Below are 57,671 nucleotides of genomic sequence, written 5' to 3'. Positions count from 1 at the left end.
GCCGACAGCACCAGCGCGAATCGGCCGGAGTCCAGCTCGAGGTCGGCGTCGCGGACATAGTTCGACATCCGCCGCGGCGTCAGACCGGTGCCGGCCAGGATCTGAACTCCGAGATAGGCGGTCGTGCCGCGGGTGCCGGTGATCCGGTAGCGGCGGTCTCCGCGGATCATCGCCAGCAAGTAGTTGCCGTCGGGGTTGGGCCCCCCGATCATCCTGGTGTCCGAGCACATGTCGAAGAATGCGGGGCGGGCGGTGTCGGCCTCGACGGCCATCTGCGCGCACAGCGACGAGACCCGGGCGATCACCCGCAGGCCTTCAAGCAGCTCGCGCTCGGATTCGGCGTCTTCGGTCACGATCGTGGTGACGTCGCTGATCATCTGCTGGAAGAACTGCCACGCGGCGCGCGACTGCGGCGCGAGTTCACCCGCCGGCGCCGTCGCCAGATTGTGAGACATAGTCTCATGTTAGGGCGGCGGCGGCCGGTACACACCGTTTTGATCGGATCGGGTCGACGGAACCCGCGATCACTCGAAGTGTGACTTGGCGATCTGTCCATGCACGCCGACGGTGCGGTCGACGACCTGGGAAATGGTGAAGTCCGCGGCGGCGGACAGGTACGCGTATGCCGTCGCGCGATCCATGCCCTTGTCGGTCTCCAGGAAGTCCAGCGCATTGACGACCGCGCGGCGCATCGCCACGTCGAGGTCGGCGGGCTGTCCGTCGCGCCCGGCGTCGGGGCTGGAAAGCCCGATCGGCACCCAGAGATCGGCGGTCTCGCCGAAGGGGTAGCGGTAGGCCACCGACGGAGCGTCGCCGGATCCCGGTTTGCACACGGTGAGCCGGAACGTGCCGCGCAGCGATCCCTCCATCGCGGTCAAGGCGACCTCACCGTCGCCCATCGCGTGGTGCGGGTCGCCAACATAGAACAGCGCGCCCTCGGCGAACACGGGGAGGTAGAAGGTCGAGCCGATGTTCAGCAGTCGAATGTCGATATTGCCGCCACCCAGCGTGGGTGGCACCGAATTGGCGCTTGCCGCAGTGAGATCGGGATCTTGCGAGAACGCGACACCCATCATGCCCATGAATGGGTTGAGCGGAAATCGGACGGCCGCGCTCCGGTAGCGCATGACGCCCCGGCCGTCCTCGATAGCGGTGAAGGTGCAGACGTGGCCGTATTTCGTGGGGTCCGGGTTGGGTCGACGGTCCTGACTTACCGGGGGCATGACCTCGTCGAGGGTGATTCCGGCGGGGGCCTTCCCCTCGGCGGTCTTGGCCAACGCGCCCTTGCCGTGCCGGCTGGAGACGACGCCGTAGGGCACCCGCGGTGTCGCCTCCAGTGTCTCGATCTTGAGCACATCTCCGGGCTGCGCGCCTTCGACGAATACCGGACCGGTCACCACGTGCGGTCCGTCCTTATCGAAATCCCTTGGGGTGCGCCGATATTCTGCCGCGATGGCGATGGCGTCGACCAGCACATCGGCCTGCGAAACACCCTTTGATCCGAAGTACGCGACGGGGTCGCGCCCTTGGTCCTCGAGGATGCCTTCATGGGAGACAGCGTCGATGGTGATGGTTTCACCCGACTTCATCTGCAGCACCGGCGTGGCATGGACGTTGGGGACATAGCCCCACAGCACCCGGTCCGGGGTGGACTGCAGGTAGTGCTTGCCCGCGACGGGCCCCTCGCCCGGCTGCAGTACCCGGACCGCACCCGCAGCGGCCGGCGCTGGACCGGCCGCACCGACCACGCCGACACCGCCTCGCAGCGCCGCAACCGCCTTGTCGAAATCGGGCCGGCCGACCCCTTCGACGATGGTGTCATGTGCGCTCTGCGTGAAACTCTGGTCCATTGACGATCTCCGGCTTGTCCAATCGCTCGACGTCCAATCACTCGACGTGCTCCACGGAGCCTTGCAGTCGTGAATCGCCAGGGCCAATAGGAATTCGTGATGGCGGCCATTCGATTTCATGATGGTGGCGCACGTTACCTGTTGAGTTCGGCGGCCAGCGGGCCGATTTCGTGGACTCGGGCGCCGGTCCGGCCGGCACGGATATGGTGGGCAGATGTCTGTGTCATCCACGTCGATATCCGTCGCGGGGCAAAAACGGACCGCGACGCGTCAACGCATCGCCCAGGCCGCCGCCCAACTGGTGATCAGTCGCGGCTTGGCCGGTGCGACCGTGGATGACATAGCCGAAACGGCCGCGATCAGTCGGGCGACGTTCTTTCGCTACTTCAACTCCAAGGAAGACGCCGTCGCTGAGGGCATGAACAAGCACTGGCTGGACCGGATCACCGCCGCGCTGGCCGCCCAACCGCCGGGACGCAGCGCCGTGGATGCCGTCGCCGGCGCTTTCGCTGATCTCGGGCGGGGATTCGGCGAGATCGAGGAACAGGTGCGCGAATTGGCCACCCTGACTCGCTCCTCGGAGACCCTGGACGCCTGGACGTTACGGATCTACGTGCGCTACGAGGCGGCGATCGCTGAGCTCATCGCTCCGCGGATTGGCGGTGCCGCACAACATGATCCGAGACCGCGATTAATCGGGGCGCTGGCGATGGCGGCGGTCCGCCTCGCGCTGGACGACTGGCTGCGCGACGGGGGATCGCTGCCCGATCGGGTACGCCGCGGATTGGCGGCAATCACCATCGCCTAGGTCTTGCTCAGGTCTCGCTTATGTCGAGGCCCGCACGATGAGGCGACCGATACCGGACGGTTCGCCGAATGGCGCGCTGCGATACCCGATTCGTTCGAAGAGCGCCGCGAGGGCGATATCGGCGACGGCGCGCGGATCGAATTGCACGGTGGTCAACGGGGGACTGCTCACCAACCCCATCGGGCTGGCGTCGACGCCGATGACCGCAAGGTCGCGCGGGCAGCGTAGGCCCGCTTCGTGAATCCCATGCAGCACCAGGCAGGCGATGTCGTCGCTTTGGGCGCACACGGCCGTCACGCCGGCGCTCACCCACTTCCGCACCGTTTCTGCGGCGTTGTCCACCGTCACCTCGCCCACGGCCAACGGTGGTAGGTCGCGCGCCTTCGCCGCGCGGAGCAGGCCGTGGTACCAATAGTCGCCCAGCCGCCGCCATCGCTGGATTCCGGTGTAGGCGAACGCGATCCGTCGGTGGCCTCGGGAGACGAGGTGTGCGATCCGCAGCTCTCCGATGGACAGGCGCGGATCGCCGAGGGCGGGCAGGGTGCCGATCTCGATGGTCGGGATGCCGGCTGACTGCACCACGTCCGAAGCCGCGCTACTGAGCGGGAACAGGCTCATCACCGCAACCGGATCGAGGTTCTTGATCGCGTCGACGACATGCTGATCGTCGTCGGTCTCGAAAATCTGCACCTGTAACAACCCGCGCTGGGCCAGTTCGGTGGTCATCCGGCTGCCGGCCAGCATCGGCATCTCGCCCACCGCGACTTGCGGCACCACGTACAGGACCACACCGCTGCGTCCGCGCGCGAGGTTGCGCGCGGCGAGATTGGGTCGGTAGCCAAGCAGGTCCGCGGCACGGCGAACCGCCTCCCGGGTGCCAGCCGAGATGCGACGGCCCTCGGCGTTGTTCAACACATAGCTGACCGTCGCCGTCGACACGCTGGCCAACCGCGCAACATCGGCGTTGGTGGGCCGCGCCGGTTTATCCGCGGTCGTCGCGTCACCTTCTGGGCCGGCCATGCCTCATGGTGGCACGCGACGACGATCGAAAAGGAAGTTCGGGCAAATATTCGACCGGTATGCACTGGCGATTTATTCGGACTAATAGTCCACATAGTCTTGGGCTTCTTGACGACCGACTCCACCGAGCTCCGCCGATCATGGCGATATTCGGCCCGAGAATGGCATTGACGCGCAACCAAAGATCATTGTCTACTAGTCGCTATAGCGAGGAAAGTGCGGCATGGACAAAGACGATCTGATCCTGATCAGTGTGGACGACCACATCGCCGAGCCGGCGGACATGTTCGACGCGCACGTGCCCGTGAAGTACAAGCACCTTGCGCCCCGCGTGGTGCTCGAACCGGACGGCATTCAGCAGTGGTACTACGGACAGGTCCGCGGCCGAAACATGGGCCTCAACGCGGTCGCGGGCAAACCGCGCGAGATGTACAACATCGACGCGTCGCGCTACGACGAGATGCGACCGGGCTGCTTCAACGTCGATGAGCGCGTCCGTGACATGAACGCCGGCGGACAGTTGGCGGGCCTGAATTTCCCGAACTTCACCGGGTTCTCCGGTCAGGTCCTCAATCAGGGTCCCGACCGCGACGTCAACCTGGTGATGATCAAGGCCTACAACGATTGGCACGTCGACGAATGGTGTGGCGCTTATCCGGGCAGATTCATTCCGTGTGGCATCCTGCCGTTGTTCGACGTCGCCGAGGCGGCCAGGGAAGTCAAGCGTCTGGCCGACAAGGGTTGTCACGCCGTGACGTTTTCGGAGAATCCGGAAGCGTTGGAAATGCCCAGCATTCACACCAAGTATTGGTATCCGCTGTTCGAGGCGGTCTGTGAGCACAAGACGGTGCTGTGTACGCACGTCGGCTCGGCGTCGCGGTCCCCACAGGTCTCCACGGACGCGCCGGCCAGCGTGCAGATGACGGCATCATCGATGATGAGCATGTTCACCTTCACCGAGTTGATCTGGGCCGAGTTCTGGGCCGACTTCCCGGACCTGAAGTTCTCCCTGACCGAGGGTGACGTCGGGTGGATCCCTTACTTCCTGTGGCGAGCCGAGCACGTCTACCACCGGCATTCGGGGTGGACACTGGCGACCTTTCCGCCGGGCTACGACGGCCCCGCCGACGTGTTCAAGCGGCACTTCTTCACCTGCTTTATCAGCGACAAAGTCGGTGTGCGCAACATGGAGTGGTTCAACGAGGACATGCTGTGCTGGGAGTCCGACTTTCCGCATTCCGACAGCAACTGGCCGTTCGCGCCCGAGGACATCATCGCCAATATGGGCCACCTCGACGACGCGACGATCAACAAGATCACGCACGAAAATGCCATGGCGGCCTACTCATTCGATCCGTTCCGGCATATACCCAAAGAACACGCCCGGGTCGGCCAGCTGCGTGCGCAGGCCGCCGACGTCGACGTGGTCACCCACGTCGGGCGGCAAGCCAGCGAGCGCGACCGCGACGCGTGGACCCGCATGACGCAGTTCGCCCTGCAGGCGCAGGCCGCGGCACGGGCGCCGGTGACCGCCGAGGTGACCGGTATCGCCGGCCGTGCGACGACGCTGGGCAATTGAGCGTGGCGGCCCACGCACCGTTCGAGACCTGGCGGGTGGTGGAGCTATCCAACGGGATCGCCGCGTCCTACGCCGGGAAGATGTTCGCTGACGGCGGCGCCGAGGTGGTGAAAATCGAATCGGCACAGGGTGATTCACTGCGACAGTGGTCGGCCGGGGGGCGGCCCGGGGCGCTGTTCGGATACCTGGCGGCGGGCAAGAGTTCGGTCAACGATCCTGAGGCAGCGACCGCACTGCTGGCCGGGGCCGATATCGTGCTCACCGACCTGACCGACGGTTGGACACTCGGCAAGATCACGGCATACACCGGCCCGTCAGCGGTGGTCGTCAGCGTGACACCGTTCGGGACCACGGGTCCGTATGTCGACGACCACGTCATGGCTAATGAGTTCATCCTGCAAGCGATGTGCGGATCGACAGGCGGCCGCGGCTGGCCGGGCGACGAGCCGGTGCAGGCGGGCGGGCGGCTTGGGGAGTGGCTGGCGGGCTCGTTCGCCGCCGCCGTCGCCGCGGCCGCGGCTCGGCACACCGCGCGCGGCGGCCGCGGTGAGATCATCGACGTCTCCACTTATGAGGCGATGGCGATCGCGATGGGGGGACTTTCTGCCATGTCGGCCAGCGTCCTGGGCGCGGGTTCGCTGCTGCAGCGACGTAGTTTGGAGCTGCCGTCGATCGTCCCGACGGCGGACGGTCTGGTGGGATTCTGCACGATCACCGCCCAACAGTTCCAGGACTTCCTGGTCATGATTGACCGCGCCGACCTGGTCGACGACGCCGAACTCGCCTCGTTCACCGGCCGCGTCGAGCGCCGCGACGAGTTCCTCGGCATGGTCAGGCAGTGGACCGAAGCCAGGACCACACAGGAGATTGTCGATCTCGCGGTGGCCTTTCGAATCCCGGTGGCGCCCATCGGTATGCCCGCCACCCTGCCCACCGTCGACCACTTCGTCGAACGCGGCGTGTTCGTCGAGTCCGAGCTCGGCGTCCTACAGCCGCGAGTGCCGTATCGCGGCGACGCCATCGCCACCCGGCCGCCCGGCCGGCCACCGCTGCTGGGTGCCGACAACGGTCGCGTGCGGTGGCCGGCACGGCAGGGTCGGCCGAAACTTGCCAATCCCGAGGCGCTTCCGCTGTCCGACATCAGGATCACCGATTTCACCGCGTTTTGGGCGGGCCCGGTGGCCACCCAATTTCTCGGTGCACTCGGCGCCGACGTGATCAAGCTGGAGGGCGTTCGCCGCCCCGACGGCATGCGATTCTCCGCGGGCCGTCCCCCGGACTGGGACCAGTGGTGGGAGTGGGGCCCGGTCTTCCTGTGCAGCAACAACAACAAGCGCGGTATCAGCGTCGAGCTCAGCACCGACGCCGGGCGTGCGCTGGCACTGGATCTCATCGGGCGAAGCGATCTGGTCATCGAGAACTTCTCCCCCAGGGTGATGGCAAACTTCGGATTGCAGTGGGACGCCGTGCATGCCGTGAATCCACGCGCGGTCATGGTCCGCATGCCGGCCTTCGGCCTGGACGGTCCATGGCGCGACCGAGTCGGTTTCGCACAGACGATGGAACAGGCGACCGGCATGGCGTGGATGACCGGACATGCCGATGGCCCACCGGTGATTCCGCGCGGAGTGTGTGATCCCATCGCCGGGTTGCACTCGGCTTTCGCGGCGATCGCGGCGCTGGTGATCCGCGACCGCGAGGGCATCGGGCTGCAGGTCGAGTCCACGATGGTGGAGTCGGCGCTGAACGTTGCGGCCGAAATGCTGCTCGAGTACTCCCGTAACGGGATCCAGATGTGCCGACAGGGCAACCGAGGCCCGGGAGCGGTGCCGCAGGGGCTGTATCGCTGCCAGGGTGACGACGAATGGGTCGCTCTGGCCGCGTTGAGCGACGCCGCGCGCACCGGGCTCGCCGCGCTCATCGACCAGCCCGATCTCGGAGCCGACGCGGCCGACTGGGCCGAGCGGGCCGACGAAATCGACAAGCTGATCGCGGCCTGGACCGCCCGCCGCCCGGCGAGCGAGGCGGTTGGCACCCTGCGCGCCGCACAGTTGGCCGCCGCGGGGGTGACCGACGCAGCGTCGCTACTCAGCGACCCGCACCTGTTGGCCCGCGGATTCTGGGAAACCGTGGACCACCCGGTCGTCGGTGAGTTTCTATGCACCGGTATGCCTTTCACCTTCGTCGGGAAGCCACGACGTTGGGTCCGCCGGGTCGCACCGTTGTACGGGCAGCACACCAGCGAGGTGTTGGGCCAGGTGTTGGGGCGCCGTCCGGACGAGCTGACCGAATTGCGGGCGGCGCGCGCAACCAGTGTCCGGCCTGCGGGCTTGTGACATGGCGGTCACGCTGTGCGTACCGCCGCGCGCCGGCGAACTGTGCGCGCCGGTGCGGTTTTTGGTGCGTCGCGAGTCAGTCGTGATGGAACTGACCGCACGGCACCGCATCACCAGCGTCGAGTGGGACGAGGGTGAGCGCGCGGTGGCGATGGTCGTCGAGCTCACCGACCCGCAAACGTCCCGGCCGGTGGACGTGCGCATCGACGTGGTACGGGTGTCGGGGCCCGGCGCACCGGGCACCGACAGCCGGGCCAGGCTCATCGGCACGGTCGTACGCGACGGCTGTCGCTACGACGTCCGGGGAACCTATCTGGGCGTGGTGGCCGATGAAAACTGAACGGCTGCAACGAATGGAGCAGGAGTGAGTACGACCGCGCGCACCGCGGCGATCGTCGGCGTGCACAACACCCGCCAGGGCCGGCGCCTGGACGGCGAGACGTCGCGGAGCCTGGCCGTCAAGGCGATCCGGGGAGCGCTCGACGATGCCGGACTCACCCTCGACGACGTCGACGGCATCAGCGCGAGCCCACACTCGACCGCGTTGATCTATGACCTGCGCCTCGGCCCGGCGTGGCAGGGTCTGGCCTTCGGCGTCGGGATGATCACCGAGGCGGTCACGGCGATCGAACACGGCATGGCCGACGTCGTGGTGCTCGTGGCCGCCCAAGCCGGCGAGTACCGCGACCACGAGGCCACGGCGCCGTGGACCCGGCCGGAAAACGAATTCGTCGCGCCCTGGGGGATGTTCACCACCGCCGAATTCGCGCTGATCGCGCGACGGCACATGCACATCTACGGCACCACTCGCGAACAGCTGTCCATAGTGGCCGCGACCATCCGCAACAACGGGTCGCAGAACCCGGAAGCGGTGTACTACCAACGTGGTCCGTTCACCCCCAACGACATCACCGCCTCGCGCTCGATCGCCGATCCGTTCCACCTGCTCGACTGCGCCACCACGTCCGAAGGCGGCTGCGCCCTGGTGGTGGCGAATATCGAGAAGGTCTTGGACAAGGGGGAGGGGGCTCGGCAACCGATCTACGTGCTGGGCAGCGGCGCCGACTTCCACGGCCCGTCGTATCAGCACCCACCGGCCTGGGACCTCACCGGCCGCCGCGGCGATCACGTGAACGGCGTCGTCGGCAGACGGGCGGCAGACTGCGCATTCCGCCACGCCGGAATTCGGCCCGATGATGTCGACGTGCTGGAACTCTACGACCCCTTCTCGTTCGAGATCATCCGCCAGCTCGAAGCTTTCGGCTTCTGCGGAGACGGCGAAGGCGGTCCGTTCGTCGCCGACGGCCACATCGCGATCGGTGGCAGCCACCCGATCACCACCGATGGAGGAACCATGTCGTTCAGTCATGCCGGGGCCAATCCGCAGATGATGCAGCGGGCCGTGCGGGCCGTCCAGCAATTGCGCGGCGAGGCGGGCCCGCTTCAAGTCCCGGATGCACACATCGCGTTGTGCAGCAACGGGGGAGCCGGTGCGCTGTTCACCACCGTGCTGCTACTCGGAGACGAGCCGCGGTGACGTTCTTGCAACCACAGACCGGTCCGCTGCCGCACGCGAGCAGCCCACTGAGTGTGCCGTTCTGGCATGGGTGCCGGGCGCACGAACTGCGCTACCAGCAGTGCGACGCGTGCGGCCAAGCCAACTTCCCGCCGACCGAGCACTGCCGCGGTTGTCTGTCCACCGAACTGCACTGGACGCGCAGTGCCGGGACCGGCGAAATTTACAGCTGGACGGTGGTTTACCGTCCCGTCACCCCCGAATTCGAACCGCCCTACGCGCCGGCGATCGTCACGCTGGACGAGGGCTACCAGATGCTCACCAACATCGTCGGGGTGGCGCCCGACGATGTGGTGATCGGTATGCGCGTGCGCGTGCTGTTCCACGTCGTCGGCCCGGACCTGACACTGCCCTGCTTCACCAGCGACAGGTAGCCGATTCGTGAGTCCCCGACGTAGTACCGACGGCCTACCGGTGACGGCCTACCTGGTGCTGGGTGTGCTGGCGGCCAACGACGAACAGCTGACCGCCGGCGAGATCAAGATGCGGGCCGAGTTGTCGGTCGGCCACTTCTACTGGTCGCCGTCGGTCAGTCACGTGCGACGCGAACTGAACCGGCTGTTGGTACGGGGCCTGGTCGCCGAGATCGGTGCCCAATCCGGCAGGCGTGCCATCACGTTGTACGAGACCACCGACTCCGGATTGGCCGCGCTGCGCCGCTGGGTGCAGCACTTCCCGGGCGATGAGCAGGTCGTCATCAAGCACCCCGTCATTCTGCGCACCTGGCTCGCGCGGGGCGAGGATCCGGAACGCATTGTCGACACGCTGGACCGCCATCTCGAGGCGACGCGGGCGCGGCTCGACGAGGCGCTCTGGTCACGGCAGCGTTCCCGCGAACTCGGCATCACCGAAGAACCCGAACACCGCTTCTCGTTTGCCGTGTTGGACTACGCCATCCGCGGGTTGTACGCGGAGATCTCCAACATTGCGCAGTTGCGTGACGAGATCGCCGGCGGCACAAGCCGAGATCCGGTCAGGCGGGTGCCGCGGACGAAGGGACAGATTCGTCGTCGGGAACACCGGGGCTAGCCGCGTAAGCGGTGCCGCGCGGTTCTCGCACCCACAGGGTTTCGCCGGCACCGATCGCCGTGCCCTCGGCGATCAACTGCCGCTTGAGCACCTTGTGGGTGGCCGTGCTGGGCAGATCGGCGGCCAGCCGCACGTAGCGCGGCCACGCCTTGGGGGACAGGTCGGGCTGCGCGCCGAGGAAGGCCTCGAACTCGACGGGATCGAGGGTGCGGCCGTCGTTGAGGACGATGGCCGCCATCACCTGATCGCCGACATGACCGTCCGGGACGGCGTACACCGCGACACGGTTGACCGAATTGTGGCGCAGCAGGATTCGTTCGATCGGGGCCGCCGCCATGTTCTCGCCGTCCACCCGCATCCAGTCGGCGGTGCGCCCGGCCAGGTAGATCCAACCCTGCGCGTCACGGTAGGCGAGGTCACCGGACCAGTACATGCCGTGCCGCAGCCGCTCGGCGTTGGCGGCTGGGTCGTTGTAGTACCCGGTGAAGAATCCCGCTCCCGCCGTGTTGACCAGCTCGCCGACGGCCTCGTCGGCGTTGACCAGTACGCCGCTGGCGTCGAAGCGAGCCACCGCGCACTCGGTGACTGTGTCGCTGTGGTAGATCGCGACACCGTCGATGCCTTTGCCGATCGACCCCTTGGGTGTGCCTTCTTCGCGGATCACGATGACCGCGTTCTCCGTCGAGCCGAAGCCGTCTTCCACCCGAACGCCGAAACGACGACCGAACTCCTCGATGTCCTTGTCGTTGGCCTCGTTGCCGAAGGCGACGCGCAGCGGGTTGTCCGCGTCGTCGTCGCGTTCGGGCGTGGCCAGGATGTAGGCGAGCGGCTTGCCGACGTAGTTCATGTAGGTCGCGCCGTAGCGTCGGACGTCGTCGAGGAAGTTCGTCGCCGAGAACTTCGCCGGCACGATCGCAGCGCCGGAACACACCGCGGGCGCCCACCCCGCGACGACCGCGTTGGAGTGAAACAGCGGCATGGACACGTAGCAGGTGTCCTGCGCGGTCAGGCCGAAGCGCTGGACCAGGTTGGTACCGGCGAACATCGCCATCAGGTGCGACACCTGAACCGCCTTGGGGTTTCCACTGGTGCCCGAGGTGAAGATCATCATGAATGAGTCCATCGCGGCGACGTCGCGATAGGGCACGAATTCCCCTGCGGCAGTAAGGAATTCATCCCACTGCGGCGTCGACGTGTCCAGGATCCGCGCAGCGCCGAGATCCAGACCCTCGATTAGGCCGCGATGTTCGGCGTCGGTGACCACGAACTGACAGTCGGCCCGGCGGATGTCGGCGGCCAGTGCCGGCCCGCGCCGGGTGTTGTTCAGCCCGCACAACACGTAGCCGCCCAGCCCGGCCGCCGCCATCTGGTTGAGCATCTCGGGCGTGTTACCCAGCAGCGTACCGACGTGCATGGGGCGTCCCGGGTCCGCGGCACCGATCAGGGCCGCGGCCCGCGTCGCTGCCTGGTCCAGGTGTTGACGCCAAGTCCACTGCAGATCACGGTATTTCACCGCGACGGTCGGATCCGACCGGCGTCGGCGCAGGAACGCCTGCATGGTGTCATCAGCCATCGAGATCCACCTTCACCCTGCCCAATCTACGAGACGAGACGGTCCGTCTTATCTTAGCGGGTGGTGCGGCCGGAAAATCCGCATGCCGCTGCGCCGGAGCCGAGGGCGGTCCCGGCCCCTAACCGCCCACCATCATCAGACCGCCGTCGACGGCCAGCAGTTGTCCGGTGATGAAGCCCGATCCCGGTCCGGCCAGGAAGATCAGCATCGGCCCGACATCTCGGGCCGGTTCGCCCAGCGTCCCACCGAGCGGGATCATCATCTTCATCTGCTGGTCGATCAGCGCGGCGGCATCCGGGCCGAGGAATTCGCGCAGCCGGTCGGCGCCCGGCGTCTGCACGGCCGGCGCCAGCGCGTTGACGGTGATGTTGTCGGAAGCCCAGGCCTTGGCCGCCGAGCGCGTCCACGCCTGCACGGCGCCCTTGGTCGCGGCGTAAACGGCCGAAATAGGGCTGCCCATAACAGCTTCGGAGGAGCCGAAATTGATGATCCTGCCGCCCTTGGGATGCTGGTTCTTCATCACCGCGTAGGCGGCCTGATTGGTCAGGATGGTGGCCTTGACGTTGGTGTCCAGCAGGAATGAAATGTCATCAGCGCCGATGTAGCCCGGTATGCCGGCCTGCCACAGCCCGGCGGCGTTCACCAGCACGTCGAGCCCGCCGAGCTGCGCGGTGGCGTGTTGGACCATACCCGTGACGGCATCGGCGTCGCGGACGTCGCACTGGATCCAGGTGGCGGCAAGGCCATCCGGCGGCGGCGTTTGGTGATACGTCGCGGCGACCCGGGCTCCCGCCGCCGCGAGCACCTCGACGGCGGCCGCGCCGATTCCGGTTGCTCCGCCGGTCACCAGGATTCGCCGGCCGTCGAGCGCGTGTGTCTGCTCTGACATGGGCGAAACGGTATACGGCCGGCAAAACGACCACTACCCCCGGGACAAAGCGGGCTAGGTGCGCACCGCAATCGTCGAAAGCAGATCGGCGAGCACGTCCGGCCGGTCCACCATCGAAAAGGTCCGCGCTCCGTCGATGACTTCGAGCTTGGCGTGCGGGATGGTCGCGGCCAGCCGTTCGCCGTCGACGAGGTCGAAGAACACGTCGTCGCGCGACCAGGCGATGAGTGCCGGCTTGTCGAATTCGGGGAGCCGGGCGGCGACGTCCAGGGTCACCTCGGGGCGCAGCGAAAGGGTCAGTTGCCGTAGGTCTTCGGCGATGGCAGGGTCGGCCAGACCGGGGCGCACCCAGGCCTCGGTGAGATCGTCGATATTGCGATGCGCCAGGCCGTCGAACGCACGGTTGCGCGCCGCGGGCACCCGCATGGCCTGGGCGACGGCCCGGAACGTCGTCTTCGACTTGGCGGCCAGGATTACCGGCTTGAGGATCGGCGGCGGAAAGTGTTCGAACGCATCACAACTCGTCAGTACGAGCGCACCGAGCCGTTCGGGGTGATGTACCGCGACCAGTTGGGTGACCACACCACCGGTGTCGTTGCCGACCAGCACCACGTCGTCGAGGTTCAGGGCCGCCAGCGTGTCGGCGACGATGTGCGCGACACCGCCGATGGTGCGGTCGGCGCCGGGGCGCAGCGGTTGCGGGTGTGCACCGAGCGGCCAGGTGGGGGCGATGCACCGCAGACCGCGGTCGGCGAGGCGTTCGCTGACCTGGCGCCACAGTTGTCCCCCCATCATGTAGCCGTGGACGAACACGACGGGCCTGCCGTCTTCGGGTCCGGTTGCTTCGTAATGGATGGTTCCGGCACTAATGTCGATCGTCGACATGAAAGGCTCCTACATCGGGATATACACTTACAAACAGGCTGTCTGTTCGTAAGTTACCAACAGGTTGTATGGAAAGCAAGAGACGGACTCAGATCGAGCGCTCCGCAGCGACCCGCGACGCGCTGATTTCGGCCGCCCGTCGCTTATGGGGCGAGCGGGGCTACGCCGAGGTGGGCACGCCCGAGATCGCGACTACCGCCGGTGTGACCCGCGGGGCCATGTATCACCAATTCGCCGATAAGGCAGCGCTATTCAAAGAGGTCGTCGAAGTCGTCGAACAAGACGTGATGGCGCGCATGGCCCGCGTGGTGGCCGAATCGGACGCGGCGACGCCGGCCGACATGCTCCGCGCCGCGGTCGATGCGTGGCTCAACGTCTCCGGCGACCCCGAGGTGCGCCAGCTGATCCTGCTCGACGCGCCGAGCGTGCTGGGGTGGGCGGGATTCCGCGACGTCGCCCAGCGATACAGCCTGGGTATGACCGAGCAGCTGCTCACCGAGGCGATGAAGGCGGGCCAATTGGCGCGGCAACCGATGCGACCGCTCGCGCATGTGCTGATCGGCGCGCTCGATGAGGCGGCGATGTTCATCGCCACGTCCGACGATCCGAAGCGAGCCCGCCGCGAGACCCGTCAAGTGCTGCACCGGTTGATCGACGGGATGCTGCACCACCCGGCGGACTGAGAGCTCAGGACTCGAACGGGCCCAGCAGCCCGGCCAGCGGGAAGCCGCACTGACTTGCAGGCTCATCCGGCCGGTGGGGTACGACGCACCCACTCCAGGCCACCGAGTCGTTGCGGATCGGGCCGGTGCACGGTCAATTCCGTTGCCGTCAGGGCGTTCTGAGGAACACGTCGTTGAGTGTGACGGTCCGCAGGTTCCGATCGCGGATGGTGTCGACCAGTTGCGGATACACATGGGTGACCGGCAGGTGGTTGAGGTGACCGATCACGATCGACTGGGGGGTGAAGTACTCGTCGGCCATCTTGAGGATGTACTCCTCGGTGATCAGCGTGGAATCCGACAGCGAACCGGACCACAGGGTCGGGACCGTGTACCCCAGGTAGGACGCGACGGCGTCAACGGTGGCGTTGCGCTTGGCGTAGGGCGGCCGGTAATACGGCTTCGCGCCGACGCCGTAGGTCTTCTTCAGGAAGTCGTCATTGCGTTTGAGTTCTTCGGCGACCTTGGTTTCCGGCACGGAGGTCAGGTCCGGGTGCGACCAGGTGTGATTGCCGAGCTGGATCTGTCCCGATTCCACCAGCGGCCGTAGCAAATCCAGATTCTCGGTCCAGGAGCTGTAGATGCCGTTGACGAAGAACGTCATCCGCAGGCCGGTGTCCTTGGCGAGTTGGGTGTAGGCCCGCACGACATCGCTGTTGACCCCGTCGTCCAGGGTCAGTGCGAGGAGGTCGCCGTCGCCGGGGAGCTTCATCAGCGCACCACCGCCGGGTAGCGGGATGCGGGCACTGAGCGGGGGCGGCGGTAACAAGCCGGCCGGCGACGGCGCCGCCGGACCGGAGGTCGCGGTCGACCCGAGCGGGGCTTGCGCGAACGTGCGCGGCTGCGGATCGACGATGAGGCGGGCCAGGCCGACGCTGGCGACCGCGGCCGCGGCGAGTGAGCCGAGGAAACGACGGCGCTTCAGCTCTTCCATGGCACGGCCTCGTTTGCGCTGCGGTGGCGCTTGGGCGTGCCCGCGTGCGGGTCGCCTAGCTTGCCAAACTTCCCAGCCACAGCAGCGAACCGTACCACCGTCAACATGCACTCGTCGGTTTCGTTACGGGAGGGTCAGCTGTGAATTTTGAGCGGAAAGTGCCGCGGAGCTGCGATGGTCACGGTGCGGTCTCGACCAGGTCACGGATCAGTGCGGCTCGCCGGCAGCTCGTTGCGGCAACTGCGTCGGCTCGACACCGGGTGTGCCCAGCGCCGAGGCGAGCCAGGGCAACGACGCGTCGAATGCCTGGGCGGCGAACGGCCAGTCGTGTTTGCCCGGCTGGGTCACCACCGCGCAACTGATTCCGTTGGCCTTGGCGATGGTGCACAGTGCGTGCGCCGCCGCGTCTTGGCCTTCCGGGTTGGCCGCCGCGGTAGTCGCCAGGCTCGGGTCGGCCGCCTGCGCGACGTTGTGCGCTCCGGGCGGCGTGGGAATGTCGAACCATCCGGACAACCCGGTGTAGCGGCCGTGTCGGGTCATCACCGTGAGCGGGTCGAAGTCGACCCAGGCTGCGGTGTTACCGCCGAACAGCTGGGCGATGGTCTGGTCCTTGCCGCCGATGTTGGGCCGGAAATCGCCGGCGATGTCGACGAATGCGCTGAACAACTGCGGATGCATGACGGCCAGGGTGACGGCGCAGGTGCCGCCCATCGACCAGCCGGCGACACCCCAGTTCGTCCGGTCGGTGCTGACGCCGAAGTTGGACACCATGAACGGCACCACCTCTTTCGTCAGGTGGTCGGCAGCGTTGCCGCGGCGTCCGTTGACGCACTCGGTGTCGTTGTCGAACGCGCCGGTGGGATCGGGGAACACGAAGACCGGCGCGAAACCGTGATGGCGGGCGGCAAATCCGTCGATGGCGGTGAAGGCGCCGCCGGGCCCGAGCCAGTCGGACGGCAGGTTGAACGCCGAGCCGATCATCATGACCGTCGGCAGTCGGGGTGGGGGGTTGGTGTTGAACCACGCCGGGGGCAGATAGACGAGTTCCTGCCGGTGCGGAAAGTCGGATTTGTCAGAGCCGATGTTGACCGGAACGACGACACCCTTGTCCGGCTTGGTCCCCGCGACCTGCATGGCGGTGACCTGGAGCCGGTCGATCTGATCGGGCAGCGGCCCGGACGTCAGCTGGCTCCACGCCGCGAGCACGGTGGGGAAATAGCCGACCCAGACGTTCAGGGACATGCCCGCGCACAACACGCACAGCGGGACGGAGACCACCGCGACTGCCCGACGCCACCAGCGGGCGCCCTTCCAGCCCAGCAGCAGGACCGCGGCGGTCACTCCGCTCATCGCGATCCACACCCACAGCGTCTTGGGCGCCGGGTCGCCGGCGACCCCGAGCGAGACGATGTACCAATACGCCAGCGCCGTCACGGCCGCCCCGGCGATCAGCGCCACCGGCAGCGCGCCCCGCCACCAGCCGCGCCGGCGCCAGTCGATGACGACGACCAGGGCCACAAAGAGCGCCAGTGCTTGTGTTGCGAGTGGCAACCAGCCGTGCAGCAGGGACAGTTGTCCGACGAATTGGGGCAAGCGAGCAGACCTCAGAAGCTGTGAAACCCGGTAGGCCAGACCAACTATCCCATATCGCCGGAACGGATCGTGCTCGCGAAGGAGCGCAGCCGCAAGCTGTTTCCGACGACGAAGACGCTGGAAAAGGCCATCGCCGCGCCGGCGAGCATCGGGTTGAGTAGGCCGGCGGCGGCCAGCGGGATCGCGGCCACGTTGTAGCCGAACGCCCAAAACAGGTTCATCTTGATGATGGCCAACGTCCTGCGGGACAGCCGGATCGCATCGGCGGCGGCGCGCAGATCGCCCCGCACCAGGGTCAGATCGGCGGCCTCGATGGCCACATCCGTCCCGGTGCCCATCGCCAGGCCCAGATCGGCGGTCGCCAGGGCGGCGGCGTCGTTGACCCCGTCGCCGACCATTGCGACGACCTTGCCGTCGGACTGCAGGCGCGCGATCACGGCAACCTTGTCGGCGGGCAGCACCTCGGCGATGACGTGGGCGATCCGGAGCTCGCCGGCGATGCGGTCCGCCACGATCTCGTTGTCGCCCGTGAGCAGGATCGGAGTGAGGCCGAGCCGCTTGAACTGCCGGACGGCCTCGGCACTGGTGGGCTTCACGGTGTCGGCGATCACGAGGACCCCGCGGGCGCTGCCGTCCCAGCCGACGACGACCGCGGTCTTACCTTCGCTCTCGGCTCGAAGTTTGGCGGCGACCAGCTCCGGCGTGAGTGCCGGGTCCAGGTACTGGGACCAGTCGGCCAGCAGACTCGCCCGTCCGACGACCACGGTGTGGCCCTCGACGACGCCGTGCACGCCCTTGCCCTGCACATTGGTGAAGCCTTCGGCCGTGGGCAGCGTGCCGAGTTCGGCGACGGCGGCCTTCGCGATCGCCTGGCCGACGGGGTGCTCGGAGGCGTCCTCGAGCGCTCCGGCGTAGCGCAACAGCGTCGCACGGTCGACGCCGGGCGCGGGGACGACCGCGACGAGATTCATCCTGCCGGTAGTCACGGTGCCGGTCTTGTCCAGCACGATGGTGTCGACCGCGCGGGTGGATTCCAGCACCTCTGGTCCCTTGATCAGGACCCCGAGCTGAGCCGCGCGACCCGTACCAACCAACAGTGCGGTCGGGGTGGCCAGCCCCAACGCGCACGGACACGCGATGATCAGCACCGCCACCGCCGACGAGAACGCGGCGGCGACACCGAACCCTGCGACGAGCCACCCCACCAGGGTGGCCACCGCGATGCCAACGACGATTGGGACGAAGACGCCGGAGACGCGGTCCGCAAGCCGCTGCACGCTCGCCTTGCCCGATTGCGCCGCTTCGACCATCCTGGCCATCCGCGCCAGCTGGGTATCCGCACCGACGCGGGTGGCCCGCACGACCAGGCGTCCACCGGCGTTGACGGTGGCGCCGGTGACGGCGTCGCCCTCGCCGACCTCGGTTGGGACGGACTCGCCCGTCAGCAACGCGGCGTCCACGGCCGAGGAGCCCGACACGACGATCCCGTCGGTCGCGATCTTCTCGCCGGGACGCACCACGAACAGGTCGCCGACTCGGAGTTCCTCGATCGGGATGCGGCTTTCGTCGCCGTCCCGGTCGGGGCGCAGCACTGCGACGTCCTTGGCGCCGAGCTCCAGCAGGGCGTGCAGGGCGGCACCGGCCCGCCGCTTGGCACGCTTCTCGAAATACCGCCCGGCCAGGACGAACAGAGTCACTCCGGCGGCGACTTCGAGGTAGATGTTGCCCGCCGCGTCGCCGCGCTCGGCCGTCAGCGCGAAGCCGTGGCGCAGGTGCGAGTGGCCGGCTGTCCCGAACAACAGCGCGTACAACGACCACATGAACGCCGACAGCGTGCCGATCGAGATCAGCGTGTCCATGGTGGCCGCGCGGTGCTTGAGGTTCGTCCAGGCGGCGGCGTGAAACGGCGAGCCCGCCCACCCGACCACCGGGGCGGCCAGCGCCAGCGACACCCACTGCCAGTACCGGAACTGCAGCGCGGGGACCATTGCCATCGCGATCACCGGCGTCGCGAGTAGGACCGCGGCAAGCAGCCGATTGCGCAGCGACGACAGCTCGAGGTCGTCGGCGCGGTTGGCCGCCTGGTGTGGTCGCGGCAGCACGGCGGAATATCCGGCCTTCTTGACCTCGTCGACCAGCAATTGTGGGTCGTAGTCGGCCGGCACGGCGACGGTGGCCCGTTCCGTCGCGAAGTTCACGGCCGCCGCCACGCCGTCGAGGCTGTTGAGCGCTTTTTCCAGCCGGGCCGCGCAGGAGGCGCACGTCATGCCGGTGATGCTCAACTCCAGATTGCTGATCGCGCGCGTCGCCATGGCGTTCCTTTCTTATACCCCCCGGGGGTAAATCTTCTAGCTCACTTATACACCCCTGGGGCGGCAGCGTCGAAGAGTCGCTCCGCCAGATACCGCAACGATTCTGCCTGTCCGATGACGCGGATGGGCGGCCGGGCGCCCACCGATCACGGCTGCGACAGCAACAGCAATACCCGCCCGTCCGGAGGCGCCTGGGCGAACGCGCTCAGATCGAAGCCGTAGTACTCACGCTGCGTCGGGGTGATGGTGTCGATGACCTTGCCGGTTGCGGTCAGCCGGCCGTCGTGAACACCGGCCATCATGCCCTTGAAGTCGGCTACCGACAGCGCTTCGGCAAGGATGAGCGCCTCACCCCCCGAGGGCAGGGTGACCAGGACCCCAGCACCCGCGTAGTTGTTGCCGCCGCGTCCGGTACCGCGGGGCGCCCAATAAACGGGTTGGGAGGCGATCGTGCCTGTGATGCGCCGGTAGTCGCCCGGGTGGTCGGCGTCGGCCACGGTCACCACGGGCAGCGCGGCAATCGTGCGCTGTTCTCGAAACCACATGATGCCCAACGGAATACAAACGATCGCGTACATCATCAGCAGCAGCACGAGCACCGGCTTCCAGGCGATCTCCCAGCCAAGCCGGCGTTGTGACATCGGCAGGTCTTCCAGTCGCCCATCCAGCTGGCGGCGCCCGAGGCGAAAGACGTACCAGGCCAAGACGCGGGCCAGCGCCATGCAGCCGAGGATGATCAGACCGACGATGCCGGACACCCGAAAATAGAACGTGCTGTCACCCTGGTTGGTCGTCGCGGCCAGCATCACCGCCGGTATCGGCGCGGTGATCAGCAGCAGCAGTGCGTAGGAGGGGTGGCTGGTCAGATATGGGTAGGTCACGGTCCACGCGCGATTGCCGCCGTAGACCGTCACCGGACCGATGTCGGCGTGCACCATCGGCGTCCACGAACCCTCCACCACCCGCGGCTTGATCAGTGAGCGCACGAACAGCAAGCCAAAGATCAGCGAGACGACGAGCGCGGCCCAGAAAACCCCATCGAGCCGTTCCCCCGTCCCCGGCACGCCGAATGCCCCGCGAATATCGATGACTTTGCCGATGAAGAAGGTCAGTGGCATTACGAAGAACAACTCGGTCAGCCAGATCTGAATGAGCTGCGGAATGCGCGAGCCAATCCGGTCGAACGCCAGTACGCGTTGCCAGATGAACCGCAGGGCACCCATGGCAGGGGAGCCTACCTGGGAGTTGTGCGGCTCGGACGATGTTTGGTGGCATTGCTGAAGCGTCAGCCGACACCCGTGTATTACAGGTAGCCGGCGACGCACTCGGCGTCGTGGAAAAGCGGGAAAGCGGCGGCCCGCGGTGGCCACGCTGTGCTCTTCGGGTTTGCTCCGGCCGGCGGTGAAGTGCCGAGCCAGCGGCCATGGCACCGCAACGCTGTGGAACCTCGAGCGGGTCTACGCTGCCGGGTAGCGGAAGGAGACACCATGACTGTCGTCATCGTCGACGCGGGACCCCATCAGGTGAGCAGATCGGTTGATGTCGCCGCGCCGGCCGCGGAGCTGTACGAATTGGTGGCCGACCCCCGGCGGCATCCGGAGCTGGACGGGTCGGGCACGGTACGGGGCAACATCACCGCACCCGACGTATTGACCGTGGGCGCCAAGTTCTCGACCAGCATGAAGATGCTGGGTCTGCCGTATCGCATCACCAGTACGGTGACTGTGGTCAAGCCGCACGAACTGATCGAATGGCGCCATCCGGTGGGCCATCGCTGGCGCTGGAAGTTCGAGCCGCTCGGCCCGAACCTGACCAGGGTCACCGAGACCTTCGACTACCGCGACGCTGGCACCGTGAAGAAGAAGTTGAAGTACTACGAGCGAATGGGGTTCGCCAAGGCCAACGCGTCGGGCATCGAGGCGACGCTGGCCAGGTTGCACGATCGTTATGCGCCGAGCTGAACGCGACGGGACAGGGATTCGTAACCGTTCTTAGCCGACACACCGCGCCCCCGTCGGAAGGACGTCTATCGATGAACGCTAGCCGGACCGTCGTACCTGCCCAGCACTTGTCGCAACCGTTGACCCGGGCGGGTCACCTGATCAGTCGATACGGTCTGGTGGTCGTCTTGGCCTGGATCGGGTTCGGCAAGTACATCAAGATGGAATCCCGCGTCCTCATCCAACACAGCCCGCTGATGAGTTGGATCTACGACTTCCTCAGTTTCACCGCCGTGGCGCGTGCGTTGGGGACGATGGAAATCGTTGCCGCCGTGCTCATTGCGCTGTACCCGATCTGGCCGCGGGCGTCCGCGCTCGGCAGTGCGCTGGCGATCGTGTTGTTCCTTGGCACGCTGAGCTTCCTGTTCACCACACCGGGTGTTGTCGCCAGCCATGCTGCCGGGTTACCCGTGCTCTCGGCGCTGCCGGGGCAGTTCCTGCTCAAGGACCTCGTGCTGATCGGCGTCGCGGTGTGGACGCTGGGCGAAGCACTGCGTGAAAAGCGTTCCTCGGATCAGCCGCTTGGCTGAGCTCAGCGCGGCCCGATAGGCCCGCGGCTGCAGGCTGTCCGCCTGCTCCGATAGGCCCCGGGCCAGCGCGCAGATGGCTTCCACCGCGATCGTGCGTCGGTCTCGGCGGAGAGCATGGCGCGCCCGCGGGCATCGTCGGTGATCTCTGCGACGACGTCGCGCGAAGCCTTGAAGCCAAGGTACTGTGCGGGGCCGCAGCGGAATTCGGTGATGCTTCCGGCGCACAGCGCGCCCGAGAAGCCGGTCAGGTAAGGATGGTCACGAATCAACCGGGCAGACTCGTCCAGTACCGCGTCGATCCGGTCGGCGACGTGTCGTGTTGCGCGGCGACCGCTCGCAGCCGCGGTGCCACGATCGCCTCGATCTCCTCGCCGGTTGCCGTCAGTAGCGCTGAGTTCGTCGGGAAGTAGTGGTACCGGCTGGCGCCGGTCACCCCCGCCGCCCGGGCGATTTCGCGGATCGTGGCCTGCCAATAGCCGAGCTCGGTCACGCACCGCATGGCGGCGGTGATGATCCGTCGTCGGGTCTGCTGACTATCCGATCCGACGGGGCGGCCCGGCGCGGTCATGTTTCGTCGGGGCGAGGCAGGCGGTTATCGCGTCGAATTCGCCAGATACGTTTGCGCCGCGTCAGGTAGTAATCCGCCGTTAGACTCTCGCCGAGGCGCCAACCGCGCCACCTCGCCAGTAGGCACAGCCCCGCGCCGACTGCGATGCCGGCGAGTTCGCCGTACGGGGCCAGGCCGTGGCGGCAAAGCACGACTACCGTAGCGCTGGCCGCCACCGCAGGGGTCGCATAAAGGGTGTTACCGCCGAAGATCGCCGGGGTGCGGTGCACTGCCAGATCGCGCAGCGCTCCACCGCCGACGGCGCTGACTGTTCCTAGCAAAATTGCTGGGAGCCAAGACAATCCGGCTGCGAGCGTCTTCTCCGCACCGGCCACTGCCCAGGTACCCAAGGCCAGCGCATCGACAACCGGATAGGTGAGCGACCACAGTCGCGCGCGCAGTGGTATCAGAAACGCGACCGCCGCGCCCAGCAGCGCGATCACTACGTAACGGGTGTCGGTCAACGCCACCGGCGGTCCGTGCTGTAGCAGCGTATCGCGGATCACGCCGCCGCCGAGTCCCGACAGAATCGCGAGGGCGACGAATCCCACGGGGTCCATGCGGAATTCGCGGGCCACCACGCCACCGAGTACAGCATTGACAAACACGCCCGCTAGATCGATGGTGCGGGAAAGTTCACCCAACGCGGGGTTCACGGATGATCACCCACCGTGCACCTCCGGGAATCAATCGGTGCATCAAATATATTCGACGCGGAACTATGCCCGCGGTCGAAGGGTGGGTAACTATGCGAGCGAGGACCCGGCCGGGTCGTCCAGTTGGCGCCGACGGAGACGAGACCCGCCGACGCATCACCGCCGCGACCATGAAATGCGTGCCCGAGGTGGGGTATGCGAGGGCCACGATCCGTGAGATTGCCCGCGCGGCGGGCACCAGCCGCCATTTGCGGCTCGGCACGCGGGTGTGCTCCGTGGCATGGAATGCCGATGCTTGCGGCTGGGACGCTGCGCTGGCGCACGACGGGCACACCAGCTCAGGTCGTTTTTGGAGCGCACCGTGGCCGACACAAGGCTCCGTGCCGCTTTGACGCCAAAACTACCCATTGCGCTGCAAGCGAGTGCTGCTAGGCGACGAGTATTACCGTGCGCTACAACAAGATAACGTCGTCCTCGTCACCGAACCCATCGAACGGATCACCCAGACGTCGGTTGTCACCGCGGCCGGTGCTGGCGTCGACGTCGACGCGATCGTCTACATCCTGCCGGCCGGTGCGCGGCTGGTGGCCAGCGCGGTCAGCCGATTGGCCCGTCGAGGCGGTTACCTCGAGGTGCGCCCGGAGACGGAGAGACGCTACAACGACCGGCTGTCGCTGGACCTGGAGCGGACGATCTGGACACAGTGCGACAATTACTTTCGCTCGCCCACGTGCCGCATCGTCACCCAGTGGCCGTACACCGAGCTGGAATATGCCCGCCGGACCTGACGGCTGCGTCCCCGAGACTGGTTGCACAGCACCGACATTGGGTCGGTGCGGCGCGCGCAGCGGACCGGTCTGGTCGGCAGCAGGTAGGCGCGCCTACCCGTTCTGCTCGCCGCCGGCTGCCCTGGCACGCTCGGTCGTCGAGGCGACCACGCCACCGTCGTTGAGAATGTCGGTGCCGGTGAGGTAACCGGCCTTGTCGCTGGCGCAGAACGCCAGCAGTTCGGCCATCTCCTCGGGCGTGCCCCAGCGCGGGATGGCGGCGTTGGTCACCATCGCGCCGGCTCCGGCCTGCTCTTCCAGCCGTCCCATCTCGGTGTCGACCGACCCCGGCGAGACCGAGACAATACGCAAGCCGCGCGCGCTGAAGCGCTCGGCCTGTGACTGGCTGTACCACTTGACAAAACTCTTGCTCACCGCATACGCGAGGCCCGATCGCGCCTCCGCCGGTGCGATTTCGCAGAACGCCAGCATGGCGTCCATAAATCCGCCCTCATCCTGCAGTGCCGGCGGAAACTGTGCCGTCGGGATGACTTCCGTGGGCAGCAGATGCGCCGCCATCGAGGCGACGTTGACCACTGCGGCGCCCGCGTCTGCCGCCGCATAGAACGCCTCGTCGACGTTGACGGTGCCGATCGCGTTGGTCCGCAGCACGTAGTCGGCCGGCCCCATGCTCGGGCTCACCCCGGCGGTGTGGATCACGGAGGCCAGCGGGCCGAGCGCGCGGGCGGTATCGAACAGCTCGACGGCCGCACCGCGATCGGTGACGTCACAGTGGACGGCGGTCGGCTTCATCCCGAGGTCTTTCAGGATTGTCACCGCGGCGGTCAGTCGGTCGCGCCGCACGTCGCACAGCACCACGGTGTGGTCGCGGCCGACAATCTTCGCTGTGGCCACGCCCATGCCACCCGCGCCTCCGGTGATTACCGAGACTCGATTCATACCTGGACGGTATACGCAGCGCGATTGCGGTCTGCCGCAGGCCAAGCCGAACGCCGATGTCGACCCTCACCGCGTTGCTGTGCGCAACCCGCCGGTGTCGAGGCGGGTTGCCCGCAGTATGCGCAGCAGGGCGCCGTGTTGCGGGCCCGCTATCGCGGCCGGCACCGGCCGGCCGATGGCGGCGAAGGCCGTGACCAGGGGGGCGCTGCGCCCGATCCAGCCATGCGCGGCCAGATACGCCGCGGGGTCGACAGGCGGTACGTCGCATCCCACGCTGTGCAGCCCAAGACTCGAGTCCAAGCCGTGGAGTTGGTCGGTCACATCATCGACGACCTCCGGCTCTGCGCACTCGAAGTAATCGGCGGTAAGACAGCTTCCTGGACAGCTCAGCGCACTGATCGAAGCGAGGATCTGCCTGGGCGGGGCGGGCAGCAATCCTTCGATGATCCACGCCGTGGGTTGGGATTCGTCGAAACCCGCCTTGCACAGCGCGGACGGCCACCCCTGGCGGAGGTCGGCGCCGACGCAACGATGCCGAGCGGTCGACGTAACCCCGCAGTTCGCCAGAAAGACCGGCTTCCAATCCATGGGTGTCAGTTGATCGACTTCGTAGAGCGCCATCCCGGTGGGCCAGTCCAACCGATAGGCCCGGCAATCCAATCCGGAACCCAGCAGTACCGCTTGCCGGATCCGCGAGCGGCAAGCGGCAAGGACGAATTCGTCGAACGTTCTGGCACGAATACCAAAGAGCGGCGGGCACCACCCATATCCGATTTCGGCGAAGTCTGTCGTGCCGTCCACGATCCGGAGGAACGGTTGCTGTCCGACGCCGCGAACCACGACTTCCGCGAACGGATCGGCCAGGATCGGCTCGGGTGCCCGGCTGGCCACGGCGTGCGCCGCGACCACCAGCGTGGCCTCGACCGCGGCCGGGGCCCGGAGGTCACCACACAGAGGTAAGAGCTTGCGCCACACAGGAGTCGCGGCGCCGTCCGATGACGGGTGTTGCGGGTCTAGGCCAGCCTGGACATGATCTCCGCCAGCGACGCACCGCCCAGGAGGTCGGCGACATCCAGTTCATAGTCGAGCGCAATCTTGATGCGACGCCGAAACTCTAGTGCTTGCAACGAATCCAGGCCCATCGCCACCAGCGGCAGATCGGTGTCGATCGGAATGTGGCTGCCCGCACCGATGGTATCCAACAGAATGCTGCGCACCGTGCTCGCCACGTCGGTTGGCCCGAGCGCGACGACCGGTTGGAGGGCGGGCGCGGTCAGTTGGGAGAACAACGGCCCGTAGCCGTACGGCGCCAGCATCAGCCGCGCCCGATCCAGATCGAGAGCCATGACAATGGCATTGTCCCGCAGTTCGGTTAATCCCACCGCGAGCGCGTCAGCGGGTGACATGGGGACGACCCCGATGGCAGCCAACTGCGCGATGACGTCGGCGTCGAGATCTAAGTGAACCTGCCACTGACCCCACTGCAGGGAAACGCAGTCCAGGCCTTGGGCGCGCAGCCGATGCGCCATGGCGTCGAGCATACGATTACTGGCCGCGTAGCTGATCTGTCCGCGGCCGCCGATCGTTGCCGCCACCGAGGAGCAAAGCAACAGTCGGCAGCCCGCCGACCGCGGATAGGTTTCCAGCACCGACGCGATTCCGACCACCTTGGCGTGCAGCGCCCGGTCCAGTTGTTCAGCGGTCAGATCCGGGGAGTCGGCGGCCGAATAGTCCACGGCGGCATGGATTATCAGATCCGCCGGGGTGTCGTGTTGTTCGCGGGCCAGTTGCGCTACCGCCGCCCCGTCGCGCACATCGCAGGAAGTCACCCGAACCTGCGTCCGGCTGCTGTGGGTGGCACCGATTTGACGTAGTCGAGCCTGGACCGCGGCCGTCTCCCCCGATCTGCTGACCAAGGTAATCAGACGCGCTCCGCACGCTACAAAGTGCTCACAAAACTCGAGGCCGAGGTGCCCGGTGCCGCCGATGATCAGCACATGATCAGGCGCGGCTGCATCGGAGTGGCCCGGAATGTCGCGGCTCGTCAACCGCTTGGCGTAGAAGGCGTCCCCCCGGCGTGCCAGCTCCGGCTCACCACCGGTATGTATCGCGGCGACAATCACGCTCGCCGATTCCGAAGTCGTCAAATCGGCGGGGAGATCGAGATGCTTGAAACCGACGCCCGGGTACTCCGCGCCGATGCTGCGGAAACCCGCACTTGCGGCGGCGTGCACCAGGTTCGGCGGCGCATCGTCGGCCAGCACCATCTCACCGGTCACTGTCACCAACCAGCAGTCGATCGTGGCGCCGGCGATGCGGGTTAACCAGGTGCAGTCGGAGAAAAACGCGGTGACGTCGTCGGCGGCGGCGCGGTCGTCCGTGCGGGCGGATCGGGGAAGCAGGATGACTAACGTATCGAAATCGCTGTGTGCACCGGCGCTTTCGGCGGCGGCGCACGGATGGGCGGCGGCGCCGATGTCGGCCGCTGCGGCGCACAGGGCGGCGACCAGGTCCGGCTGCGCCCGGGCGTGGTCGACGAAACCGATGGTTCGTGGGGGCACCAAGGAGCGGTGCGACAACCGGACCCAGTCCTCGGCGAACAGTTGGGCTCGTGCGATGGGCGGGGACGCGTCGCGGACTGGCCGCCTGCCGGTGCCTTCTGGGGCTGCCGGCAGCCACAGGCGTGTCTCGTTCATCCGGGTGTTGGGGAAGTCGAGCAACGGAAGTGGTGGGGGGCCGTCCGTTTCGGTGCTCAGGCACGACCACGAGTAGTCGGCGTCATGTACCGCGAGCACCGCCAGACTGCGGGTGAACGCGGCCAAATCGGTGGCCGTGCGTTGCGATGTGCTGACCACCAGGGCGTGGCGTTCCGCCCCTGCCGCGGCGATGTTTTCGTGCATCGCCAGTTGCAGCGTCGGGTGTTCGGCGAGCTCGACGAAGGTGTCGGCGCCGCGGGTTATCGCCGCCGCCACTGCCTTGTCGAACCGGACGATGTTGCGCAGGTTGGAAAACCAGTATGGTCCGGCGGGCGTGCCCGGGGTGAGAGCAGCACCGAACGCGGAGCCGAAGCACTCGGTGGTCGTCTGCAAGAGGCTCGCGTTCTGCAGTTGTCGGTGCATGGCCGCGAGCAGCGCGTCGCCGACGTCGTCGATCCGGCTGGTGTGCGCGGGGAATCGGACGTCAATGACCCGCGCGAAGACGCCGCGCTCGGTCAACGTGTCCACGATGCGTTCGATTGCTTTGCGGTCTCCTGAGATCCCCAATATGCCAGGCGAATTCACCACCGACAGCTCCGCCCAGCCCGGGCAACGCGCCAGCAGGTCCGCGCAGGTGTCGCGGTCGGTGGCGACGACCGCCATGGCGTAGTCGCCGGGTACGAACTCGTCGGCCGCCTGTGCGCGTAAGCCGACGATCGTGACGGCGTCGGCCAGCGACACGGCGCCGGCTATATAGGCCGCGGCAACCTCTCCTTGGCTATGCCCGATAGTGAGGTCCGGGGCGATCCCGAACGATCGCCACATTGCGGCCAACCCGACCATGTGGGTGTACCGGGCGGCCTGGATGGTCGCCGCGCTCCCGTCGTCCGGGATATGCTGATCGACAAGGTAATTCAGCGGTGACTGCCCGAGTTGGGCCTCGAACGCCTGGGCGCAGTGTTCCACTTCGGAACGGAATGCGGGGACCGAGTCGTAGAACAGTCGCCCCATGCCCGGTCGTTGTATGCCTTGCCCCGGAAAGACATAGGCAAGTCGCCGGGCCGTCGCGGGTGTTTCGGTACGGACGACCGCGGGATGGTCGAGGTCGTCGGTGACCGCGCGCAGCATGACGGGAAGGTCCGCCGGGGTGCCCACCATCGCCAGGGCGCGGTGCGGGCGCGCCGTCCGGGTCCGGAACAGCATCCGGGCAATGGATTGCGGTTGGACGTCGGGATGGTCTGCGACATAAGACAATAGCGCGGCCGCCTCGCCGCGCAGCAGTTCCCGGCTGTTCGCCGACAACAGGACGGGAATCGTGCCGTCCGGGAGTTGATAGGTACAAATGGTCACTTACTCACCCGGCGAACCAGCAGGCATGGCGATGAGCGCGTGCGCGTTGGCGCCGCCGGCGCCGAATGACGACACTGCCCCGTAGCGGATGCCGTTCTTCGGCTCCCAGCGGTGCAGTTTCGTGGCTAGTTGCACACCCGTCCCGGTCCAGTCGACCATTGTGGTGGGATTGTCCGAGAACAGGGTCGGCGGTATGTGACCGTGTTGGCCGGCCAGCAGCACCTTGATCAGGCCCAGCATCCCCGCCGCCGCCTGGGCATGTCCGGCGTTCGACTTGATCGACCCGAGGAATGCCTGCGATCCCAACGCCCCGTAGGTCTGGAATAGGGCGGTCAATTCGACCGGGTCGCCGGCACGAGTGGCGGTGCCGTGCCCTTCGATCATTCCCACATCGGTTGCTTCGACTTCGGCCGCATCCAGCGTCCTGCGGATAACCTGCGCTTGCGCGTGCGCCCGGGGAACCAGGATCGGCTTGCCTTTTCCGTTGTGGTTGGTGCGCACGGCGAGAATGCGCCCGTAGACCCGATGGCCCAGCCGGCGCGCGCGTGCTTCGGTCTCGATGAGCAGTATGCCCGCGCCCTCGCTCCACACCGTGCCGGTGGCGTCGTCGGCGTATGCGCGGCAATGGCCGTCTTCGGAAAGGGCGTTGAGCCGGGCGAACTCGTAGAAGGCCAGGGGTGAGCCCATCACACACACCGCGCCGGCCAGCGCCCATTCGCATTCGCCGTCCCGGACGGCATTGGCTGCCAACTGAAGCGCCGCCAATGACGAGGCGCAGGCGGAGTCGACACACATCGACGGACCGGTGAGCCCGAGGCAGTGTGAGATTCGTGCGGCGGCCCCGAGTTGTCCGAGACTGACGACCCGATGTCCGCTGACAGCGTCGGCGGCGGTGCCGGGCGGCCCGTACGCGTACGGCGATATGCCGACGAAGCAGCCGCCGTCTGCACCGTCGAGCGCATCGGGGTTGATGCCCGCGTTTTCCAGCGCCTTCCATGCCACCCGGAGCGCAACCCGCTGCTGGGGATGCATGGCAACAGCCTCGCGCTGGGTGATGCCGAACATGGACGGGTCGAATGTCGCTGCGCCGTCCAAGAATCCGCCCGCGTCACAAACGTGCCCCCAGCCGTCGAGCCGCGATACCGCCAGAAGATCGTCGATGGGCCAGCCGCGGTCGCGAGGAAGGGCGCCGATGAGTTCCCGCGCTTCGGCAAGCGCGGCCCATAGGCCACCCAAGCTGTCGATTCCGCCGGGCGCCTCGACGGCCATGCCAGAAATGACGACGGGCTCGCTCATAGCAAGAGCTTCGAGACCGCTTCGAGGTGGGATTCTAGGTAGAAGTGTCCGCCGTCGAACATGGTGACTTCCACTGTGTCCGTGTGCTTGCCCCAGTCGTAGAGATCACCCAGCGTGACATTCGGGTCCCGATCCCCGGCCAAGGCGTGAATCGGCGCGGCGGTCCGGGCGCCCGGCGCGCAGGAGTACGCGTCAAAGGCCGCATAGTCGGCCTTGACCACCGGCAGGGCGAGCCTCATGATCTCGCGGTTGGCGAGTACAGCCGCGTCGGTGCCCTGCAGCGCTGCGAGATGGTCGAGGAGACCGTCGTCGTCGACGGGATGGGGCGGCTTGTCCGCGACGCGGCACGGGGCGACCGCGGCCGACACGTTGAGGCGCCGCACCTCCATACCGCTGGCTTCGGCGAGCCGCACGAATTCGAACGCGACGAGGGCGCCCATGCTGTGCCCGAACGCGACGATCGGGCGCCCGGCGTGCTGCTGCGACTCCGAGAATTCCCGGAATGCCCCCGCCGCTATGTCATCCACTGAGCCGAGCAATGGTTCGGCCGCGCGGTCTTGACGGCCGGGGTACTGGAAAACGATGACGTCGAACTGCTCACTCAATACTTTGGAGAATTCACGGTAGGCGGACGCACCGGCCCCGGCATGGGGAAAAACAAGCAGCGACGTATCCTTCGCCGACTCCGCATGGTGGAACTGCCGAATCCATCCCAGCGCGCGCGGCATGTACCACCTCGATCCTGTCATCCCGCCCGGGGGCGTGCGGAGCGTGCGCGCCGGCGGCCTTGCCAAGGCCCGACTGCCCCGGCGTGTGCATGCACCGAGCGTCCGGCCGGCCGGTCTCCGTTCCGCGGGCGTCCGCGAGACGATAACGTAGCGAAGGCTAACATAACTTCAGGCCGCGACCCGTTGCGAGAAGGCCGCATCATCCCGCCGCGGATGAGGTTTGGAGGATGTGGAATGCACGTTGTGTCGTTCGGATGATCGCCGACCAAGCATCGTGCCAACTCGAATCGCTCGGGCGCCCCGGCCGGGACCGGCGGCGGCTCTCGCCGATGAACGGAGAGTGAAGTAAGTCGTGGCGGACGAGGCCAAGGTGCTCCAGGAGAAACGACTCGAACTCCTGCGGCGGCGGATCACCGAGAATGGCTTGGCTGCGACGAGCCCGGCGCCACCCCGGCAACCCGTGCCCGGCGAACGCTACCGGCTGTCGCCGGGCCAGTTGCGGATGTGGTTCCTGCAGGCCATGGACCCCACCGGGAGCGCCTTCAATATTGGGGTCGCCTACCGGCTGACGGGCGCAGTGGACCAACCGCGGCTATCGGCAGCGGTGAGCAATGTCGTTGCACGCCACGGGATCCTGCGCACCACCTATGGAGTGGATGCCGATGGCGAGCCTTACCAAACATTCGCCGACGACGTCGAGGTCCCGTGCCAAGTGCGCGATTGGACCGACCTCGCCGACTCCGACCTCGCCGAGGCGGCGCGACGCGAATTCGGCCAACCTTTCGACCTGGCGAACGAACTGCCGCTGCGGATAACTCTTGGACGTCTGGGCGACCGCGACTTTGTCCTGCTGCTCGTCGTACACCACATCTGTTGGGACGACGACTCGTGGGCTGTCTTTCTGCACGAGCTGGGCGCGGCCTACAACGGTAGTCAGCTGACCGTCCCGGCGCCCCAGTTTGTCGCCGTCGAAGTTCTCGGGAATTCGGCCGCGGTGTCCGATGACGACCTCAGCTACTGGCGCAAAACCCTACGGCCACTACCCGAACCGCTGGAGCTGCCGGGCGCTGGAAGCAGCCCGCCGGCGGCGCATCCGTCCAAACGCGCGGACAGTCGAACCCGCATGCTGCCCGCGGAGCTGTTCACCCGGGTCGAGGACTTCGGCCGCAGTCACTCCGCCACCCCGTTCATGGTGCTGTTGGCGACCTTCGGTGTGCTGGTGCGGCGCTACACCGGCGCGTCGGACTTCGTCGTATCGGTACCGGTAACCGAGCGCAGCGCGGCGGCCGAGCAGGCCATCGGCTATTTCGGGAACACCTTGCTGCTGCGGATCGCGCCGAAGCCATCGGACACGTTCGCTTCGCTGGTCGGCGCTGTCCGGGAAACCTGCCTGGGCGGCTTCGCCCACCAGTCGGTGGGCATCGAGCTGTTAGTTCGGGAGCTCAACCCGCAACGGGCATCCGGCGCCGGCGGCACCGATCAACTGGTCCGGCTGGGTTTCAGCTGGCGCAAAAGCGTGAACGAGCTGGCGCTCGACGGAATCACCGTGCGGCAACTGCAGGTACCCGCGGTAACCACGCAGGTTCCACTCGCCGTCGCGGTGGTGCTCGACACCGATGGCGTGTTCCTCGAATTCGAGTACCAGACGGACGTCCTGGCAACCGAACTCGTCGAGCAGATGCAGGCCCACTACCTTCGGCTGCTCGACAACGCCGTGCGCGAGCCGGGTCGACGGCTGGCGACTTTGGATCTGTTCGGCACGGGGGAGCTGGCCGCCGTCCTCGCACAATCCCAGGGCGAGCGTGTCGACCCGCCCGCCACCACCATGGTGGCGCTACTCGACGCTGTCGCGACCGCCATGCCAACGGCGGTCGCGCTGATCTCCGACAATGGCCAACTGACCTACCAACAGCTGCACAGCCGGGCGAATCGACTGGCCCGCTGGCTGATTGCGCAGGGAATCGGCGCCGACGACATCATCGGACTGCGCATGACGACGTCGGTCGAGTTCATGGTCGCCGTACTGGCGGTCTTGAAGGCTGGTGCCGCGTATCTGCCGATCGACCCGGCCAACCCACCCGATCGCATCGAATACTTCGTCGCCGACGCCGCGCCGCGTGTGGTCATCGGGCCCGAGGAGTTCGATGCCGCTGAACGGGCGGCGGGACAGCTGTCGGACACCGCGCTCACCGACGCCGACCGGACTCATCCAGTACGTCCCGACCACCTGGCGTACGTGATCTACACCTCCGGGTCTACCGGCCTGCCCAAGGGCGTGGCGGTTTCGCACCGTGCCCTCGCCGAGCACCTGTACAGCTTCTTCACCGAATGGACGCTGACACCCGAAGACGTTGCATTGCAATGGATTTCGGTGAGCTTTGATGCCTCGCTAGCGGAGATCTTCGGCGCGCTCGCGTTCGGCGCGAAGCTGGTCGTGCCCAAGCCCGACGCGTTCGGCGACATGCCCTATGTCGCCGAATTGATGGACCGCCACCACATCACCGTGTTGCAAATGGTGCCCTCGATGCTGAACGTGTTGCTGCTGCTCCCGGAGCCCGCCGTGTGGAATAGCCTGCGGCACATGGCAGTCGGCGGCGAGCCGCTGTCCGGCGAGGTGGCCGACATGTTCACCCGACACTTCGACGCCGAGCTGCGCAATCACTATGGACCCACCGAGGCCGTCGTCTGCGCCACCCACATGCCGGTCGAGGGGCCGCAGGGGGTCGGCGTGGTTCCGATCGGTGTTCCCAATCGCAATGTCTTCGCCTATGTGTTGGACACCGAATTACAGCTAGTGCCCGCGGGCGTGATCGGTGAACTCTACCTCGGCGGAGTGCAACTGGCACGCGGCTATCTGAACCAGCCCGGGTTGACCGCCGAGCGGTTTGTCGCGGACCCATTCAACCCAGGAATGCGGTTGTACCGGACGGGCGATCTGGTACGCCGCAGTAGCTCTGGCGTCATCGAGTTCATCGGCCGGGCCGACGAGCAGGTCAAGATCCGGGGCTATCGGATCGAGCTGGGCGAAATCGAGTCCGTGATCGCGGCCCACCCGGCCGTGCGGCATTGCCTGGTTGTCGCGCAGGAGACGGTCGTCGGCCGCGCGCTCGCGGCTTACGTGGTGCCCGTGGCGGCGGAGGCACCCGCGCACACCTTCATCGACGTCGATCTCGACGAGATACGCGAGTTCGCCGCCTCGGCACTGCCGGAATACATGGTGCCCAGCGCATTCGGGGTGATCACCGACATTCCGCTGACCAACAGCGGCAAACTGGATAAGCGGGCGCTGCCCGCACCCACACCCATCACTGCATCGAGCTACCACGCGCCGGTGACACCGACCGAACGTCGGGTCTGTGCCATCTTCGCCCGGCTGTTCGACTGCGAGCGAGTCGGCGCGCAGGATTCGTTCTTTCAGTTGGGCGGTCATTCACTGTTGGCGGCCAGGCTGATCGCACAGATCCGCGCCGAGTTCGGTATTGAGCTGAGCGTCCGCGCCGTGTTCGACTCGCCGACCCCAGCCGGGTTAGCGGAGACACTCGTCGCACAGTTTCTCGCCGACTACGACATCGACCTGGACGAGCTCGACGACGACGACATCGTCGCCGAGCCCCGGTCGCAGCGACCGGCGGTCGTCGAATGCGTTCGGCCGGAACGTCTCCCGCTGTCCTACTCCCAGCTTGCCATGTGGTTTCAATACCGAATGGAAGGCCCGAGCGCCGGCCTGAACATTGCGATCGGGCTTCGAATCGAGGGCCCGCTCGACACCGTCGCACTCAACGCCGCGCTCAACGACGTAGTGAGCCGGCATGAGTCGCTGCGCATGAACATCCAGGAGCACCAGGGCATGCCATACCAATCGGCATGCCCGACGAGGGAACTGCAACTACCCGTCACCGCGGTCGACGCGACCGCACTCGATCAGACGGTGGCCGAGCTGTGCCGGTACGCGTTCAAGCTGGAGTCCGAACCGTTGATTCGGGCAACGCTGGTGGCGCTCGACCCGCATCGGCATGTGCTGCTGTTGCTGGCGCACCACATCATCATCGACCACGCCTCACTGCGGATCGTGCTGCAAGACCTCACTGTCGCATACCGCGCGCAGCTGAAATGCACAGCCCCGGAGTGGGATCCGCTACCGATCCAGTACGCCGACTACGTACTTTGGCAGCACCGAGCCTTCGACGCGGCAAGCGAATGGGGACAAGCCGAACTGGCGTACTGGCGCGACGCGTTGGCCGGTCTGCCGGAGGAGACCTCGGTGGCACTCGACCACGTCCGGCCACCGGTGCTCGGCCGGCGCGCAGCAGTGTCCGAAGTGACGGTGCCGGCGGCGCGCCGGGCAGCCCTTGCCGCACTCGCCGAGCACAGCAGCGCCACCGAGTTCATGGTCTATCAGGCCGTGCTCGCGGTAGTGCTGCACAAGCTCGGCGGCGGCAACGATATCGCCGTTGGCACTCCGGTGGCGGCCCGGGTCGACCCCGGCACGGTCAATGTGATCGGGTTGTTCGCCAACGTGGTGGTACTGCGTACCGATCTGTCCGGTGCGCCCTCGCTGCGCGAGGTCATCATGCGTAGCCGCGACGCGGTGCTCGACGCGTTCGCACACCAGGAAGTACCCATCGCGCGACTGGTCGAGGCGATCAACCCGCCCCGCGCGCGATCGCGTAACCCGTTGTTTCAGAACATGCTTCACTTCCACGGCGACGCCTGGACACTGGCGCAGCGTGACCTCACCGAAGAAGGCGGAACCACGATTGTCCCGCTGCGCTCGGAGTTCGACGTCTCGCTGTTGGATCTGGACGTCGCAATGAATGTGACCGCCGATGGGGACCTTGACGTGCGGGTCGTCGGCAACGCCGACCTCTACCGCCCCGCAACCGTCGCGCTCATCGCCGATGCAGTGCATGCCGCAATCGAGGCCTTCGCGACGACACCCGACGCCTCGGTGTCGACGCTGGAGCTGTTGCCGGACGCCGAACTGGATCGGCTGCGCGCCGCACCGACACCCAAGGTCGGCGAGCCGTCACAACCGATCATCCGGGCTGCCGTAGAAACCGAGGAAGTCCTGATCGAGGTGCTCGAAGAACTCCTGGAAATCAGCGGCGTGGCGGCGGCCGACAACTTCTTCGCGCTCGGGGGAGACAGCATCATCTCGATCAAGTGGTCGGCACGAGTCATCGAGCGCGGACTGGCCCTGACCCCCGCCATGGTGTTCGAGCACGCAACGATCGGTGAGCTGGCCGCAGCCGTCGATGCGACGACAGATTCCCCTGCCGCGCAGGCGGACTCGCCACTCGGTGGCGACTACACGCCGATGAGCACGTCGGGCCTGAGCGCCGATGCGTTGGCTGACCTCACCGCGGCCTGGGAGAATCGTCAATGAGGCTCGAGTGACGCTAGCCCCGCCGTCGATCGAGGATGTCCTTGCCCTCAGCCCGCTGCAGCAAGGGCTGTTCGCGCTGTATCGGCTGTCCGAGGACAGCGTCGACCTCTACACGATGCAGTTCGAGTTCGACGTCGACGGGCAGGTGGACCTTGAGCTACTGCGCCGCAGCGCGCAAGCGATGCTGCAACGGCACCCGAATCTGCGCGCCGCATTCTGGGATCACGGTGTGCCCAAGCCCGTACAGATCATTCCTGCCGCAGCAGAGTTCCCATGGTTCGAAAGAACTGCGACGGCAGCGGAATTCGACCGCATCGCCCGCTCGGAACGGCATCGCCCCTTCGACTTGAGCCGCGGACCGGCGCTGCGCATCGTCATGCTGACCGTGCCCGGCCAGACGCGGCGCCGGATGATTCTCACCGCACACCACATCCTGGTCGACGGCTGGGCGCTCGCCGTGTTCTTCACCGAGATGCTGGCCGTCTATCGTGCCGGCGGATCCCTGTCGGCGCTACCCCCCGCCCGTCCCTACCGCGACTACCTCGTCTGGTTAGCCCAACAGGACATAGGGGCCGTGCTGGCCAGGTGGCAAGAGTATCTGGCGAGCGTCTCCGGGCCGTTGATCATGGCCGAGAAGGCGGTGGCGGCGGGCACCGCGATACCGGAGAAGACCGGACTGCTGCTGTCCCCGGCCGACACCAGCCGGCTGCGGCAGTGGGCGGCCCGAAACGGCCTCACCCTCAACACCGCGGTGTTGTTCGCGTGGGCCGTCGTGCTCGCCCGGCTCAGCGGTCGTCGTGATGTCGTATTCGGCACCATCGTTTCCGGACGTCCCGAAGATCTCCCCGGCGTCGAGACCATGGTGGGGCTGTTCATCAACACCGTGCCGGTCGTGCACCGGGTAAGTGACCAGACTCCCGTCGTGGAGCAGTGCGCACAACTACAGCGTGAGCTCTCAGCAATGCGCGACATCGGCTATGTGGGCCTGTCCGACCTGCAACGTGCACACGGTGGCGGAATGCTTTTCGACACATTGTTCGTGTTCGAAAACGCACCGATCGATCAGGCGATCCAGCCGATCACCACACCCGACGGTGCCCGCTTCTGCCCGGTGCAGATGGAGAGCCTGACGCACTACCCGTTGACCGGGGTGTCGCACCTGGCAGGCGACACACTGGTGGTAGTCGTCGAGGCGATTCAGGAAGCGCTGCCGACTCTGCCCGCCGCGGAAATCTGCGCACGAATGGTTGCCGTGCTGCGTCAACTCCCCGACATCGGCGAGGGCACCCCGACTCTGCTCGACGTGCTCACCCCGGCCGAGCGCGCGCAATTGAGGGATCTTGCGGCGCAACCGGTTCCCGTCGCTAACTCGATCTGGGAGATGTTCGAACGACAGGTTCGCACGGTACCCGACGCCGTCGCCGTGTCCGCCGGCGCTTCCGAACGGTACACCTACGCGGAATTGCATGGGCGCGCCTGCCGACTGGCAGCGGAGCTGGCACAGCGGGGAGTGGGTCCGGAATCGGTGGTGGCGCTGGTGCTTCCCCGCTCGGCGCGGTCGATCGTGGCGATCCTGGCCGTGCTCGGGGCCGGCGCGGCGTATGTGCCCGTGGATGTCACGCTCCCGCCCACCCGCATCGAAGCCATCTTTCGGCAGGCGCAACCCGTCTTGGCGATCACCGAGGGGGGCCATGTCGAGCTGGTCGGCCCGCGCACACCCGTCTTGGCCATCGACGATGAGGCTGTGGCCGAGCGTGTTTCGCGACGGCCCGCCGTTGCACCGACGGTTCAGCGCGACCCGGACCACAGTAGCTACGTCATATTCACCTCCGGATCGACCGGCGAACCGAAGGGCGTCGTCGGCACCAACGGCGCGGTGCTGGCCTTCTTCGCCGACCACCGCGACCGGGTGTACCGCCCGGTATCGGCGCGCCTGGGCCGCTCGCTGTGCATCGCCCACACCTGGTCGTTGAGCTTCGATGCTTCGTGGCAGCCGATGGTCGGGCTGCTCGACGGCCATCGGGTGCATCTGTTCGACGCGGACGAGATGCGTGACGCGGATCGACTTGTGCACGGCCTGGCCGATCACCAGATCGACATGATCGACACCACCCCGTCGATGTTCGTGCAACTTCGGGCCGCCGGGCTGTTACGGCGTGCACTACCGGTCCTGGCCCTGGGCGGCGAAGCGATCAACACCACCCTGTGGGAGCAGCTGCGGTCGTCGTCCGCGGGCACGATCTTCAACTGTTACGGGCCCACCGAAACCACGGTCGAGGCAGTGGTGGCAGTCGTGACGGAGCACGAAGCACCAACCATCGGCACCGCCAACGCCGGAACCCATTGCTATGTGCTGGATCCGGCGTTGCGCCCGGTTCCCAGTGGCGCCGTCGGGGAGCTGTATTTGTCCGGCGTCCAGCTGGCACGAGGTTATGTCGGCAGCTCCGCGATGACCGCCAGTCGGTTCGTGGCGGACCCGTTTCGCCGCGGACGCCGGATGTATCGCACGGGTGATCTGGTGCGTCGGCTACCGCATGGTGGGCTCGCCTTCCTGGGACGCGACGACGGTCAGGTCAAGATTCGCGGCTATCGCGTCGAGCTGGGCGAGGTCGAGGCCGCACTGACCGCCCAGTCCGGGGTGCGTGAGGCGGCCGTGTCCGTGGTCCGCCGCGCCGGCAGTGCGGTATTGGTCGGATTCGTTGTCGCACAATTGGAAAGCGACGATCACCTAGCGGCATTGCGTGCGGTGCTGCGGGAGCAGCTGCCGTCGCATATGGTTCCGGCGCGGGTCCTCGCGCTGCCCCGCCTCCCGGTGACTGGCAACGGCAAGCTCGATGTCGCCGCGCTGGACCGCCGGGCCGAAGAGGCGCTCGTTCGCGTCACGCAGGGAACGGGTGCGTCCACCGACACCGAGCGGACGCTGTGCGAAGCGTTAGCGAAACATTTTTGTGGTGCGGTGCCGCACGTTGATGACGACTTGTTCTCCCTCGGATTGGACAGCATCCTCGCGATTTCGCTGGTACACGAACTGCGACGGCACGGTTTGTCGATAAGTCCCCGAATGGTATTTGCAGCAGCGACAATTCGCCAGCTCGCCGTCGCGATTGACGCGGCCGGCGTGCAACCGGCGCGTGCGGACGCCGAATACGGGATGGTGCCCCCGCTGCCGATCGTGTCCTGGCTGTTCGAGTACGGGAACTACCGGCGGTTCACCAATACGGCTGTGATTCGGCTGCCCGACGAGATCGACTCCGCGGCAGTCGAATGCGTGTTGCAGACGCTGCTCGACGGTCACGATGCGTTACGCGCGGTTCTGATCGACACGACCGAAGGGCCGCGCTTGCTCACTCGTGAACCCGGTGTGGTCACCGCCGCGGACGTCCTCACCCGTGTCGAGTTATCCGCCGACCGCGCACTCGGTCCGGTCATTTCCGAGGCCGCTCCGCGCATCATGGACAAGATCGATCCGGGTACCGGCTCGCTGCTGCACGCGGTGTGGTTCACCGGCGCCGGCAGCGGTGAGGCGTTGCTGCTCACCATTCACCACCTAGCGGTCGACGTCGTCTCCTGGCATACCATCCTGGGTGATATCACGGCGGCGTGGAGCTCGTTGCAACTGGGTGCGATGCCGAAGACGTTGCCCGAGTTCACTTCCTACCGGCGTTGGTCGCAGTTGATGTGGGCGCGCGCGTCGGCCCCGGAAGTGCTGGCGCAGCGCGACTATTGGGCCAGCCAGGTGCGTGGCCCCGATCCGGCGTTGGGGTCCCGGCATCCGGATCCGACGCGGGACACCTGGTCGAGTTTGCAGGTGGCGGAGGTGGCGACGCCGGTCGCCGAGACCGGCCGGGTGCTCGCCAGCCTTACCCGAGAAGCCGGACCGCATGAATTCCTGCTGGCCGCATTGACATTGGCGGTGAGCGATTGGCGGCGCGAACGCGGACAGGACGCGGCCACCGGAACGCTGATCACGCTTGACGGTCACGGACGCCTCGATGACGTGTTGGGCACCGACACCACGAACACCGTCGGTTGGTTCACCACGGCCTTTCCGGTGCGGCTCCCGGCGGGCTCCCCGGCCGCACCCACCGAGCAGGCCGAGGGCGACCAGGCAGCGGCGCGCGCGTTGCTTGACTCGGTCGTAACGCAGCTAGCCGCGATCCCCTACGAAGGCCTCGATTACGGGTTGCTTCGGTACGTGAACCGTGTTCCCGAGCTATGCAACGCGGCGGAACCGCAGATCATGTTCAGCTACTTGGGGCGCCTGGATCTCGCCGGCCCCACCGACCGGCCCTGGTCATTGCTCACGGGATCTGACATCGACGGATTGCCGGTGGCCGCCGAACCGGACCTGCCGCTGCGTTTCGCTCTGTACGTCAGCGCCCACGTGCGTGGCACGTCGGAAGGGCCGCAACTGGTTACCAGCCTGCTGTTCAGTGAGGCGCTGTTCACAGCGTCCGACATCGACCGGCTGACGCACTGCTGGCGGCGCAGCGTCACCGCGATTGCTGGCGGGCTGGGATAGACCTGGGATGGACAGCGAAAGGCGGGCGATGGATCGTGTTGGTGCGCTAGCGGCCGAATGCACGTATCCGGAGCAAACGAGGTTCGCGTTCCGCTCCGGTGTCACCTGCGTGACGACGTCCACGGGAGCGGTGTTGCTCGACCCGCCGCACAGTGAGAAGCTGGCGAAACTGTCGCCCGCTCGGCTGCAGGCGCTCAAGACGTTGAACCTCGGGCCGGCAACGCTGTCAGAGATGTCCACCTCAGCGGACCCCGACGATGTCGGTGCGTTCATAGATCGGCTCACCACGGCGGGCTGGCTGACCGTCACGGTCCGCGACGCCGGTCGGGATCTCTACTCCATAGTGCCGTTCGCCCGACCCGGGCCCCGGCCACCTGCGGGTCCGCAATCGCAGCCGGTGCCTGCCCTAATCATGTCCAAGTTCGCCGTGCTGCACCATGATTCGGCCAGCTTCGTGCTGGAGCATCCGTTGGGCTGGTGTGATCTGCGCATCCACGATGCGAATCTGCTTGCCCTACTTGACGGTTCGACACAAGACAACCACGGCGTGACGGGCGCTGCCGCGTCGCACTTCCTGCGGGATCTGCGCTGGAGCGCAATCCTGGTTCCGGCCGGCAGCGACGACGACGAGTTCGACAAGGTCGCCTGGAGTGCGCCGGATTTGTGGTTCCACCGCCGCAGCACCCTCGGTGAGCGCACGGTTGGCTGGGCGGATTTCGGCCCGACCAGGTGGGCAAAGGGCCGATTTCCGCAACCGCCGGCGCGCCGGGTGAACTACCCCGGCGATCCGATCGCCCTGCTCGCCCCGGACCTCACCGCCAAGCGGGCGCAGGACCCGACACTGACGGCCGTGCTAGAAGATCGGGTGTCGACTCGGGCGTTCGACGATACGCATCCGATGGCCGTGCAGCAGTTATCCGAGTTGCTCTACCGCACAGCACGAACGCGCGGAATCAACCCGCTCGGCGACGGCGAGCAGCTGCTCTCCCGTCCATACCCCTCGAGCGGCGGGCTCTACGAGCTCGAGCTCTACCCGGTGGTGCGCAACGTCGCCGGGTTGCCGCCGGCCATGTACCACTACGACTCGTTCGACCACGTGTTGCGCCCGGTGGCCGTCGCGGATTCGCGGCCGGTGTCGCAGCTGATGAAGGCGGCGTCGGCAACGCTGGCCGGCGGCGCCGAGCCGCAAGTACTCGTCGTCATCGCCGCGCGCTCCGGCCGGATCACCTGGACTTACCAACAGATTTGTTATGCAACGATTCTCAAGGATGTCGGGGTCTTGATGCAGACGATCTATCTGGCCGCAACAGCGATGGGGCTGGGAGCCTGCGCGCAGGGATACAGCGACACCGCCGCATTCGGTGCCGCCACCGGCGTCGACGAACTGCAGGAGTGCAGCGTTGGCAGCATCGTGGTGGGGTCCCCGGTGCGGAACTAGTTGCGGCGCATCGGATTAGATCCGAGCCGCGGGCTCGTGGTGCGGGTGACCCGAGTGCCGGACGGCGGTTCCGACGAACGGCGCCCGCAGCGTCGCGGCCAGGTGATGACGGTTGACGATCAGCCCGCCGACGGTGAGCGCCAGATAGATGGCACAGAGCGCCAGGCGCCCGGTGGTCGAGGTGATCGGGAACTGAATGGCGAACAGCGCCAGCAGCGTCCAGGCGGACATCCGGCTGAAGCGTAGAGCCAAGATGACCGCGATACCCATCAGGGTCTGGCAAGCCGTCAACAAGACCTCCTCGATCTGGCGCGCGTCGAGCACCAGCGAGAAACCCCCGCCGCCCAGCAGATGTGCCAGCGGCAGCGAGCCGATCAGCAAGGTCCACTGGTTGACCTTGGACGAGATCAGCGTGGCGATGGCCGCGGTGCCTTTGCCGCGCGTGGCGAAGATGATCGCGATGATGAACTCGGGTGCCTCGGAGGCCAGCGGCGCCAGCCACTGCACCAGCAGGAACCGGTCGATGCCCAACTCGGTTCCGGCGGCGACGAGATTGTCGGCGAACGGTTTGGCGCACAGCAGGATCACCGCGCCGGCCACCACGAACAGGCTGCCGACGACGAAGCGGCGGGCTCGGTCGGAGAGTTCGCCGAGCGCGGCGGCGGTACCGACCAAGTCGGGCTCCTCGACGTCGCCATGGCTGACCTTGTACAGGTAGAAGCCGAACCAGGCCAACAGCGCCAACCCCATCGTGAGGTGGATTTCGCCGGCAGCCGGTAGTACAAACGCGACAACGCCGGCGATCAGCAGGAAGCCGAGTTCGACGCGATTGGCGGGCTCGAGCCGCAAGCCGGTGGGTTTCCGGGCGCCGAACCTACGTGCCGCGAGGATGCTCGCCAGCACCACCACCGGCCACCCCAGGCCCATCAACAGTCGGTTCGACCCGGTCATGTTGGCCGCCGCGTACTGGGTGTAACTCGCGTTGTGACCGGAGACGTATGCGTAATACAAGTCGACGGCGTATTCCGGCAGCACCGCTACCAGGGCGAGGGCCGCAATGGCCAGGCCGCCCGAGACGTCGATCTGCGCGGCCTCGGCTGCCCAGGCCAGCAGGAAACTGGCGGATACGACGGCGGCGCCGAAGATCAACAGCGCGGCCACCGGTTCCGGGTGCAAGCCCATGATCCTGATGACGACCGCGGGCGCGATGAAGAGCGCGGTGATCAGCGCCGACCGGACCAGGGTCCGCCGCGGAAACCGCCTGGGCTCCGACACCGCCGACACCCCAGCCGTCGGAGCGGGTGCCCTCTCAGTGGCGAGCATCGTCATCCTTGTGTTTGAACGGGCGCCGATGGTGATGGCTACTTGGCTCGCGGCCGTGGCTTGACCTGCTCGCCCACGGTACCTGCAATACCGACCACCCAGCAACGTTGTGAGTATCCCAACCGATGCCATCCGGCTATCTATATTTGCTGGCCAACGTGGTCAAGCTGTTAAGTTGGGGCCGACTAACTTAAGTTTATGGCAAACCTTCTACCGCCCTTTGCCGGTAGTCAGCAGCGGTGGAGCGGCCTGGAACGGCCGGGCTGGGGCGGTCAGTGGCATGCCGGAAGTCTCCCGGGCGCCGCCGTCCGCGCGCCCTGTTTGCTGAGAATCTTGGAGGCCGCGTCAGGGGCCGGCGCGCACGGTGTTCGTCTCTAGTTCTCGAATAATTGAGTTAATCGATCGAATGTTCGCTACAACAGGTAGAGACCCGGCCGGCAAGGAGCCAAGGATTCGCGGATCAACCTCGGCGCCAACCGCGCGAGTCCTCGACGTTGTCGAGTTGCTGGCGCGGTCCTCAAACGCGCGGCTGCGCTTCTCCGACGTCGTGCGTGAGCTCGATCTGACGCAGGGGACGGTGCACGCCATCCTCAAGACACTCTGCGATCGCGGCTGGGCCAGCCGCGATCCCGTCACCAAGACGTTCACGCTGGGCCCCGCGCTCGCCGTGGTCGCCGCGCGGATGGACAACGCCCGCCCGCTCGCGCATGCCGCCCGGGCGGCGGCGCTGCGTCTTTCGCGCGACGTTGGCTATGCCGGTTCGGTCGTCGAGCTGTTTGGTGAATCGTTGGTAGTCACCGCCGTCGAGGGCGATCCTGCCACTCAGCCCGCCGGCATACCCGGCGATCGCATCCCGTACACGCCACCATTCGGTGTGCCATTCGCCGCCTGGGACACCGACGAAGAGCAGCGCGAATGGATTCGCCGCGGCGCGGGTAACAACATCGATCGCGCCCGGCGCCTCGAACACGTCTTGGCGCGCACCCGCGAGCGCGGGTTCGACGTCGACTGGACCACACCCGCGCTGGCCCAGGCCGTCCAGGTGGTCGGCACGCTGGATAGCAATGCGATGCCGACACCGGTGCGCCACATCCTGGATCAGTTGCTCGTCGAGTTCACCACGATCGGTTTTCTGTCCGACGACAACCCCGGGCGCCGCAAGCAACCCGTCGTGACCATCGCCGCACCGATTTTCGACCACCGCGGCCACGTCGCCCTAATGCTCGCCGTGCATCCGCTGGCGACACTCAGCGCACGGCAAATTCAGCTAATCGGCAACAAGCTGGTCGGGGAGACGGCCGCGATCACCGAAGCCCAGCAACATCCAGGCGTGGTGGACCTCGCAGGAGCGTAGCGCTGCCGCGAATTCAGCCCGCTAGGCCTCTTGGAGGCCGGGCAACGGAACGTCAAATGCGTTGAGCGTCACCGCCACCATGGAGAAACAGCCCACCAGAAACACGATCTCGGCAGCACCCTGCTCACCGAAGCGCCCGGCGGCGGCTCGATAGGTCGACTCGGGCAGGACACCGCCGCGGTTGAGCGCCGCGGCCATGTCGTAGGCAACGCGCTCGGCATCGGTGAGATCCGCGGGACGTTCGCCGGCGGCGACGGAGGAGATCTTGGCGTCGGAGAGCCCGGCGCGCCGGGCGAAGTACTCATGTCCGTCGAGGGCATACCTCGCACCGAAATTGGCGACGGTGATCAAGATGACCAATTGATGGATGACTTCGGGCAAGACGCGAAAATCCCAAAGCGACTTATTGAACGCCCAAGCCGGCGCGCCGAATTGGGGGAAATGCAGCCATGGGTTGAAGGGGCCGATAAGAGCGCCGTCCGAACGGCGTGCGACGAGTTCGCCGAAGCTCGTGTCGACTACTTCGGTGATGTCTCGATACAGACGCTGTTGCTCGGTACTCAAGCTGGGCGGCGGGAGAGGCGGTAGACGCATCCGGCTTCCTTTCCTGTTCTGCTTCGAGACAACACTCGGATACGCCCGCCGTCCACGACCGATCGCCGACCAGTGTTAAGCAACGCTTCCTAGGCGAAGGTGGTGGAATTTAGGCTCAAGGCATGGAACTGCGGCAACTGCGCTACTTCGTGGCCGTCGCGGAGGAACTGCATTTTGGGCGTGCTGCCCAGCGGGTGCATATTTCCGGTCCCGCGCTGTCACAGCAAATCCTCGCCCTCGAACGCGAATTGGGGACGGAGCTGTTCGTGCGGGATCGTCGCAGCGTTCGGCTCAGCGCGGCCGGTCGATCGTTGCTTGGCGACGCACGCAGGATCCTTCGACTCGCCGACGACGCCAAGCTAGGGGTGCAGCGGACCGCTGAACAATGTGCTCCAGTGCGGCTGGGCTATGTCAGCTGGTTGCCCGACGACCTCAACGCGGCGGTGGGTTCTTCAGTGTCGCTGAGGATTGATGAATGGGTGCTCCCATCACATGTGCAGGCCGACCGGGTGGCGGAAGGCACTCTCGATATCGGACTGGCCTGGATAACTGCGGAGCAAGCCCGAGAGCGCGAGCTCACCGCGCATCTGCTGCGTGCGGAACGTCTAGAGGCTGTGCTACCTGCCAGCGACGCATCGGAAGTTATTGCAGCGCAACGGCTAACGGCCCTCGTCGACGCTGATGTGGCGGCGTGGTGGTCGTGGAATCGATTCGCGGAGGCATTCGCGGTCGACACGGGTGCCCGACTCGTACCGATCGACGACGGCGGCATCACCGGTGATGCGTTCTACGCACACGTCCGCCGAATCCGCAGTCCGGTGCTCGCGTCACCGAAGCGCCATACCGCCGTCACCCCACCCAGCCTCTCACAGCGCCCAGTCGCTGAACCCATTCCGCTATGGACGTGGTCACTGTTGCATCGCACTGACGACGATCGGACCGCTATTCGCGATGTGGTTGATGCGCTGCTGGCCCTGGCACGGCTGCGAGATTGGCTTGTCCCACCCACCCAGCGGTGGTGGGTGCCGGCCGACGATCCGCACCGTGAGGTGCTCGATTCCGGCGCGGGCCTGCAGTAGGAAGTTCGGCGAAGGACAGCTAAGGGGCCGGTCCTGGACGTCGGTGTCCGAGCGCGGTTGAGTCAACATGGTGGCGAAAGGGCGAAAAGCGATGGGAAGCGGCTACGTTGTGGACGACCTCGCCGAGTTCGTCGTGGGTGCGCGGCCGTCGGACCTGAGCCCGCGGTCGCGGGCATTGCTGAAGCGCAATGTGCTCGACAGCGTCGCCTGCGCCATCGGCGCCTTGGGTGGTGAACTCATCGGAACGATCCGTGAGCACACCGAACAATTCAGCGGTACGACCTCGGCGACCCTTGTTGGCGGCGGTCGCGCCTCGGTGGATCAGGCCGCGTTCTTCAATACGGTGCTGGTGCGCTATCCCGACCTGCTCGACACATACCTGACCGTCGGGGGCCTTTGCCATCCCGCCGACAACTTCGGTGCGGTCCTGGCCGTGGCCGAGCACGCCGGCGCCGACGGAGCCGATTTCCTGCTCGCCCTCGCGGTCGCCTATGAGGTCCAATGTCGGTTCAGTGCAAAGGTTCCCGTGATGGCCCGCGGCCTCAACCATGCCCTGCAACTGGCGATGTCGGTGGCGGCGGGCTCGGCGCGGCTACTCGGGTTGGACGCGGCCGACACCGCCAATGCCATCGCGGCCGCGACGGTCGACAACGTCTCCCTCGCCGCGGTGCACGCCGAACCGGTGTCGGCGTGGAAGGGAATCTCGCCGGCGATCACCGGCATGCGCGCGGTGTACACCACGATCCTGGCCGGGCGGGGTATCACCGGACCCAGATCACTGTTCGACGGCCCGAACGGACTCGTTCAACTCTTCGGCCAGCCAATCGATTTCGACACTGCCGACCGCAGACTCAGCGCTGTCGAGCAGACCTACCTCAAGAAATACTGCGCGCTGATCCACGGACAGGCCATCATCGAGGCTCTGTTGACGATTCGGTCCGACCACGACCTGACCGGTGACGACGTCGAGAAGGTGACGATCGAGGTCTTCCAAACCGCCTACGACATCGCCGGCGGGGGAACCTATGGCAGCAAGGACCATCCGGAAACCAAGGAACAAGCCGACTACAACCTGAAGTACCTGAGCGCCGTCGCGCTGCTCGACGGTGGCGTGGGCCCCGAACAGCTCGAGACCGAACGCGTTCTGTGCAGTGACGTCCAACAACTGTTGGCCCGGGTCCAGGTCGTCGCCGCGGCAGATCTGACCGCGAACTACCCGGGCCGCACCGCCGTTCGAGTGCAGGTGCGCACCCGCGACGGCCGCGAATTCGACTGCGAGGAAAGCGATTACGAGGGATCGCCGACGCGCCCGATGTCGTGGGACCGCGTCGTGGAGAAGTTCCACTGGCTGGCCGAGCCCTGCTGCGATCGGTCGCTGCGCGCCGACATCGTCACCGCCGTCGAGCACATCGAACAGATTCCGGTCGGCGAGCTCACCGGACTGCTGGGCGCGGCGAGTCCGGCACCCCGGCGGCCCCGCGGCCGAGCGCGATTCTGACCTCCGCGCGCCCCCTTGCATCGGTCGCGGCACGCGATGAATGATCGGCCATGCGCAAAGATCGCGGCATCAACCGCTGGGAACTGGCCACCTGTGCGCTGGCTGGCCACGTCACCTACGCGCCGGACGAGCAAGCCCTCGCAGACCGGCTAAGCGGCACCACCGGGCTGGGCAAGGTATGGCGCTGTTTGCGCTGCGGAGAATTCATCGTCGGCGAACCGCACGGCCGGGGCCGCGCTGAGGAGGCCCCACTGATCATGCGCGGCAAGGCGTTACGGCAGGCGATCATCATTCGTGCGCTGGCGATCGAGCGTCTGTTCCGGGCGGTGGTGATCATGCTCGCGGCCTATGCGGTGTGGAAGTTTCGTGGCGCCCGCGGCGCGATCCAGGCCACCCTGGACCGCGACCTGCCGGTCTTCCGCGCTGCCGGCTTCAAGGTCGATCAGATGACCATCGTGCACGAGCTGGAAAAGGCGCTTGCCGCCAAACCTTCGACGTTGGCGCTGCTGACCCTGATGTTGACCGGCTACGCGCTGATCGAGGTGCTCGAAGCCGTCGGTCTGTGGTTGCTCAAACGCTGGGGCGAATACTTCGCCGTGATAGCGACCTCGGTCTTCTTGCCGCTGGAAATACACGACCTGGCAAAAGGCGTCACGATGACGCGGCTGGTGACGTTCAGCATCAACGTCCTCGCAGTGATCTACCTGTTGGTCTCCAAGCGGCTGTTCGGCCTGCGGGGTGGCCGCCAGGCCTACGACGAGGAACGTCGCGGTGAGCAACTCCTCGACGTCGAACGGGCTGCGACGACGAGCTGACGGTCATGGCTTGGGGCTGATGAAGACGCCGTCGGCTGCCACGGTGACGCCGTCTGCATCGGAGATCTGGCCGATCGAGAACGTCTTGACTCCTTCGGTTCGCTCGATGCGGGCTTCCGCGCGTAGGGGGCGTCCGAGCTGGGTCCGGCGCCGATAACGCACGGTCAGGGTGCCGGTATAGGCCGGCCGCCCCGGTCGGTGCGCCGTGGCACCGAGCACGTGGTCGAGGATCAGGGCCGAAACCCCGCCGTGGACATGCTCGGGCGGTCCCTCGTAGGCGGCGCCCAGCGTGAACTCCGACCACACCAGACCGTCCTCCTCGTGGTGCAGCACCAGCGGTGGTGCCAGCGGGTTGCGCAGACCGACGACGACATTGCCCCACGCGATGGCCGTACCGTCCGCAGCCGTGCGCACACCGAAGGATCCGGGCCGCGCCGAAGCGCTCAATGCGTCTGCGGCAGAATCGATTTTGGCCATTGCGGTCGCCACCGTCGCCGGGTCAGCCGCACTGCGGATGCTGACGTCGACCAGCCGGCGGATCGATTGGGCCAGCGGACCGTAGACCGTCTCGAGCCGGCGGTAATCAGCGCACAGCATGTCCTCAGGCAATAGGCAACCTAACAGTCCGTGCCAGGGGAGCATCCGCGCCACCGCTGGCGGCGGTTTCGCGACCAGGGAATTTCTGCCGGGAGAGAAAAGTTGCACTGTGCGCTATGCCACAATCGCGGTTCTCTCGCCGTTAACTTTGCTGCTGCACACTTGTAAAACAGCCGGGGTGCAATACGAGAAGTCGGCTCACTGGGTCGATAGGAGGAGGTTGAGACTGTGGTGACGCTGCAGACTTTAATCAACCAGGGCTCTGCCAACCTCGACGTAGTGGCCCCCATCAAGGAGCGCGCGTGTAGCGCATTGCACGCCGTCATGCGAAGCAGGTCACGCGAGCGGGCTGGTGAGCCGCGCGTCATGCGCCGGGGCGCGGAGCGCTGCTGACGGCTCGTCCGGGTCGATAGACTCGCCGACGGCGCCGCCGCATGGCCTGCGCCCGGGCGAGGAGAGTTCCAGGTGCGATCTCGATGACGATCGGCATTGTCTGCGCCATCCCGCAGGAGTGGGCGTATCTGCGCGGCATGCTGTCGACCGAGCACCGCGAGCGGGTCGCGCAGCTCAGTTTTGACGCCGGCGACCTGGTAGGGCACCGGGTGGTGCTGGTGGCCGGGGGGATGGGCAAGGTCAACGCCGCATTGGTTGCAACCCTGCTTGCCGACCGATTCGGTTGCTGCCCAATAGTTTTCACTGGCGTCGCGGGTGGGCTCGACCCGAAGCTGGGTATCGGCGATATTGTCGTCGCCGATCATCTGGTGCAGCACGACTCGGGGGTCATCGAGGACGGGCGGCTACGTCCCTACCAGCCTGGGCACATCCCGTTCATCAACCCGACCGACCGGTCCGGATACCCGGTCGACCCCGGACTCGTCGGACGCGTTCAGCGCCGCCTCGCCGGGTTCGCTCTTCCGGCATTGCCCCCAGCCGCGGGCGGCACCGGCGCGGTGCCGCGGGTCGCCTACGGGACGGTCTTGAGCGGTGATCAGTATCTGCATTGCGAAGCCACGCGCAAGCGGTGGCACGACGAGTTCGGGGCCCTGGCCGTCGAAATGGAGGGCGGCGCACTGGCTCAGGTGTGCGAGGCCTTCGCGATACCGTGGCTGGTCATCCGGGCACTGTCCGACCTCGCCGGCGTAGATTCCGGTGTCGACTTCAACTTGTTCGCCGAAACGGTCGCGATCAGCTCCGCGCGGGTATTGCTGCACCTGTTGCCGGTGCTGAGCTGACCGCACTGCCGGCCGCGGCGTGCTCGCGTTGCCGCCGCCGCGCTCGGGACGCCCGCAAGTTGGCCACGTTGCCGCACGTTTTCGCGTTGCACCACACCCCGCTGTTGTTTTTGGAGCGGTCATAGAAGGTCGTCCCACAAGGATCGTTGCGGCATTGCTTCAGTCGTCGCCAGGTGTCGGCCTGCTGGCTCAGCAAGATCTCACCCCATAACGCCGAGGCCAGCCAGCGCCAACCAGTCCCGGCGGGGGTCAGGCGCACCTCGCCGGTGTCGGACAACGCGAAGCACGCCGAAATCGAGTTCGGGATGGGCCCGTCGGCCTTTTCCCTGCGCACCAAGCGCGCGATGGAGCGGCGCACGGCGCGGAGTTTCGGCAGATCCTCCTCGGCCAGCCGGGGCGGTGCTACGGGAGCGCCGCGCTGGGCCGACCAGACCCCGACCGCACTACCGGCCCACTCTTGGGCGAGCGCGAGGTCTTCCAGCAGGTCGCAACCGTAGTGCGGCACCGCAACCGTGTTCAGGAAATCCTGCACCAGCCCGAGCCCGCCGGGCGCCGGGCCGGCGTTGTAGCGCTGTGATGCAGACCATTCAGACATAGCCAAATGCTACTTGACTATGTCGCGGCCGGCAACTACCTTGACAGAATCAAAGTCAGTTTGACTCAGTCAAGGAGAGTGGATCATGGTCAACATCGAGGGATCGACAGTCGTGGTCACCGGTGGTCAACGCGGACTCGGCAAGGCGATCGTGGAGGAGTTTCTGCGGCGGGGCGCGGCGAAGGTCTACGCCACGGCGCGCACGCCACAACCCAGCGACGACCCGCGCATCGTGAGTGTGCCGCTTGACGTCACGCAGACCGAATCGGTTGCGGCGCTCGCTGCCAGGGCATCCGACGCCACCATCGTGGTCAACAACGCCGGCGTTGCCGGCGCCACCCAGCTGCTCAACAGCGACCTGGACGAGGTGCGTGAGGTCTTCGAGACCAATTACTTCGGCGCCCTTCGGGTGGCGCAGGCGTTCGCGCCGATCCTGGCCAGGAACGGCGGCGGGGCGCTTGTCGACATCAGCTCGGTGCTGGCGTGGATTGGCGGCTTCGGTGGCTACGGCGACTCGAAGGCGGCCATCTGGTCGCTGTCGAATTCGCTGCGCGTCGAACTCGAGAAGCAGGGCACGCTGGTCACCGCGGTTCATCTGGGCTTCACCGACACCGACATGGCCGCCAATTTCGCTGTGCCGAAGAACGATCCGCGCGATGTCGCCCGAGAAATCGTGGACGGCATCCAGGATGACCAGGCAGAGGTGCTCGCCGACGAATCCAGTCGGTATGCCAAGGCGGCGCTCGCTGGCCCGGCGGAGTTGCTACGGGTCGGTTGAGCGGTTCGTCCGCGCGCCGGGGCGGGAAGTCGGTGCACATCGGCGTGCTCGGCATGTTTGGATTGGCGTATGGCTGAAACGGATCCAGCAGGCCCCGAGGGCATTGTCAGCGCTTCGCGCGTCATCTCGGCTAGCGCCGAACGAATCTTCGAATTGATCGCCGACCCGTCCCGTCAACCAAGTTGGGACGGCAACGACAATCTCGAATCTGCTGAGCCGGGGCAGCGCGTACGCCAGGTCGGCGACGTGTTCAAGATGTTGCTGACCAACGGCCAGGTGCGGGAAAACCACGTGGTCGAGTTCATCGAAGGCGCCAAAATCGCTTGGCGCCCAGCAGAACCCGGCAAGAAGCCGCCCGGCCATCTATGGCGGTGGGAGCTCAACGCCATCAACGCCACACTGACCAACGTCACGCACACCTACGACTGGACAGCGCTGAGCGACCCCACGCGCTTGCCAAAGGCGCGCTCGACGACACCAGAGATGCTGCGCGAGTCGATGGACAAGCTGGCAGCGCTCGCCCAGCGCGCCGACTGACGGCTCAGCCGTTTTTGCCCCGGACCCACTGGAAGGTGCCGAGGTTGTGGACTCGCACGCTCACGAATCCGTGCTCTTCCAGGACATCGCCGATCTCATCCTCGCCGAACACATGAGCGCCGAAATTCGGCAGCAGCTGCCATAGGCGCGCAGCGCGCCCCACGGTCGGAACCATGACGGCCAACCGGCCGCCGGGGCGCAGCACGCGGGCCATCTCGGCCAGCGCGGCCGATGGGTTCGGAATGAGTTGCAAGACTGCCAGAGATATCACGGCGTCAACAGTGTTGTCGCGGAAAGGGAGTCGCTGCGCGTCGGCACGGATGAAGCCGACATGCGGGCTTGCTTCGTTGCGGACCGCGCGGGTCAGCATCGCCTCGGAAATGTCCACGCCCAGCGCCAGGCCGTCCTCGCCGGCAGCCTGCGCCAGCGACGCGGTCACCGTGCCCGGCCCAGAACCGACGTCCAGCGCGGTACCGCCCGTAGGGATGTCCAGCCAGTCGGCGGGGTGCTGCAGGGCGGCGAACAGCCGGCGTGACACTGCTTGCGCGTTGTCGTAAAGCATCGACCCGATGGGTGAGGCCCAGGCCGCCTGGATGGGGCCGGTGTTCTTCGGGACGTCGTTGGCGTGGTCGTCGAGCAGATCGAGGTATCCCTTGCTGGTGTCGGGCTCCGCCGGCGGGTCGGTGAGCAGATCCAGCGCGCGGCGCAACGCGGGAGACGGCGACACGTGTACGTCGGTCATGCGCACTCCTTTAATGAAATGTGAAGCTGTACACCAAAATCGGGGCCCGCGACATTGACGGCTCTGCAGCGCAGCCTACGCGCGCTCGGCGGGCGCCTCGAGACGCCGAGCGTGTGTATTTCGTTAACGATTGACGACGGAATGCTCGCTGACCAGCGCGTACAACCGCCACGCGCCCGGCACCCCTTTGAGCGCGCTCTCCCCGCGGTCGGTGAACCGGTGCCGCGATCCGGTGACGATGTCGCGCAGTGTCGAGGAAACGAGCACCTCGCCAGGCCCGGCTAGCGCGGCAACCCGTGCCCCGATGTGCACGGCCATTCCCGCGACGTCGGTGCCCCGCGCCTCGACCTCGCCTGCGTGAATGCCGACCCGAACCTCGATGCCCAGCACCCGAACCGCGTCCACGATGGCATCGGCGCATGCGATCGCCGCGCTCGGGCTGGTGAACGTGGCGACGAATCCGTCACCGGCCGTGTTGACTTCGCGGCCGGCGAATCGCTGCAGTTCCTGGCGCACGATGGTGTCGTGGTTGTCCAACAGATCGCGCCAGCGATCGTCGCCGAGCAGGGCGGCGTGTTCGGTCGAACCGACGATGTCGGTGAACACGATGGTGGTGAGCAAGCGTTCTGCGGCCGCCCCGCCCCGCACGCCGGTGATGAACTCCTCGATCTCGTCGAGCATCGGCGCGGTGTCACCCACCCAGTAGAGGGCATCCTTTCCGGGCAGCTCGCGCAGGCGTGATCCGGCGATGTGCTCGGCGAGGTACCGGCCGTGCTCGACCGGACTGAACTCGGGGTTGTCGCGGTGCAGGATCAGCGTCGGCGCGCTGACACGGGACAGTGTCTCGCGCACGTCGGACTGCCGGAGCTTGGTGATGAACACCCGCGCCATGCTGGGCGAGGCGGCCCGATTACCCGCGTGGTCCCACCAGGCGCGGAATACGGCGTCGGCGGCGACAGACGGGGCGATGATGGCAAGCATGTCGAAGCCCTGCTCGACGGCGTCCGGTTCCATTCCGACCGTCGTATAGGCCTCGGCGGCGCTCTCGTCGCTGCCAATCGGGTAGTCGGGCCCGCGCAGCGTGCGGGCGGCGCCGTTGAAGATGACCAGGTTGTTCACCCGCTCGGGGAAGTCCGCGGCGAGCACCAGGCCGGTCAACGACGTGAAACCGGGAGCAAAGATCGTCGCCCGCTCACACCCGACGGCATCCATCACGGCAAGCGCGTCCTGCGCCCAGAAGCGCGGGCCGATCATGTCCAGCGAGGGCACCCGCGACGACAAGCCGATGCCGCGCTGGTCGAACCGGATCACCCGGGCAAAAGAGGCCAACCGACGGTGGAAGCGGTACATCGATGGCTCGCTGTCGACACAGTCGATCGGTATAAGGGGGCCTGGGAGCACCAACAGGTCGATCGGTCCATCGCCAAAAATCTGGTAGGCGATGTCTATCTCGCCGCAGTTGGCATACCGCAGCCGTGGAACCGGCGCCACTCGTACAGGTTAATGCAGTGCCGTGACACGTCTAGGGAAGGTCTAGACCAGGTTGCCGATCAGCGGCACCAGGTAGCGTGCGGCATAGTCGCGGACGGCGCCGTCATCGGCGATGTCGAGGCGGTCGGTCGGGAAGACGATGATGCCGAGCGCGACGCGCAACAGGACGTCGGCGACGTTGGACAGGTCGGCGTCGGGAATCTCAGCCCCGCACCGGCGCAGGGTGTGGGCGATCCCGTCGGCGAACTGGCCGATGGGGAAGACGTGCGATCGGGAGAACAAGCCGAGCAACTCGGGTTCGCTCTGCACGATGCGTGAATACAGCCGCGAATCCTGAACCAGGCGCACGCCCAGGGTGAACGCCTCGATCACCGCCTGCTGGGGGTCACAGCCGGCAGTGGCCCGGCCCAGGGTGGCGAAAAAGATTTCGGCCTCGCGACGCACCACCTGTTCGACCAAGTCGTCTTTGGTGGGGAAGCGGCGATAGATGGTGCTGCGGCTGACGCCGGCGCGCGCGGCGACGTCCTCGATGTTCGCCCGACGTACGCCATACGTCTCGAAGACCGCGCGGGCGGTGTCCAGAATGGCCCGCTCCACGTCGGTGGCTTCTTCGACACCGCCGCCACTGCCGATCTGGCCCGCCAAGCTGCGGCTCCGCATGATTACCGACCCCCACTGCGATCGCGTACGCCCAAATGCTAACGTGGAACAAAGATACATTTTTGTGTCAATGCTTCGGGGGAGGTGGGGCGTGACCGCCCAACAGGACCGGACGGCCGGCCCGAACGTCGGTGCGCTGTTCGACTCGGGTGTTCGGGAAGCCCTACCCGTCGTGCTCGACGAGTCGGGTCCCAACCGGGCCGCAGCCCGGTTGGGACCCGACTCGCTGATCTGGAAGTTCTACGGCGATCACCGCACCCAGTTCTTCGGGTTCCAGCGCGTCGCCGGTGTTGAGAATTGCATCGAGCAACTCGCTCAGGGCGTGTTCGATCATTCGGTGGTTTTCAGCGACACGTTGGGCCGCGCCAAACGGACGGCGCCACCGCTGATGAAGACGGTCTACTCCGACGACCCGCATGAGTGGGGTCGCAAGGTGCGTGACTTTCACAAGCCGATCAAAGGAACGATCAGTGACGGCTCCAGGTATCACGCGCTGAACCCCGAGTTGTTCTACTGGGCGCACGCGACTTTCGTCGATCAGGTCATCTACAACACCGACACGTTCATCCGTCGTCTCTCGGATGCGGAGAAGGAACAGATCTTCGAGGAAGGCAAGATCTGGTACCACCTGTACGGCGTCAGCGACCGCGGTCAGCCGCAGACCTACGCCGATTTCCTCTCCTACTGGGAGCAGATGCTCGAACGGTTCGTGCCGCACAAGACGGTCCTGTACGGCACCGGCTACATCCGCAAGGGCATCCCGGCACCGCGGTGGATGCCCAAGCCGATCTGGGCGGTGCTGGCCGCACCACTGAACGCCTACACCCGCCTAGTCCTGGTCGGCACCATGCCGCCACAGATGCGCGAGGTGTGCCAGCTGCAATGGAACGCCAAGAAAGAGAAGCGGTTTCAGCGTTTCGCGGCCGTCATGCGCGCGTTGAACCCGTTGATCAACCGGCTGCCGCTGCCGCTGCTCTACACGCCATGGGCGGTGACCGCGTGGCGCCGGGCGGGAGTCGACCCGCGCCGGATCCACAATCGCGCCGCCTAGCTGATCCATTGCGCGGCGACCGCCGGGTCCGACGCCAACCAGTTGCCGAGATTGCGGGACGCGGTTGCGGTGCTGGCGGAGACTAGTGGTTGCCCCGCGTCATATCGGGGCATCCCGCTACGTCAGCTCGAAGCGTGAGGAGTATCGCGATGCACATGACGGGTAATACCGTGCTGGTCACCGGCGGCGGAACCGGTATCGGACGCGGTCTGGCCGAGTCATTGCACCAGCTCGGCAACAAGGTGGTGATCGCGGGCCGGCGCCGCGACGCCCTACAGGCCGTGGTGTCGGCCAACCCCGGCATCGACTGCATGCCGCTGGATCAGGCCGACGCCGCCGACGTCAGGCGCTTCGTCGTCGAGCTGACCGACCGTCACCCCGACCTCAACGTTTTGGTCAACAACGCCGGGATACAGCGGGTCGAAGACCTGACCGCCACCAACGTCGGGCTGGCCGAGCAGAGTATCTCGATAAACCTGGTGGGCCCGATCCGGTTGATTTCGGCCCTGCTTCCGGGACTGTTGCGCAAGCCACGCGCGGCAATCATCAACGTGACGTCCGGTCTGGCATTCATGCCCAGTGCGCTGACACCGACGTATTGCGCCGCCAAGGCGGCGCTGCACTCCTACACCCAGTCGCTGCGCTACCAGCTGCGCGGAACACCCGTCGACGTCTTCGAGATCATTCCTCCGCATGTGCAGACCGCGTTGCAAGGCGAACGGGGATTCGACCCCCGGGGGATGCCGGTGGACGAATTCGTCGCCGAGGCGATCGCCCTGTTGCAAGCGCAACCCCAGGCCGACGAGATCGTGGTCGAGCGCGCCAAGGCTTTCCGATACGCCGAACGAGACGGCACCTATGACGACATCTATCCCGCGTTCAACGAGGCGATAACGGCGTGGTTCCGGCGCGAAAGTGGTAAAGGCTGAAAACCTAGCGGCCACATGGAATTCGCCGCGACATGGGCAGACGTTCAATCGTTGTATGCCTGGTGGAACCCGAGCCGCCATAGCCAACGGCGGTGGCATCCGACAGGATCGAAGCCATGGCCGGTGTCGACTTTTCACTGCTGGACGTCCCGAGATCGGAACCGATCGACCACCCCGACGACTACCTGCGTGCCGCGATCGCCTGGCACTTCGGCGAAGACACCGGCTCGGCCTTTTGGTTGCGCGCCGCCAAGACACTGGACTTCGACCCGCTGACCGACATCACGACGTACGACGATCTGCGGCGGTTTCCCAACCTGCTCACCGAGCTGCGTAACGTGCCGATCGAGGACC

General features: G+C 66.5%; 47 protein-coding genes and 2 pseudogenes (2 of these 49 running past the window's edge). 25 read left to right on the top strand and 24 right to left on the bottom strand.

Annotated features, from left to right (window positions below):
• Positions 1-455, bottom strand: partial view of a DUF1214 domain-containing protein gene (locus G6N33_RS11425; protein ID WP_101528382.1) — the 5' end (the start) only. It extends 667 nt beyond the left edge of the window; the window shows 455 of its 1,122 coding nt (coding positions 1-455); it begins with the start codon at positions 453-455; its stop codon lies off the left edge, out of view.
• A 69-nt stretch (positions 456-524) separates the two neighbouring features.
• The gene (locus G6N33_RS11420) at positions 525-1,850 is read right to left on the bottom strand and encodes an acetamidase/formamidase family protein (RefSeq protein WP_044509233.1); all 1,326 of its coding nucleotides are present in this window, start codon (positions 1,848-1,850) and stop codon (positions 525-527) included.
• Positions 1,851-2,064: 214 nt separating this feature from the next.
• Here G6N33_RS11420 and G6N33_RS11415 point away from each other — a divergent pair, with 214 nt between their 5' ends.
• Positions 2,065-2,658 carry a TetR family transcriptional regulator gene (locus G6N33_RS11415; RefSeq protein WP_044509234.1) on the top strand — a complete coding sequence of 198 codons (594 nt, stop codon included), beginning with the start codon at positions 2,065-2,067 and terminating at the stop codon, positions 2,656-2,658.
• Positions 2,659-2,676: 18 nt separating this feature from the next.
• Here the strand turns inward: G6N33_RS11415 and G6N33_RS11410 are convergent, their stop codons facing one another.
• Positions 2,677-3,678 (bottom strand): LacI family DNA-binding transcriptional regulator, encoded by a 1,002-nt coding sequence (locus G6N33_RS11410; RefSeq protein ID WP_044509235.1) that lies wholly within the window; start codon positions 3,676-3,678, stop codon positions 2,677-2,679.
• Between the two features lie 223 nt (positions 3,679-3,901).
• Here G6N33_RS11410 and G6N33_RS11405 point away from each other — a divergent pair, with 223 nt between their 5' ends.
• Genes G6N33_RS11405 through G6N33_RS11380 form a run of 6 tightly spaced genes read left to right on the top strand, consistent with a single transcriptional unit; the run spans position 3,902 to position 10,198 of the window.
• Complete coding sequence (locus tag G6N33_RS11405; protein ID WP_044509236.1) at positions 3,902-5,257, top strand: amidohydrolase family protein; 1,356 nt, start codon at positions 3,902-3,904, stop codon at positions 5,255-5,257.
• Positions 5,258-5,259: 2 nt separating this feature from the next.
• A complete protein-coding gene (locus tag G6N33_RS11400) occupies positions 5,260-7,593 on the top strand; it encodes a CaiB/BaiF CoA-transferase family protein (protein ID WP_044509237.1) in 2,334 nt (777 codons plus the stop codon).
• 1 nt (position 7,594) lies between these two features.
• Positions 7,595-7,933 (top strand): hypothetical protein, encoded by a 339-nt coding sequence (locus tag G6N33_RS11395; RefSeq protein ID WP_044509238.1) that lies wholly within the window; start codon positions 7,595-7,597, stop codon positions 7,931-7,933.
• A gap of 24 nt (positions 7,934-7,957) precedes the next feature.
• Positions 7,958-9,130: a thiolase family protein gene (locus tag G6N33_RS11390; protein ID WP_044509239.1), complete on the top strand. Its 1,173-nt coding sequence runs from the start codon at positions 7,958-7,960 to the stop codon at positions 9,128-9,130.
• Entirely contained in the window at positions 9,127-9,543 is a 417-nt protein-coding gene (locus G6N33_RS11385; RefSeq protein WP_044509241.1) for a Zn-ribbon domain-containing OB-fold protein, read from the top strand. The genes G6N33_RS11390 and G6N33_RS11385 overlap by 4 nt, the downstream gene beginning before the upstream one ends.
• Positions 9,544-9,550: 7 nt before the next feature.
• On the top strand, positions 9,551-10,198 hold the full coding sequence (locus G6N33_RS11380) for a PadR family transcriptional regulator (RefSeq protein ID WP_044509242.1): 648 nt from the start codon (positions 9,551-9,553) through the stop codon (positions 10,196-10,198).
• Here the strand turns inward: G6N33_RS11380 and fadD1 are convergent.
• From fadD1 to G6N33_RS11365, 3 genes are all read right to left on the bottom strand, one after another.
• Positions 10,143-11,771, bottom strand: coding sequence for a fatty-acid--CoA ligase FadD1 (gene fadD1 / locus G6N33_RS11375; RefSeq protein WP_044509243.1), 1,629 nt, complete (start codon positions 11,769-11,771; stop codon positions 10,143-10,145). The two genes, G6N33_RS11380 and fadD1, sit on opposite strands and share 56 nt — an antisense overlap.
• 118 nt (positions 11,772-11,889) lie before the next feature.
• Positions 11,890-12,660: an SDR family NAD(P)-dependent oxidoreductase gene (locus G6N33_RS11370; RefSeq protein ID WP_044509244.1), complete on the bottom strand. Its 771-nt coding sequence runs from the start codon at positions 12,658-12,660 to the stop codon at positions 11,890-11,892.
• A 54-nt stretch (positions 12,661-12,714) separates the two neighbouring features.
• Complete coding sequence (locus tag G6N33_RS11365) at positions 12,715-13,545, bottom strand: alpha/beta fold hydrolase (protein WP_044509245.1); 831 nt, start codon at positions 13,543-13,545, stop codon at positions 12,715-12,717.
• A gap of 68 nt (positions 13,546-13,613) precedes the next feature.
• On the opposite strand from G6N33_RS11365, the gene G6N33_RS11360 reads away from it, so the two are divergent.
• A complete protein-coding gene (locus tag G6N33_RS11360; protein ID WP_044509246.1) occupies positions 13,614-14,228 on the top strand; it encodes a TetR/AcrR family transcriptional regulator in 615 nt (204 codons plus the stop codon).
• A gap of 148 nt (positions 14,229-14,376) precedes the next feature.
• Here the strand turns inward: G6N33_RS11360 and G6N33_RS11355 are convergent, their stop codons facing one another.
• From G6N33_RS11355 to G6N33_RS11340, 4 genes are all read right to left on the bottom strand, one after another.
• Positions 14,377-15,192, bottom strand: a complete 816-nt coding sequence (locus tag G6N33_RS11355; RefSeq protein ID WP_044512658.1) for a polysaccharide deacetylase family protein — start codon at positions 15,190-15,192, stop codon at positions 14,377-14,379.
• 216 nt (positions 15,193-15,408) lie between these two features.
• A complete protein-coding gene (locus tag G6N33_RS11350) occupies positions 15,409-16,794 on the bottom strand; it encodes an alpha/beta hydrolase-fold protein (protein WP_044509247.1) in 1,386 nt (461 codons plus the stop codon).
• Positions 16,795-16,838: 44 nt separating this feature from the next.
• Positions 16,839-19,106, bottom strand: a complete 2,268-nt coding sequence (locus G6N33_RS11345) for a heavy metal translocating P-type ATPase (protein ID WP_101528384.1) — start codon at positions 19,104-19,106, stop codon at positions 16,839-16,841.
• 146 nt (positions 19,107-19,252) lie between these two features.
• On the bottom strand, positions 19,253-20,329 hold the full coding sequence (locus tag G6N33_RS11340; RefSeq protein ID WP_044509250.1) for a hypothetical protein: 1,077 nt from the start codon (positions 20,327-20,329) through the stop codon (positions 19,253-19,255).
• 264 nt (positions 20,330-20,593) lie between these two features.
• Between G6N33_RS11340 and G6N33_RS11335 the strand changes: the two genes are divergently transcribed.
• Complete coding sequence (locus tag G6N33_RS11335; protein ID WP_044509251.1) at positions 20,594-21,067, top strand: SRPBCC family protein; 474 nt, start codon at positions 20,594-20,596, stop codon at positions 21,065-21,067.
• A 71-nt stretch (positions 21,068-21,138) separates the two neighbouring features.
• Positions 21,139-21,636, top strand: a complete 498-nt coding sequence (locus G6N33_RS11330; protein WP_044509252.1) for a DUF417 family protein — start codon at positions 21,139-21,141, stop codon at positions 21,634-21,636.
• Positions 21,637-21,901: 265 nt separating this feature from the next.
• Here the strand turns inward: G6N33_RS11330 and G6N33_RS27450 are convergent, their stop codons facing one another.
• Together G6N33_RS27450 and G6N33_RS11320 are read right to left on the bottom strand one after the other, a co-directional pair.
• A complete protein-coding gene (locus tag G6N33_RS27450; RefSeq protein WP_232069468.1) occupies positions 21,902-22,204 on the bottom strand; it encodes a TetR/AcrR family transcriptional regulator in 303 nt (100 codons plus the stop codon).
• Complete coding sequence (locus G6N33_RS11320) at positions 22,201-22,899, bottom strand: trimeric intracellular cation channel family protein (RefSeq protein ID WP_044509253.1); 699 nt, start codon at positions 22,897-22,899, stop codon at positions 22,201-22,203. Before G6N33_RS11320 ends, G6N33_RS27450 begins: the two co-directional genes overlap by 4 nt.
• Positions 22,900-22,991: 92 nt before the next feature.
• Here G6N33_RS11320 and G6N33_RS11315 point away from each other — a divergent pair.
• Both G6N33_RS11315 and G6N33_RS11310 read left to right on the top strand, forming a co-directional pair.
• A pseudogene (locus G6N33_RS11315) lies at positions 22,992-23,141 on the top strand (TetR family transcriptional regulator); the annotation flags it as partial.
• Between the two features lie 77 nt (positions 23,142-23,218).
• Positions 23,219-23,774, top strand: a pseudogene (locus tag G6N33_RS11310) (NAD(P)/FAD-dependent oxidoreductase); the annotation flags it as partial.
• A gap of 6 nt (positions 23,775-23,780) precedes the next feature.
• Here G6N33_RS11310 and G6N33_RS11305 read toward each other — a convergent pair.
• The 5 genes from G6N33_RS11305 to G6N33_RS11285 all read right to left on the bottom strand — a co-directional run bounded on the left by G6N33_RS11305 (position 23,781) and on the right by G6N33_RS11285 (position 30,696).
• Entirely contained in the window at positions 23,781-24,626 is an 846-nt protein-coding gene (locus tag G6N33_RS11305; protein WP_081662137.1) for an SDR family oxidoreductase, read from the bottom strand.
• A 66-nt stretch (positions 24,627-24,692) separates the two neighbouring features.
• Positions 24,693-25,601: an SAM-dependent methyltransferase gene (locus G6N33_RS11300; protein ID WP_101528385.1), complete on the bottom strand. Its 909-nt coding sequence runs from the start codon at positions 25,599-25,601 to the stop codon at positions 24,693-24,695.
• Between the two features lie 38 nt (positions 25,602-25,639).
• Positions 25,640-28,603, bottom strand: coding sequence for a nocobactin polyketide synthase NbtC (gene nbtC, locus G6N33_RS11295; RefSeq protein ID WP_049919389.1), 2,964 nt, complete (start codon positions 28,601-28,603; stop codon positions 25,640-25,642).
• A gap of 69 nt (positions 28,604-28,672) precedes the next feature.
• On the bottom strand, positions 28,673-29,968 hold the full coding sequence (locus tag G6N33_RS11290) for a beta-ketoacyl [acyl carrier protein] synthase domain-containing protein (protein WP_044509256.1): 1,296 nt from the start codon (positions 29,966-29,968) through the stop codon (positions 28,673-28,675).
• Positions 29,965-30,696 (bottom strand): thioesterase II family protein, encoded by a 732-nt coding sequence (locus G6N33_RS11285; protein ID WP_044509257.1) that lies wholly within the window; start codon positions 30,694-30,696, stop codon positions 29,965-29,967. Before G6N33_RS11285 ends, G6N33_RS11290 begins: the two co-directional genes overlap by 4 nt.
• A gap of 352 nt (positions 30,697-31,048) precedes the next feature.
• Here G6N33_RS11285 and G6N33_RS11280 point away from each other — a divergent pair, with 352 nt between their 5' ends.
• Genes G6N33_RS11280 through G6N33_RS11270 form a run of 3 tightly spaced genes read left to right on the top strand, consistent with a single transcriptional unit; the run spans position 31,049 to position 42,042 of the window.
• Positions 31,049-36,082 carry a non-ribosomal peptide synthetase gene (locus G6N33_RS11280; RefSeq protein WP_044509258.1) on the top strand — a complete coding sequence of 1,678 codons (5,034 nt, stop codon included), beginning with the start codon at positions 31,049-31,051 and terminating at the stop codon, positions 36,080-36,082.
• A 7-nt stretch (positions 36,083-36,089) separates the two neighbouring features.
• Positions 36,090-40,604: a non-ribosomal peptide synthetase gene (locus G6N33_RS11275; RefSeq protein WP_044509259.1), complete on the top strand. Its 4,515-nt coding sequence runs from the start codon at positions 36,090-36,092 to the stop codon at positions 40,602-40,604.
• A gap of 7 nt (positions 40,605-40,611) precedes the next feature.
• Positions 40,612-42,042, top strand: coding sequence for a SagB family peptide dehydrogenase (locus G6N33_RS11270; RefSeq protein ID WP_044509260.1), 1,431 nt, complete (start codon positions 40,612-40,614; stop codon positions 42,040-42,042).
• Between the two features lie 15 nt (positions 42,043-42,057).
• Here G6N33_RS11270 and G6N33_RS11265 read toward each other — a convergent pair whose 3' ends face one another.
• On the bottom strand, positions 42,058-43,371 hold the full coding sequence (locus tag G6N33_RS11265) for a sodium:proton exchanger (RefSeq protein WP_044509261.1): 1,314 nt from the start codon (positions 43,369-43,371) through the stop codon (positions 42,058-42,060).
• 400 nt (positions 43,372-43,771) lie between these two features.
• Here G6N33_RS11265 and G6N33_RS11260 point away from each other — a divergent pair, with 400 nt between their 5' ends.
• Positions 43,772-44,719 (top strand): helix-turn-helix domain-containing protein, encoded by a 948-nt coding sequence (locus G6N33_RS11260; RefSeq protein ID WP_081662140.1) that lies wholly within the window; start codon positions 43,772-43,774, stop codon positions 44,717-44,719.
• Between the two features lie 21 nt (positions 44,720-44,740).
• Here G6N33_RS11260 and G6N33_RS11255 read toward each other — a convergent pair whose 3' ends face one another.
• A complete protein-coding gene (locus G6N33_RS11255; RefSeq protein WP_044509262.1) occupies positions 44,741-45,313 on the bottom strand; it encodes a carboxymuconolactone decarboxylase family protein in 573 nt (190 codons plus the stop codon).
• Positions 45,314-45,435: 122 nt separating this feature from the next.
• On the opposite strand from G6N33_RS11255, the gene G6N33_RS27740 reads away from it, so the two are divergent.
• The 3 genes from G6N33_RS27740 to G6N33_RS11240 all read left to right on the top strand — a co-directional run bounded on the left by G6N33_RS27740 (position 45,436) and on the right by G6N33_RS11240 (position 48,705).
• Positions 45,436-46,392, top strand: coding sequence for a LysR family transcriptional regulator (locus G6N33_RS27740; protein ID WP_044509263.1), 957 nt, complete (start codon positions 45,436-45,438; stop codon positions 46,390-46,392).
• Positions 46,393-46,501: 109 nt separating this feature from the next.
• Entirely contained in the window at positions 46,502-47,890 is a 1,389-nt protein-coding gene (locus G6N33_RS11245) for an MmgE/PrpD family protein (RefSeq protein ID WP_081662373.1), read from the top strand.
• A 50-nt stretch (positions 47,891-47,940) separates the two neighbouring features.
• The gene (locus G6N33_RS11240; protein WP_044509265.1) at positions 47,941-48,705 is read left to right on the top strand and encodes a DUF2127 domain-containing protein; all 765 of its coding nucleotides are present in this window, start codon (positions 47,941-47,943) and stop codon (positions 48,703-48,705) included.
• Between the two features lie 3 nt (positions 48,706-48,708).
• Here G6N33_RS11240 and G6N33_RS11235 read toward each other — a convergent pair whose 3' ends face one another.
• Complete coding sequence (locus G6N33_RS11235) at positions 48,709-49,302, bottom strand: PaaI family thioesterase (protein ID WP_044509266.1); 594 nt, start codon at positions 49,300-49,302, stop codon at positions 48,709-48,711.
• 476 nt (positions 49,303-49,778) lie between these two features.
• On the opposite strand from G6N33_RS11235, the gene G6N33_RS11230 reads away from it, so the two are divergent.
• Positions 49,779-50,534 carry a 5'-methylthioadenosine/adenosylhomocysteine nucleosidase gene (locus G6N33_RS11230; protein WP_044509267.1) on the top strand — a complete coding sequence of 252 codons (756 nt, stop codon included), beginning with the start codon at positions 49,779-49,781 and terminating at the stop codon, positions 50,532-50,534.
• On the opposite strand, the gene G6N33_RS11225 is transcribed toward G6N33_RS11230, so the two are convergent.
• On the bottom strand, positions 50,488-51,129 hold the full coding sequence (locus G6N33_RS11225) for a CGNR zinc finger domain-containing protein (RefSeq protein WP_231382533.1): 642 nt from the start codon (positions 51,127-51,129) through the stop codon (positions 50,488-50,490). The two genes, G6N33_RS11230 and G6N33_RS11225, sit on opposite strands and share 47 nt — an antisense overlap.
• Before the next feature lie 85 nt (positions 51,130-51,214).
• On the opposite strand from G6N33_RS11225, the gene G6N33_RS11220 reads away from it, so the two are divergent.
• A complete protein-coding gene (locus tag G6N33_RS11220; protein ID WP_044509268.1) occupies positions 51,215-51,907 on the top strand; it encodes an SDR family oxidoreductase in 693 nt (230 codons plus the stop codon).
• Positions 51,908-51,976: 69 nt separating this feature from the next.
• Positions 51,977-52,444, top strand: a complete 468-nt coding sequence (locus G6N33_RS11215) for an SRPBCC family protein (RefSeq protein ID WP_044509269.1) — start codon at positions 51,977-51,979, stop codon at positions 52,442-52,444.
• Positions 52,445-52,448: 4 nt separating this feature from the next.
• Here the strand turns inward: G6N33_RS11215 and G6N33_RS11210 are convergent, their stop codons facing one another.
• The 3 genes from G6N33_RS11210 to G6N33_RS11200 form a co-directional block, all read right to left on the bottom strand.
• Positions 52,449-53,186 (bottom strand): class I SAM-dependent methyltransferase, encoded by a 738-nt coding sequence (locus tag G6N33_RS11210; protein ID WP_044509270.1) that lies wholly within the window; start codon positions 53,184-53,186, stop codon positions 52,449-52,451.
• A 123-nt stretch (positions 53,187-53,309) separates the two neighbouring features.
• Positions 53,310-54,677 carry an adenylate/guanylate cyclase domain-containing protein gene (locus tag G6N33_RS11205; RefSeq protein ID WP_044509271.1) on the bottom strand — a complete coding sequence of 456 codons (1,368 nt, stop codon included), beginning with the start codon at positions 54,675-54,677 and terminating at the stop codon, positions 53,310-53,312.
• Between the two features lie 42 nt (positions 54,678-54,719).
• Complete coding sequence (locus G6N33_RS11200) at positions 54,720-55,337, bottom strand: TetR/AcrR family transcriptional regulator (RefSeq protein WP_044509272.1); 618 nt, start codon at positions 55,335-55,337, stop codon at positions 54,720-54,722.
• Positions 55,338-55,407: 70 nt separating this feature from the next.
• On the opposite strand from G6N33_RS11200, the gene G6N33_RS11195 reads away from it, so the two are divergent.
• From G6N33_RS11195 to G6N33_RS11185, 3 genes are all read left to right on the top strand, one after another.
• A complete protein-coding gene (locus G6N33_RS11195) occupies positions 55,408-56,388 on the top strand; it encodes an oxygenase MpaB family protein (protein ID WP_044512663.1) in 981 nt (326 codons plus the stop codon).
• Positions 56,389-56,537: 149 nt separating this feature from the next.
• Positions 56,538-57,317 carry an SDR family oxidoreductase gene (locus tag G6N33_RS11190; RefSeq protein WP_044509273.1) on the top strand — a complete coding sequence of 260 codons (780 nt, stop codon included), beginning with the start codon at positions 56,538-56,540 and terminating at the stop codon, positions 57,315-57,317.
• Positions 57,318-57,433: 116 nt separating this feature from the next.
• On the top strand, positions 57,434-57,671 hold the 5' portion of the coding sequence (locus G6N33_RS11185) for an acyl-CoA synthetase family protein (RefSeq protein ID WP_044509274.1). The gene runs 854 nt beyond the window's last position; the window shows 238 of its 1,092 coding nt (coding positions 1-238); its start codon is at positions 57,434-57,436; its stop codon lies beyond the right edge, outside the window.

Source organism: Mycobacterium simiae (assembly GCF_010727605.1).
Classification (GTDB): Bacteria; Actinomycetota; Actinomycetes; order Mycobacteriales; family Mycobacteriaceae; genus Mycobacterium; species Mycobacterium simiae.
Note: the sequence above shows the minus strand (reverse complement) of the source record. Positions and strands in the feature narration are given on the sequence as shown.

Excerpts from the sequence above, each read along its gene's own strand:
- G6N33_RS11420 (WP_044509233.1), bottom strand. The coding sequence starts at position 1,850 with ATGGACCAGAGTTTCACGCAGAGCGCACATGACACCATCGTCGAAGGG.
- G6N33_RS11415 (WP_044509234.1), top strand. The coding sequence starts at position 2,065 with ATGTCTGTGTCATCCACGTCGATATCCGTCGCGGGGCAAAAACGGACC.
- G6N33_RS11410 (WP_044509235.1), bottom strand. The coding sequence starts at position 3,678 with ATGGCCGGCCCAGAAGGTGACGCGACGACCGCGGATAAACCGGCGCGG.
- G6N33_RS11405 (WP_044509236.1), top strand. The coding sequence starts at position 3,902 with ATGGACAAAGACGATCTGATCCTGATCAGTGTGGACGACCACATCGCC.
- G6N33_RS11395 (WP_044509238.1), top strand. The coding sequence starts at position 7,595 with ATGGCGGTCACGCTGTGCGTACCGCCGCGCGCCGGCGAACTGTGCGCG.
- fadD1 (WP_044509243.1), bottom strand. The coding sequence starts at position 11,771 with ATGGCTGATGACACCATGCAGGCGTTCCTGCGCCGACGCCGGTCGGAT.
- G6N33_RS11370 (WP_044509244.1), bottom strand. The coding sequence starts at position 12,660 with ATGTCAGAGCAGACACACGCGCTCGACGGCCGGCGAATCCTGGTGACC.
- G6N33_RS11365 (WP_044509245.1), bottom strand. The coding sequence starts at position 13,545 with ATGTCGACGATCGACATTAGTGCCGGAACCATCCATTACGAAGCAACC.
- G6N33_RS11360 (WP_044509246.1), top strand. The coding sequence starts at position 13,614 with ATGGAAAGCAAGAGACGGACTCAGATCGAGCGCTCCGCAGCGACCCGC.
- G6N33_RS11345 (WP_101528384.1), bottom strand. The coding sequence starts at position 19,106 with ATGGCGACGCGCGCGATCAGCAATCTGGAGTTGAGCATCACCGGCATG.
- G6N33_RS11340 (WP_044509250.1), bottom strand. The coding sequence starts at position 20,329 with ATGGGTGCCCTGCGGTTCATCTGGCAACGCGTACTGGCGTTCGACCGG.
- G6N33_RS11335 (WP_044509251.1), top strand. The coding sequence starts at position 20,594 with ATGACTGTCGTCATCGTCGACGCGGGACCCCATCAGGTGAGCAGATCG.
- G6N33_RS11330 (WP_044509252.1), top strand. The coding sequence starts at position 21,139 with ATGAACGCTAGCCGGACCGTCGTACCTGCCCAGCACTTGTCGCAACCG.
- G6N33_RS27450 (WP_232069468.1), bottom strand. The coding sequence starts at position 22,204 with ATGACCGCGCCGGGCCGCCCCGTCGGATCGGATAGTCAGCAGACCCGA.
- G6N33_RS11305 (WP_081662137.1), bottom strand. The coding sequence starts at position 24,626 with ATGAATCGAGTCTCGGTAATCACCGGAGGCGCGGGTGGCATGGGCGTG.
- G6N33_RS11290 (WP_044509256.1), bottom strand. The coding sequence starts at position 29,968 with ATGAGCGAGCCCGTCGTCATTTCTGGCATGGCCGTCGAGGCGCCCGGC.
- G6N33_RS11285 (WP_044509257.1), bottom strand. The coding sequence starts at position 30,696 with ATGCCGCGCGCGCTGGGATGGATTCGGCAGTTCCACCATGCGGAGTCG.
- G6N33_RS11270 (WP_044509260.1), top strand. The coding sequence starts at position 40,612 with ATGGACAGCGAAAGGCGGGCGATGGATCGTGTTGGTGCGCTAGCGGCC.
- G6N33_RS11265 (WP_044509261.1), bottom strand. The coding sequence starts at position 43,371 with ATGACGATGCTCGCCACTGAGAGGGCACCCGCTCCGACGGCTGGGGTG.
- G6N33_RS11260 (WP_081662140.1), top strand. The coding sequence starts at position 43,772 with ATGTTCGCTACAACAGGTAGAGACCCGGCCGGCAAGGAGCCAAGGATT.
- G6N33_RS11255 (WP_044509262.1), bottom strand. The coding sequence starts at position 45,313 with ATGCGTCTACCGCCTCTCCCGCCGCCCAGCTTGAGTACCGAGCAACAG.
- G6N33_RS27740 (WP_044509263.1), top strand. The coding sequence starts at position 45,436 with ATGGAACTGCGGCAACTGCGCTACTTCGTGGCCGTCGCGGAGGAACTG.
- G6N33_RS11240 (WP_044509265.1), top strand. The coding sequence starts at position 47,941 with ATGCGCAAAGATCGCGGCATCAACCGCTGGGAACTGGCCACCTGTGCG.
- G6N33_RS11235 (WP_044509266.1), bottom strand. The coding sequence starts at position 49,302 with ATGCTGTGCGCTGATTACCGCCGGCTCGAGACGGTCTACGGTCCGCTG.
- G6N33_RS11230 (WP_044509267.1), top strand. The coding sequence starts at position 49,779 with ATGACGATCGGCATTGTCTGCGCCATCCCGCAGGAGTGGGCGTATCTG.
- G6N33_RS11225 (WP_231382533.1), bottom strand. The coding sequence starts at position 51,129 with ATGTCTGAATGGTCTGCATCACAGCGCTACAACGCCGGCCCGGCGCCC.
- G6N33_RS11220 (WP_044509268.1), top strand. The coding sequence starts at position 51,215 with ATGGTCAACATCGAGGGATCGACAGTCGTGGTCACCGGTGGTCAACGC.
- G6N33_RS11215 (WP_044509269.1), top strand. The coding sequence starts at position 51,977 with ATGGCTGAAACGGATCCAGCAGGCCCCGAGGGCATTGTCAGCGCTTCG.
- G6N33_RS11210 (WP_044509270.1), bottom strand. The coding sequence starts at position 53,186 with ATGACCGACGTACACGTGTCGCCGTCTCCCGCGTTGCGCCGCGCGCTG.
- G6N33_RS11200 (WP_044509272.1), bottom strand. The coding sequence starts at position 55,337 with ATGCGGAGCCGCAGCTTGGCGGGCCAGATCGGCAGTGGCGGCGGTGTC.
- G6N33_RS11195 (WP_044512663.1), top strand. The coding sequence starts at position 55,408 with ATGCTTCGGGGGAGGTGGGGCGTGACCGCCCAACAGGACCGGACGGCC.
- G6N33_RS11190 (WP_044509273.1), top strand. The coding sequence starts at position 56,538 with ATGCACATGACGGGTAATACCGTGCTGGTCACCGGCGGCGGAACCGGT.